Source organism: Streptomyces sp. NPDC088745 (genome assembly GCF_044751045.1).
Taxonomy (GTDB): Bacteria; Actinomycetota; Actinomycetes; order Streptomycetales; family Streptomycetaceae; genus Streptomyces; species Streptomyces cremeus.
Genome location: NZ_JBIVLB010000004.1, coordinates 150,735 through 208,405 on the forward strand (window position 1 = coordinate 150,735; position 57,671 = coordinate 208,405).

Annotated in this window: 48 protein-coding genes and 3 pseudogenes (1 of these 51 only partly in view); 36 read left to right on the top strand and 15 right to left on the bottom strand. The window is 69.7% G+C overall.

The annotated features are described in order from the left end of the window. Positions 1-261 precede the first annotated feature (261 nt). Positions 262-1,080: an inositol monophosphatase family protein gene (locus ACIP93_RS13545; protein WP_401758145.1), complete on the top strand. Its 819-nt coding sequence runs from the start codon at positions 262-264 to the stop codon at positions 1,078-1,080. A gap of 76 nt (positions 1,081-1,156) precedes the next feature. Here ACIP93_RS13545 and ACIP93_RS13550 read toward each other — a convergent pair whose 3' ends face one another. Continuing rightward, positions 1,157-1,327, bottom strand: a complete 171-nt coding sequence (locus ACIP93_RS13550) for a hypothetical protein (RefSeq protein WP_345217470.1) — start codon at positions 1,325-1,327, stop codon at positions 1,157-1,159. 363 nt (positions 1,328-1,690) lie between these two features. On the opposite strand from ACIP93_RS13550, the gene ACIP93_RS13555 reads away from it, so the two are divergent. From ACIP93_RS13555 to ACIP93_RS13570, 4 genes are all read left to right on the top strand, one after another. Next, complete coding sequence (locus ACIP93_RS13555) at positions 1,691-2,344, top strand: response regulator transcription factor (RefSeq protein ID WP_185026810.1); 654 nt, start codon at positions 1,691-1,693, stop codon at positions 2,342-2,344. A gap of 7 nt (positions 2,345-2,351) precedes the next feature. Continuing rightward, a complete protein-coding gene (locus ACIP93_RS13560; protein ID WP_345217473.1) occupies positions 2,352-3,593 on the top strand; it encodes a HAMP domain-containing sensor histidine kinase in 1,242 nt (413 codons plus the stop codon). Positions 3,594-4,007: 414 nt separating this feature from the next. Next, the gene (locus tag ACIP93_RS13565) at positions 4,008-4,304 is read left to right on the top strand and encodes a DUF4193 domain-containing protein (protein WP_185026814.1); all 297 of its coding nucleotides are present in this window, start codon (positions 4,008-4,010) and stop codon (positions 4,302-4,304) included. 13 nt (positions 4,305-4,317) lie between these two features. Then, complete coding sequence (locus tag ACIP93_RS13570) at positions 4,318-5,313, top strand: hypothetical protein (RefSeq protein ID WP_345217475.1); 996 nt, start codon at positions 4,318-4,320, stop codon at positions 5,311-5,313. On the opposite strand, the gene ACIP93_RS13575 is transcribed toward ACIP93_RS13570, so the two are convergent. After that, on the bottom strand, positions 5,310-5,759 hold the full coding sequence (locus tag ACIP93_RS13575; protein WP_401758150.1) for a DUF3093 domain-containing protein: 450 nt from the start codon (positions 5,757-5,759) through the stop codon (positions 5,310-5,312). The genes ACIP93_RS13570 and ACIP93_RS13575 overlap by 4 nt on opposite strands. A gap of 58 nt (positions 5,760-5,817) precedes the next feature. Here ACIP93_RS13575 and ACIP93_RS13580 point away from each other — a divergent pair, with 58 nt between their 5' ends. From ACIP93_RS13580 to ACIP93_RS13590, 3 genes are read left to right on the top strand one after another with little or no spacing between them, the layout of a single operon-like run. Further along, positions 5,818-6,444, top strand: coding sequence for a PaaI family thioesterase (locus tag ACIP93_RS13580; RefSeq protein ID WP_345217480.1), 627 nt, complete (start codon positions 5,818-5,820; stop codon positions 6,442-6,444). Then, positions 6,441-6,998 (top strand): dUTP diphosphatase, encoded by a 558-nt coding sequence (gene dut, locus ACIP93_RS13585; protein WP_401758153.1) that lies wholly within the window; start codon positions 6,441-6,443, stop codon positions 6,996-6,998. The genes ACIP93_RS13580 and dut overlap by 4 nt, the downstream gene beginning before the upstream one ends. A 1-nt stretch (position 6,999) precedes the next feature. Then, positions 7,000-7,764, top strand: a complete 765-nt coding sequence (locus ACIP93_RS13590) for a DUF3710 domain-containing protein (RefSeq protein ID WP_345217484.1) — start codon at positions 7,000-7,002, stop codon at positions 7,762-7,764. A 64-nt stretch (positions 7,765-7,828) separates the two neighbouring features. Here ACIP93_RS13590 and ACIP93_RS13595 read toward each other — a convergent pair whose 3' ends face one another. Then, complete coding sequence (locus ACIP93_RS13595) at positions 7,829-8,023, bottom strand: hypothetical protein (RefSeq protein WP_401758156.1); 195 nt, start codon at positions 8,021-8,023, stop codon at positions 7,829-7,831. 45 nt (positions 8,024-8,068) lie between these two features. On the opposite strand from ACIP93_RS13595, the gene ACIP93_RS13600 reads away from it, so the two are divergent. The 6 genes from ACIP93_RS13600 (at position 8,069) to ACIP93_RS13625 (ending at position 14,467) form a co-directional block, all read left to right on the top strand. Beyond that, on the top strand, positions 8,069-8,245 hold the full coding sequence (locus ACIP93_RS13600; protein ID WP_401758159.1) for a hypothetical protein: 177 nt from the start codon (positions 8,069-8,071) through the stop codon (positions 8,243-8,245). Between the two features lie 95 nt (positions 8,246-8,340). Then, entirely contained in the window at positions 8,341-9,075 is a 735-nt protein-coding gene (locus ACIP93_RS13605; protein ID WP_401758162.1) for an ABC transporter ATP-binding protein, read from the top strand. Between the two features lie 823 nt (positions 9,076-9,898). Continuing rightward, positions 9,899-12,442: an ATP-binding protein gene (locus ACIP93_RS13610; RefSeq protein ID WP_401758165.1), complete on the top strand. Its 2,544-nt coding sequence runs from the start codon at positions 9,899-9,901 to the stop codon at positions 12,440-12,442. Positions 12,443-12,494: 52 nt separating this feature from the next. Next, entirely contained in the window at positions 12,495-13,181 is a 687-nt protein-coding gene (locus ACIP93_RS13615; protein ID WP_345217493.1) for a response regulator, read from the top strand. Positions 13,182-13,282: 101 nt separating this feature from the next. Next, positions 13,283-13,681: an OB-fold nucleic acid binding domain-containing protein gene (locus ACIP93_RS13620; RefSeq protein ID WP_345217495.1), complete on the top strand. Its 399-nt coding sequence runs from the start codon at positions 13,283-13,285 to the stop codon at positions 13,679-13,681. A 63-nt stretch (positions 13,682-13,744) separates the two neighbouring features. Next, complete coding sequence (locus ACIP93_RS13625) at positions 13,745-14,467, top strand: DUF3159 domain-containing protein (protein WP_345219020.1); 723 nt, start codon at positions 13,745-13,747, stop codon at positions 14,465-14,467. A gap of 146 nt (positions 14,468-14,613) precedes the next feature. Here the strand turns inward: ACIP93_RS13625 and ACIP93_RS13630 are convergent, their stop codons facing one another. Further along, the gene (locus tag ACIP93_RS13630) at positions 14,614-15,294 is read right to left on the bottom strand and encodes a TrkA family potassium uptake protein (RefSeq protein ID WP_345217497.1); all 681 of its coding nucleotides are present in this window, start codon (positions 15,292-15,294) and stop codon (positions 14,614-14,616) included. Continuing rightward, positions 15,294-15,959: a potassium channel family protein gene (locus ACIP93_RS13635; protein WP_401758170.1), complete on the bottom strand. Its 666-nt coding sequence runs from the start codon at positions 15,957-15,959 to the stop codon at positions 15,294-15,296. Before ACIP93_RS13635 ends, ACIP93_RS13630 begins: the two co-directional genes overlap by 1 nt. Positions 15,960-16,189: 230 nt before the next feature. On the opposite strand from ACIP93_RS13635, the gene ACIP93_RS13640 reads away from it, so the two are divergent. Both ACIP93_RS13640 and ACIP93_RS13645 read left to right on the top strand, forming a co-directional pair. Continuing rightward, positions 16,190-18,232 carry an APC family permease gene (locus tag ACIP93_RS13640; RefSeq protein ID WP_401758173.1) on the top strand — a complete coding sequence of 681 codons (2,043 nt, stop codon included), beginning with the start codon at positions 16,190-16,192 and terminating at the stop codon, positions 18,230-18,232. A 134-nt stretch (positions 18,233-18,366) separates the two neighbouring features. After that, positions 18,367-19,734, top strand: coding sequence for a class I SAM-dependent RNA methyltransferase (locus tag ACIP93_RS13645; protein WP_401758176.1), 1,368 nt, complete (start codon positions 18,367-18,369; stop codon positions 19,732-19,734). Positions 19,735-20,159: 425 nt separating this feature from the next. Here ACIP93_RS13645 and ACIP93_RS13650 read toward each other — a convergent pair whose 3' ends face one another. Both ACIP93_RS13650 and brxD read right to left on the bottom strand, forming a co-directional pair. Then, positions 20,160-22,301 carry a DEAD/DEAH box helicase gene (locus ACIP93_RS13650; RefSeq protein WP_401758179.1) on the bottom strand — a complete coding sequence of 714 codons (2,142 nt, stop codon included), beginning with the start codon at positions 22,299-22,301 and terminating at the stop codon, positions 20,160-20,162. Further along, a pseudogene (brxD, locus tag ACIP93_RS13655) lies at positions 22,301-23,314 on the bottom strand (BREX system ATP-binding protein BrxD); the annotation flags it as partial. The gene ACIP93_RS13650 and the pseudogene brxD, both read right to left, overlap by 1 nt. A gap of 43 nt (positions 23,315-23,357) precedes the next feature. On the opposite strand from brxD, the gene ACIP93_RS13660 reads away from it, so the two are divergent. The 4 genes from ACIP93_RS13660 (at position 23,358) to ACIP93_RS13675 (ending at position 26,905) form a co-directional block, all read left to right on the top strand. After that, on the top strand, positions 23,358-23,867 hold the full coding sequence (locus tag ACIP93_RS13660) for a hypothetical protein (protein ID WP_401758182.1): 510 nt from the start codon (positions 23,358-23,360) through the stop codon (positions 23,865-23,867). A 17-nt stretch (positions 23,868-23,884) separates the two neighbouring features. After that, the gene (locus tag ACIP93_RS13665) at positions 23,885-24,712 is read left to right on the top strand and encodes a hypothetical protein (protein ID WP_401758185.1); all 828 of its coding nucleotides are present in this window, start codon (positions 23,885-23,887) and stop codon (positions 24,710-24,712) included. A 176-nt stretch (positions 24,713-24,888) separates the two neighbouring features. Further along, positions 24,889-26,025 (top strand): hypothetical protein, encoded by a 1,137-nt coding sequence (locus ACIP93_RS13670; RefSeq protein ID WP_401758189.1) that lies wholly within the window; start codon positions 24,889-24,891, stop codon positions 26,023-26,025. Further along, entirely contained in the window at positions 26,015-26,905 is an 891-nt protein-coding gene (locus ACIP93_RS13675; RefSeq protein ID WP_401758192.1) for a hypothetical protein, read from the top strand. Before ACIP93_RS13670 ends, ACIP93_RS13675 begins: the two co-directional genes overlap by 11 nt. A gap of 569 nt (positions 26,906-27,474) precedes the next feature. On the opposite strand, the gene ACIP93_RS13680 is transcribed toward ACIP93_RS13675, so the two are convergent. Together ACIP93_RS13680 and ACIP93_RS13685 are read right to left on the bottom strand one after the other, a co-directional pair. Continuing rightward, positions 27,475-28,794, bottom strand: coding sequence for a 7-cyano-7-deazaguanine synthase (locus ACIP93_RS13680; protein WP_401758195.1), 1,320 nt, complete (start codon positions 28,792-28,794; stop codon positions 27,475-27,477). After that, a complete protein-coding gene (locus tag ACIP93_RS13685) occupies positions 28,791-29,570 on the bottom strand; it encodes a hypothetical protein (RefSeq protein WP_401758198.1) in 780 nt (259 codons plus the stop codon). Before ACIP93_RS13685 ends, ACIP93_RS13680 begins: the two co-directional genes overlap by 4 nt. 614 nt (positions 29,571-30,184) lie before the next feature. On the opposite strand from ACIP93_RS13685, the gene ACIP93_RS13690 reads away from it, so the two are divergent. The 3 genes and pseudogenes from ACIP93_RS13690 (at position 30,185) to ACIP93_RS13700 (ending at position 32,604) form a co-directional block, all read left to right on the top strand. Further along, positions 30,185-31,294: a tyrosine-type recombinase/integrase gene (locus ACIP93_RS13690; protein ID WP_401758201.1), complete on the top strand. Its 1,110-nt coding sequence runs from the start codon at positions 30,185-30,187 to the stop codon at positions 31,292-31,294. 710 nt (positions 31,295-32,004) lie between these two features. Further along, complete coding sequence (locus ACIP93_RS13695) at positions 32,005-32,199, top strand: ribbon-helix-helix protein, CopG family (protein ID WP_401758204.1); 195 nt, start codon at positions 32,005-32,007, stop codon at positions 32,197-32,199. Continuing rightward, positions 32,196-32,604, top strand: a pseudogene (locus ACIP93_RS13700) (type II toxin-antitoxin system death-on-curing family toxin). Before ACIP93_RS13695 ends, ACIP93_RS13700 begins: the two are co-directional and overlap by 4 nt. Positions 32,605-33,959: 1,355 nt before the next feature. Here the strand turns inward: ACIP93_RS13700 and ACIP93_RS13705 are convergent. The 3 genes from ACIP93_RS13705 to ACIP93_RS13715 form a co-directional block, all read right to left on the bottom strand. Next, positions 33,960-34,196: a helix-turn-helix domain-containing protein gene (locus tag ACIP93_RS13705; protein WP_401758828.1), complete on the bottom strand. Its 237-nt coding sequence runs from the start codon at positions 34,194-34,196 to the stop codon at positions 33,960-33,962. Positions 34,197-34,231: 35 nt separating this feature from the next. Beyond that, on the bottom strand, positions 34,232-34,999 hold the full coding sequence (locus tag ACIP93_RS13710) for a hypothetical protein (protein WP_401758207.1): 768 nt from the start codon (positions 34,997-34,999) through the stop codon (positions 34,232-34,234). 301 nt (positions 35,000-35,300) lie between these two features. Beyond that, positions 35,301-35,459 (bottom strand): hypothetical protein, encoded by a 159-nt coding sequence (locus ACIP93_RS13715; protein WP_401758209.1) that lies wholly within the window; start codon positions 35,457-35,459, stop codon positions 35,301-35,303. 245 nt (positions 35,460-35,704) lie between these two features. Here ACIP93_RS13715 and ACIP93_RS13720 point away from each other — a divergent pair, with 245 nt between their 5' ends. Both ACIP93_RS13720 and ACIP93_RS13725 read left to right on the top strand, forming a co-directional pair. Then, positions 35,705-37,237: an NB-ARC domain-containing protein gene (locus ACIP93_RS13720; protein WP_401758212.1), complete on the top strand. Its 1,533-nt coding sequence runs from the start codon at positions 35,705-35,707 to the stop codon at positions 37,235-37,237. Next, the gene (locus ACIP93_RS13725; protein ID WP_401758214.1) at positions 37,134-38,465 is read left to right on the top strand and encodes a tetratricopeptide repeat protein; all 1,332 of its coding nucleotides are present in this window, start codon (positions 37,134-37,136) and stop codon (positions 38,463-38,465) included. The genes ACIP93_RS13720 and ACIP93_RS13725 overlap by 104 nt, the downstream gene beginning before the upstream one ends. A gap of 30 nt (positions 38,466-38,495) precedes the next feature. Here the strand turns inward: ACIP93_RS13725 and ACIP93_RS13730 are convergent, their stop codons facing one another. Continuing rightward, a complete protein-coding gene (locus ACIP93_RS13730) occupies positions 38,496-39,398 on the bottom strand; it encodes a serine/threonine protein kinase (protein ID WP_401758216.1) in 903 nt (300 codons plus the stop codon). A gap of 330 nt (positions 39,399-39,728) precedes the next feature. On the opposite strand from ACIP93_RS13730, the gene ACIP93_RS13735 reads away from it, so the two are divergent. The 6 genes and pseudogenes from ACIP93_RS13735 to ACIP93_RS13760 all read left to right on the top strand — a co-directional run. Next, the gene (locus tag ACIP93_RS13735; protein WP_401758219.1) at positions 39,729-41,000 is read left to right on the top strand and encodes a PD-(D/E)XK nuclease family protein; all 1,272 of its coding nucleotides are present in this window, start codon (positions 39,729-39,731) and stop codon (positions 40,998-41,000) included. Next, positions 40,997-42,142, top strand: a complete 1,146-nt coding sequence (locus tag ACIP93_RS13740; RefSeq protein ID WP_401758222.1) for a hypothetical protein — start codon at positions 40,997-40,999, stop codon at positions 42,140-42,142. The genes ACIP93_RS13735 and ACIP93_RS13740 overlap by 4 nt, the downstream gene beginning before the upstream one ends. Then, on the top strand, positions 42,135-45,644 hold the full coding sequence (locus tag ACIP93_RS13745) for a hypothetical protein (protein WP_401758225.1): 3,510 nt from the start codon (positions 42,135-42,137) through the stop codon (positions 45,642-45,644). Before ACIP93_RS13740 ends, ACIP93_RS13745 begins: the two co-directional genes overlap by 8 nt. A gap of 31 nt (positions 45,645-45,675) precedes the next feature. After that, complete coding sequence (locus tag ACIP93_RS13750) at positions 45,676-48,444, top strand: pPIWI_RE module domain-containing protein (protein ID WP_401758228.1); 2,769 nt, start codon at positions 45,676-45,678, stop codon at positions 48,442-48,444. A 324-nt stretch (positions 48,445-48,768) separates the two neighbouring features. Then, positions 48,769-49,577, top strand: a protein-coding gene (locus tag ACIP93_RS13755; protein WP_401758230.1) for an IS5 family transposase whose coding sequence is annotated in 2 segments (ribosomal slippage) — positions 48,769-49,117 and positions 49,117-49,577 — 810 coding nt in all. Because the reading frame shifts where the segments join, the coding sequence is not laid out codon by codon here. 169 nt (positions 49,578-49,746) lie between these two features. After that, a pseudogene (locus ACIP93_RS13760) lies at positions 49,747-49,908 on the top strand (Appr-1-p processing protein); the annotation flags it as partial. A 527-nt stretch (positions 49,909-50,435) separates the two neighbouring features. Here the strand turns inward: ACIP93_RS13760 and ACIP93_RS13765 are convergent. Together ACIP93_RS13765 and ACIP93_RS13770 are read right to left on the bottom strand one after the other, a co-directional pair. Further along, positions 50,436-51,098 carry a response regulator gene (locus ACIP93_RS13765; RefSeq protein WP_401758233.1) on the bottom strand — a complete coding sequence of 221 codons (663 nt, stop codon included), beginning with the start codon at positions 51,096-51,098 and terminating at the stop codon, positions 50,436-50,438. Further along, positions 51,086-52,342, bottom strand: coding sequence for a sensor histidine kinase (locus ACIP93_RS13770; RefSeq protein WP_401758236.1), 1,257 nt, complete (start codon positions 52,340-52,342; stop codon positions 51,086-51,088). The genes ACIP93_RS13765 and ACIP93_RS13770 overlap by 13 nt, the downstream gene beginning before the upstream one ends. Positions 52,343-53,187: 845 nt before the next feature. Here ACIP93_RS13770 and ACIP93_RS13775 point away from each other — a divergent pair. The 5 genes from ACIP93_RS13775 to ACIP93_RS13795 form a co-directional block, all read left to right on the top strand. Continuing rightward, entirely contained in the window at positions 53,188-54,507 is a 1,320-nt protein-coding gene (locus ACIP93_RS13775) for a hypothetical protein (RefSeq protein WP_401758239.1), read from the top strand. Beyond that, complete coding sequence (locus ACIP93_RS13780; protein WP_401758241.1) at positions 54,504-55,115, top strand: FkbM family methyltransferase; 612 nt, start codon at positions 54,504-54,506, stop codon at positions 55,113-55,115. Before ACIP93_RS13775 ends, ACIP93_RS13780 begins: the two co-directional genes overlap by 4 nt. A gap of 93 nt (positions 55,116-55,208) precedes the next feature. Continuing rightward, on the top strand, positions 55,209-56,420 hold the full coding sequence (locus ACIP93_RS13785; protein WP_401758244.1) for a glycosyltransferase family 4 protein: 1,212 nt from the start codon (positions 55,209-55,211) through the stop codon (positions 56,418-56,420). A 516-nt stretch (positions 56,421-56,936) separates the two neighbouring features. Then, positions 56,937-57,140, top strand: coding sequence for a cold-shock protein (locus tag ACIP93_RS13790; protein WP_020133169.1), 204 nt, complete (start codon positions 56,937-56,939; stop codon positions 57,138-57,140). A 262-nt stretch (positions 57,141-57,402) separates the two neighbouring features. After that, positions 57,403-57,671, top strand: the 5' portion of a protein-coding gene (locus ACIP93_RS13795) for a DEAD/DEAH box helicase (RefSeq protein WP_401758248.1). Its footprint extends 1,222 nt past the window's final position; only the first 269 of its 1,491 coding nucleotides appear in the window; the start codon lies at positions 57,403-57,405; the stop codon falls past the right edge of the window.

Consider the following 57,671-nt stretch of genomic DNA (forward strand, 5'->3'; position numbering starts at 1 on the left):
CCCGCCCCCCCCGGGGGGCCGGGCGGGTGGCGGCCCGCCGGGGCGCCCCGCCCGGGGGGGGGGGGGGGCGCCCCCCCGGGGGGGGGGGGGGGGGGGGGGGGGGGGGGTCCCCTCCCCGCCCCGGCCCCTCCCGCAGGCGCTCGCCGCGCGGCCGCCGGTTCCGTGCGGGTTCGCGGCGGCCGGCCGCGCCCACGCGGCGGAGCCGCACATCGACACAGCCCCGCGCCCCTGACGGGGCGCGGACCGTCCCCTGGGAGAGACGTGAACGACGAGACCTTGAAGACCGAACTTCTCGGGGTCGCCCTGGAGGTGGCCCGGCGGGCCGGGGAGCTGCTGCGCGACGGGCGGCCGGACGACCTCGGGGTGGCGGCGACCAAGTCCAGCTCCGTGGACGTCGTCACCGAGATGGACCTCGCCGCCGAGAAACTGATCACCGGGCTGCTCGCCGAGTGGCGGCCCGAGGACGGCGTGCTGGGGGAGGAGGGCGCCGCGACCGAGGGCAGCAGCGGGGTGCGGTGGGTCGTCGACCCGCTCGACGGCACCGTCAACTACCTGTACGGGCTGCCCACCTGGGCCGTCTCCGTCGCCGCCGAGTACCGGGGCGAGACCCTGGTCGGCGTCGTCGAGGCGCCGATGCGCCGGGAGACGTACCGGGCGGTGCTCGGCGGCGGCGCGTACTGCGACGGGCCCGCCGGGGTGGAGCGGAAGCTCTCCGTCCGCCCTTCCCCTGCCCTGGATCAGGCGCTGATCGGCACCGGCTTCGGCTACCTCGCCGAGCGCCGCAAGCGACAGGCGGAGATCGCCGGGCGGCTGATCCCGGGCTTCCGGGACATCCGGCGCGGCGGGTCCGCGGCCGTCGACCTGTGCGACGTCGCCGCCGGACGCCTCGACGGCTACTACGAGCGCGGGCTCAACCCCTGGGACTACGCGGCCGGTGACCTGATCGCCCGGGAGGCGGGCGCCCTGACCGGCGGCCGCCCCGGCGTCCCGGCCTCCCCGGAACTGACGGTCGCCGCGTCCCCGGGCGTCTTCGCCCCGCTCCGGGCCCTGCTGGAGGATCTGGGCGCCTGGCACGACTGACGCGCCGCCCGGCATGACGGAGGGGCCCGTCCCGGTGACGTACCGGAACGGGCCCCTCCGTCCATGGGCGTACCGCCTACGCGGCCATGTCGATCTCCACGCCGTGTTCGGCGGCGAGCTGGTGCAGGTCGTTGAGCTCTTCCTGCTCGACGTCCACGAGGAAGTCGTCGCCGGCCTCCCGGGCCCGGAAGAGGTCCGACTCGGTGTCCTTTATCCGCTTCAGAAGACTGGTGGTGAAAGCGTCCATGGGTGCGCCCCCTCGTCATGGGTCGGTGGCACGGGGGTGTGCCGAGGGTGGTTCGATCACACGCACCCCCGTCGGCATCGGCGCATCCCCTCTGGACCGTCCCGGGGGACTGAGCGGGCTGTGGCGCGCCACATACGGGGCGTGATCGCGGGTGTTTAGACGTCCTCCCCAGAGCCGGCGGAGGAGAAACCTCAACTTCCCCGGGAATCATGGACGTCGCGGCCGCGCCGGGGCGTCCGCCACCGTGCCGGGAGTCCCCCGCAAGCCGTCTTACAGCCGGTTTACGGCCGAAACGGGCAGGATGGGGGTCCACACACCCCTGCCCGCGGGACGTATCCGCGGGCACCACAGGAAGGACCCGACGTGCGCGTACTCGTCGTCGAGGACGAGCAGCTGCTCGCCGATGCGGTGGCCACCGGACTGCGCCGGGAGGCCATGGCCGTCGACGTCGTGTACGACGGCGCCGCCGCCCTGGAGCGGATCGGCGTCAACGACTACGACGTCGTGGTCCTGGACCGCGACCTCCCGCTCGTGCACGGCGACGACGTCTGCCGCAAGATCGTCGAGCTGGGCATGCCCACCCGCGTCCTGATGCTCACCGCCTCCGGCGACGTCAGCGACCGCGTGGAAGGCCTGGAGATCGGCGCCGACGACTACCTGCCCAAGCCCTTCGCGTTCACCGAGCTGACCGCCCGCGTGCGCGCCCTGGGGCGTCGTACCACCGTCGCGCTGCCGCCCGTGCTGGAGCGCTCCGGCATCAAGCTCGACCCCAACCGGCGCGAGGTCTTCCGCGACGGCCGGGAGATCCAGCTCGCGCCCAAGGAGTTCGCGGTCCTCGAGGTGCTGATGCGCAGCGAGGGCGCGGTGGTCTCCGCGGAGCAGCTCCTGGAGAAGGCGTGGGACGAGAACACCGACCCCTTCACCAACGTCGTACGGGTCACCGTCATGACCCTGCGCCGCAAGCTCGGCGAGCCCCCCGTCATCGTCACGGTGCCCGGCTCGGGCTACCGGATCTGAGGCGGCGGTGAAGACCACACCCGCCCCACCAGCAGCACCGCCCAAACCCTCCTGGGACCCCCGCCAGCCCGAACCCGCCTTCCCGTGGATCCGCTCCACGATCCGCATACGGCTCACGCTGCTCTACGGCGGCATGTTCCTGATCGCGGGCATCCTGCTGCTGTCGATCATCTACCTGCTGACCGCGCAGGCGCTGCGGGACGGCACGGCCTACCCGGACTTCCAGATCTCGGGTCCGGCCGACCTCACCAGCCACCAGTGCCCGTCCATCGAGCGGGCGCAGAACAACGACCAACTGAACACGCTGCTGCGGGACTGCATGAGCAACCAGCGGCAGAACGCGCTCAACGACCTCCTCAACCGCTCCCTGCTCGCCCTGGTCGGCCTCAGCGTCATCGCCTTCGCCTTCGGGTACGCGATGGCCGGCCGCGTGCTGTCGCCGCTGGGCCGCATCACCCGCACCGCCCGCCGTGTGGCCGGTACGGACCTGACCCGGCGGATCGAGATGGACGGCCCGGACGACGAGCTGAAGGAGCTGGCGGACACCTTCGACGAGATGCTGGACCGGCTGGAGCGCGCCTTCACCGCCCAGCAGCGCTTCGTCGCCAACGCCTCCCACGAGCTGCGCACGCCCCTCGCGATCAACCGGACCCTCCTGGAGGTCCACCTCTCGGACCCCGGGGCCCCGGTGGAGCTCCAGCAGCTCGGCAAGACCCTGCTGGCCACCAACGAGCGCAGCGAGCAGTTGGTGGAGGGCCTGCTGCTGCTGGCCCGCAGCGACAACCAGATCGTCGAGCGCAAGCCCGTCGACATCGCCGAGGTCGCCGCCCGGGCCCTCGACCAGGCCCGCGGCGAGGCCCAGGACAAGGGCGTGGAACTGCGCGGGGAGCGCATGCCCGCGGTGGTCCAGGGCAACGGTGTGCTGCTGGAGCGGATCGCGCTGAACCTCGTCCAGAACGCGGTGCGCTACAACGTGGCCGACAATGGCTGGGTCGAGGTGACGACGGATGTCCAGCACGGACAGGCGGTGCTGGTGGTGTCGAACACGGGTCCAGTGGTTCCCGCGTACGAGATCGACAACCTCTTCGAGCCGTTCAGGAGGCTGCGCACGGAGCGCACGGGCAGCGACAAGGGCGTAGGCCTGGGGCTGTCCATCGCGCGCAGCGTCGCGAGGGCCCACGGAGGCCGTATCATCGCGGAGCCTCGCGAGGGCGGCGGCCTCGTCATGCGCGTGACACTTCCGGTCTGAGTTCCTTCGGGCACGGGGGACGCGACGTCTGGTGAAGCCGTCAATGTGTTCGCTTTAAGCGGAATTTTCGGGATGGAAACCCGGGGGTTCCGTGTGTGATCGATCACAGGTCGCACTTTCCCGCCACTCACTCTCCGTGATCAACAGCCCCTTCGTAAACCGGGAAAAGTCCGGGTTTCCGGGGGGTGGGATCACGGGAAGTACACGAGATGGCGCACGGGCGGTGCGACATGCGGACCGTGTACGGTCCCGATCGCCATCCCGGACGATCACTCCACGGAGTGCGTCAGAGGTGTCGATTGAGTAACAGACCTTGATGTGAGGCAAAATCTCCGCCTCAGGTCGGGCACAAGTCCGGCCTCTCACGCGTTACCGCGCTGGAGACACCGCAACCACCCAGAGGGGGAGAGCGACATGGCAACGGATTACGACACCCCACGTAAGACCGATGACGACCTCAACGAGGACAGCATCGAAGAACTCAAGGCGCGGCGGAACGACAAGTCGAACACGACCGTCGACGTCGACGAGTTCGAGCAGGCTGAAGGCCTGGAGCTGCCCGGCGCGGACCTTTCCAACGAGGAACTGTCCGTCCGCGTGCTGCCCCGTCAGGCCGACGAGTTCACCTGCATGAGCTGCTTCCTGGTCCACCACCGCAGTCAGCTGGCCCGCGAGAAGAACGGCCAGCCGATCTGCCGCGACTGCGACTAGGACGGGGCCGGCCGTGACTGGCGCGACACCGTTCAGGAAGCGGCCTTTCCGGCGCAAGAAGGCGTCGGAGGCACAACCGGGCGGCACCGGCCCGACGGACGCCACGCAGGCGTCCGCCGAGTCCTCCGCCCTCGTGCCGTCCTCCGCCGGGGAATCCCCCGACGCGGACGGCGCACCCGGAGAAGCCGCCGGCGTACAGAGCGGCGGGCAGGACCTCGCGGTCCCGCCCGGCGGTTCGAAGGGGTCCGTGACCGGGACCCGGCGCCTGGCGGCTCTCAAAAAGGGCGTTCCCACGCTCAAGAAGGGCGTCCCCGCCCTCCGGCAGGGCGTCCGCAAGGGCGGCGAAGGCGCGAAGGCCGCCCTCGCCCACCTCACCGACCGCGTCATCGACAGCGCCCCGCGTGTGCCCGTGCGCGACCTCGCGACCCTGCGCAAGCAGTTCCCGGGGCTCACCCCCGAGCAGCTCGCCGACAAGCTCGTCGCGGGCGCCGCCAACGGCACCTCCACCGTGGGCGCGGGCGTCGGCGCGGCCGCCATGATGCCCGTGCCGCCCGCCATGCCGGCGGAGCTGGCCGCCGAGATCACCGGCGTCGCCGCGATCGAGCTCAAGCTCATCGCGGAACTCCACGAGGTCTACGGACAGCGCCCGCCCGGCAACCTCAAGCAGCGCACCATCGCCTACCTGGGCTCCTGGGCCGAGGAGCGCGGCGTCGACGTCACCAAGCCCACCACGCTGAACGCGGCGCTCGGCGGACAGATGAAGCGCGAGCTGCGCCAGCAGATCATGAAGCGCATGGTGCGCAACCTGCCGAACCTGATGCCGTTCATGGTCGGCGCCGCCGTCGGAGCGGTCATGAACCGCCGCGACACCAAGAAGCTCGCCGAGCACATCCGCAAGGACCTGCGCACCCGCCAGGTCCCCTGGGACGCGCTGCCCGAGCTGCCGCCCCTGGACCACGCGCGCGAGCTGCGGGAGCTGGAGGCGGACCGCAAGGAGCCGGAGGACTAGCTCGCGGTGCGGGCGGCCGCCAGCACGTCCGCCAGGGCCTGCGGGTGACGGGTGGAGAGGTAGGCGTACGGAGTCGGATCGTCCGGATCGGTGACCGGAATCCGTACCGCCGTCGGAATGTAGCTGCGCAGCAGCATGAAGGCGCGCAGGTCCGCCTTGTGCGTGCGCCAGGCACGCGCCTCCTCGGCGTCCAGGACCTCGGCGTCGCCCAGCGCGGACACCGGGATCCGGGCGTCGCCCGCCACCAGCGAGCCCGCCACCACCCTGATCCGCACCGATCCGTAACTGCTGACCAGGGCGCCCGTCAGCAGGATGCCGGCGACCACCGCGCCCAGCATCGGCAACGTGCCCAGCGGCAGCAGCATCAGCCCGCACGCGATGCCCACCAGCACGGTGATGAACCACCAGGAGCGGGGCGCGGTCAGGCGTTCTTCGTAGGACTGCATACCGCTTAGCTTGGCACGGCGCGACCTGCGTATCCGTACGCGGGTAAGGTCTGCGCCTGTGAGTACTGACAACCCCCGGGAGGCCGCTCCCGGACGCCCGGCCGCCTCCCCGGCCCTGACGCCCCCGGCCGACGCCACGGCCCCCCTCCGCCACCCCGACGCCCCGGCCCCCGGCGAGCTGCTCGGCGCGCACTACGGGCACTGCTTCGGGTGCGGCGAGGGCCAGCCGCACGGGCTGCACCTGGCGGCGCGCGCGGGCGAGGGTCCCGGCGTGCGGGTCAGCGCGGAATTCACCGTCAAGCCCGCCCACCAGGGCGCCCCCGGCCTCGCGCACGGCGGCGTACTGGCCACCGCGCTGGACGAGACGCTCGGGTCGTTGCAGTGGCTGCTGCGGGTCATCGCGGTGACGGGACGGCTGGAGACCGATTTCGTACGTCCCGTACCGGTCGGCACGGTCCTGCACCTGGACGCCGAGGTGACCGCCGTGCACGGCCGCAAGATCTACTCCACGGCGACCGGACGGATCGGCGGCCCGGACGGGCCCGTCGCGGTCCGCGCGGACGCCCTCTTCATCGAAGTCAAGGTCGACCACTTCATCGACAACGGCCGTCCGGAGGAGATCCGGGCGGCCATGGCCGACCCCGATCAGATCAGGCGCGCCCGCGCCTTCGAGGTGAACCCGTGAGCCGTAACCCCGTGGACGTGCTGATCCGGCGCGTGGACCCGGAAGTTCCCCTTCCGGAATACGGACACCCCGGCGACGCCGGGGCCGACCTGGTCACCACCGAAGCCTGTGACCTGGCCCCCGGCGAGCGGGCCGTGCTGCCCACCGGTGTCTCCGTCGCGCTGCCCGACGGGTACGCCGCGTTCGTGCACCCCCGCTCCGGGCTCGCCGCCCGCTGCGGTCTGGCGCTCGTGAATGCCCCGGGGACGGTGGACGCCGGGTACCGTGGGGAGATCAAGGTGATCGTGGTCAACCTGGACCCGCGCGAGAGCGTGCGGTTCGAGCGCTTCGACCGGATCGCCCAACTGGTCGTCCAGCAGGTCGAGAAGGTCCGCTTCCACGAGGTCGCGGAACTCCCCGGCTCGGCGCGGGCCGAAGGGGGCTTCGGGTCCACCGGCGGTCACGCCGCGGTGGGCGCCCGGGCGGGCGGCCCGGCGGGCGGCACGGGTGACACGGGTGCCTCCATGGACGGGAACTCCTACGCTTCGGTCGTTGCCGACCGGGAAGGACAGTGACGTGTTCGGACGTCGCAAGAAGAGCGAATCCGCCGAGGACGAGGCGGGCGTGACCGAGCAGGTCGCCGAAGAGGTCGAGGCCGAAGAGGACGGGGCGGGCGAGGGGCGGCGCGTCAACCTGCCGCCGGCCCCCCGTCCCGACGGCCCCTGGGACGTCTCCGAGGTCTCCTCGCCCGGCGAGGGCCGGGTCGACCTGGGCGGCATCTTCGTGCCCGGCGTCGAGGGCATGGAACTGCGCGTCGAGGTCGCGGGCGACGCGATCGTGGCCGCGACCGTCGTCCTGCGCGACAGCGCCGTGCAGTTGCAGGCCTTCGCCGCGCCCAAGAAGGAGGGTATCTGGGGCGAGGTCCGCGAGGAGATCGCCACCGGCATCACCTCCCAGGGCGGCCACATCGACGAGGTCGAGGGCCCGCTCGGCTGGGAGCTGCGCGCGCAGGTCCCCGTCCAGCTCCCGGACGGCAACAGCGGTGTGCAGTTGGTGCGTTTCGTCGGCGTCGACGGGCCCCGCTGGTTCCTGCGCGGAGTGATCTCCGGGCAGGGCGCGGTGCAGCCCGAGGCCGCGGGCGTGCTGGAGCAGATCTTCCTGGACACCGTGGTCGTCCGGGGCGAGGGGCCGATGGCTCCCCGCGACCCGATCGTCCTGAAGCTGCCCGACGACGCGCAGATGGTCGCCGAGGGCGTCCAGCAGGAGGAGCAGGCGGAGTCCCGCTTCTCCGGCGGCATGGGGCAGTTGCAGCGGGGGCCGGAGATCACCGAGGTGCGCTGAGCCTTCCTTTCGTCCGTACGGCCGGTGGCCCGCATTCCCGCAAGGGGTGCGGGCCACCGGCCGTTCAGCCGCCATGATCGGCGGCGGCGCGCCCGGGCTCCTGCTGCCCAGGCTGCTCGGCGACGCCCCTGGACCTGCGGGGCTTCACCGGCGGCCCGCTCGACCCCGTACCGCGCATCGACCACGCGGCCACCGCCGTCCTGGGCGGCGGGTTCCTGCTGCTGGTCGCGGCGGCCGTGGCCGTGGAGACCGCGCTCACCGGACGCCGCAAGCTGGGCGCCGTACTGCGACTGGGAGAACAGACGTGACCGGTACGCCCGGTGAGCTGTTCGCCGTGCTCGACCGGGTGGGGCGCCTGCAACTGCCGCGCGAGCACATCGAGCGGTACGGGCTGCGCGGCCGGGTGCGCCTGAGCTCCGAGACCGACCACGTCGGGGTGTGGGCGGACCGCACGAAACCACCTTCCGATCAAGGAGATTGAGCGGCGGCGGGGCCGCTGTCGGACCCATGGGCGACAATGGGCGCACGGACAGCAGTACGAGTGTCAGCGGTAGGTACGAGCGGGGGACGCGGACGATGACCGACAGCACACAGACCACGACCGGTACGGGGGCGGGCACGGCACTGGCGGAGGACCCCATGGTCCGCGTGCGGGACGTGCACCGGTCCTTCGGCTCCGGAGCCGCCGCCGTGCACGCCCTGCGCGGCGTCTCCTTCGACGTCCCGCGCGGTGAACTGGTCGCGCTCAAGGGCCGGTCGGGCTCCGGCAAGACCACTCTGCTCAACCTCGTCGGCGGCCTCGACAAGGCGGACGGCGGCAGCATCGTCGTCGACGGCACCGACATCGGCTCCCTCGGCGAGAACGGCCTCCTGGAGATGCGCCGCGACCGCGTCGGCTTCGTCTTCCAGTCCTTCGGCCTGATCCCCATCCTCAGCGCCGCCGAGAACGTCGGGGTGCCGCTGCGGCTGCGCAAGACCGACCCCAAGGAGCGCGAGGAGCGGGTGGCGCTGCTGCTCTCCCTGGTCGGGCTCGCCGACCACGCCGCGCAGCGCCCCACCGAGCTCTCCGGCGGCCAGCAGCAGCGCGTCGCCATCGCCCGCGCGCTCGCCAACCGGCCCGCCCTGCTGATCGCCGACGAGCCCACCGGCCAGCTCGACGCGGAGACCGGCCTCGCGGTCATGGAGCTCCTGCGGGCGGTGGTCCGCAGCGAGAGGGTGACGGCGCTGGTGGCCACCCACGACGCCCAGCTGCTCGGCTTCGCGGACCGGGTGCTGGAGCTGCGTGACGGCCGCATGATCGAGACCGACTGAACGGAACGGGCTGTGCCGCGTCGCGGGCCCTCTTCACGGCGGGCCCCGAGGCACTTCCGCCACGTCACGGGCGCTCTCAGGGGCGGCCCCCGCAGCTGCTTCGCCGTGTCCCGGGCCCTCCCGCAGTCGGCCCCGCAACTCCTGTGCCGTGAGCGCGGGCCCGCGCTCACGGTGGGCCCCGAGCGCACCACCGGCCCCCGTGTCCGGGCAACCACCGGCCCGGGCTTTGACGTCCCCGGTGCCGCCCCCCCCGGTGGCGGCCGGTCATGCTCCTTCCGGTGGCCGCCGGTCCCGGGTCCTGGCAGCCGCCGGTCCTGCCTCTTCGGCGGTCGCCGGTCCCGGGCTTCGGCGTTCCGGGCCCCGCCCCCTCGGCGGCAGCCGGTCCTGGGTCTTGACGGCCATCGGTTCCTCGATGGCAGCCGGCCCCGGGGCTTGACGGCCACCGGTCCCGCTTCCCCCCCGGATGGCCGCCGGTCCCGGACTTACGCGTCCGCCGGTCCCGCCCCTCGGTGTGCACCGGGTTTTCCCCTGCTGGCCGCCGGGCCCCTGATCCGGCCTTCGGCGGGCCCGCTCCCGTAGCCGTCGTCGCGCCTCCCGGCTCGGCCGGGTCGGCTCCCAGCCCCCGCCCGCACCCCCCCACCTCGCTCCCCGCCCCCCAGCGGCCCCGCATCAGAATCCCGTCAAAGCACCCCTCCCGCCTGCACCCTGTCCGAAACGCCCCCTTCGCTGGCCTTAAGGTCGACAGCAGCGCACGCAGCCGCGACGGGGTTCACCGAGCCGCTCGCCCCAGCGCGCACCGCTGCTTTCGGAAGACAATGAGGCCATGGGACGCGGGACACTCCGGATCTACCTCGGTGCGGCACCGGGCGTCGGCAAGACCTACGCCATGCTCTCCGAGGCCCACCGACGCGTGGAGCGCGGCACCGACTGCGTCGTCGCCTTCGTCGAGCACCACGGCCGCCCCCGCACCGAGGTCATGCTGCACGGCCTCGAAGAGGTGCCCCGCCGCACGATCGAGTACCGCGGCGCCCGCTTCACCGAGATGGACGTCGACGCCGTCCTGGCACGCGACCCCGCCGTCGCCCTCGTCGACGAACTGCCGCACACCAACGTCCCCGGCTCCCGCCACGCCAAGCGCTGGCAGGACGTCGAAGTCCTCCTGCAGGCCGGCATCGACGTCATATCGACCGTCAACATCCAGCATCTGGAGTCGCTGGGCGACGTCGTGGAGTCGATAACCGGCGTGCGCCAGCGCGAGACCGTCCCCGACGAGGTGGTCCGCCGGGCCGACCAGATCGAACTGGTCGACATGTCGCCGCAGGCACTGCGCCGCCGCATGGCGCACGGCAACATCTACCAGTCCGACAAGATCGACGCCTCCCTCTCCAACTACTTCCGCCCCGGCAACCTCACCGCCCTGCGCGAGCTGGCCCTCCTGTGGGTCGCCGACCGGGTCGACGAGTACCTCCAGCAGTACCGGGGCGAGCACAACATCCGCTCCACCTGGCAGGCCCGCGAACGCATCGTCGTCGGCCTCACCGGCGGCCCCGAGGGCCGCACCCTCATACGCCGGGCGTCCCGGATGGCCGCCAAGGGCTCCGGCAGCGAGATCCTCGCCGTCTACGTCGCCCGCAGCGACGGCCTCACCGCCGCCTCCCCCAAGGAGCTGGCCGTCCAGCGCACCCTCGTCGAGGACCTGGGCGGCAGCTTCCACCACGTCATAGGCGACGACATACCCAGCTCCCTGCTGGAGTTCGCCCGGGGCGTCAACGCCACCCAGATCGTGCTCGGCTCCTCCCGCCGCAAGACCTGGCAGTACATCCTGGGCCCCGGCGTCGGCCAGACCGTCGCCCGCGAGTCCGGCCCCGACCTCGACGTCCACATCGTCACCCACGAGGAGGCCGCCAAGGGCCGCGGCCTGCCCGTCGCCCGCGGCGCCCGGCTCGGCGGCACCCGCATCCTCGCGGGCTGGCTGGTCGGCGTGATCGGCCCGGTCCTGATGACCTTCCTGCTCAACAGCATCAGCAACGCCCCCGGCCTCGCCAACGACGTCCTGCTCTACCTCTTCCTCACCGTCGTCGCCGCCCTCCTCGGCGGCCTGCTGCCCGCCCTCGCCGCGGCCGCCGCCGGCTCCCTGCTCCTGAACTACTTCTTCACCCCGCCCACCCGCACCCTCACCATCGACGACCCCAAGAACATCGTCGCCATCATCATCTTCTTCGCGGTCGGCGTCTCCGTGGCCTCCGTCGTCGACCTGGCGGCGCGCCGCACCCACCAGGCCGCCCGGCTGCGCGCCGAGTCGGAGATCCTGTCCTTCCTCGCGGGCAGCGTCCTGCGCGGCGAGACCACCCTCGACGCCCTCCTGGAGCGGGTCCGGGAGACCTTCGCGATGGAGTCCGTGGCCCTGCTGGAGCGGGCCGGCGACGTCGAGCCGTGGACCTGCGCGGGCAGCCTGGGCCCGAATCCGGCCGAACGCCCCGAGGACGCCGACGTGGACATGCCGGTCGGCGACCACATGGCGCTCGCCCTGTCGGGGCGCCCGCTGCCCGCCGAGGACCGCCGCGTCCTCGCCGCGTTCGCCGCCCAGGCCGCCGTCGTACTGGACCGCCAGCGCCTGGTCGGCGAGGCCGAGGAGGCCCGCCGGCTGGCCGAGGGCAACCGGATACGCACCGCCCTCCTCGCCGCCGTCAGCCACGACCTGCGCACCCCCCTCGCCTCCATCAAGGCCGCCGTCACCTCCCTGCGCAGCGACGACGTGTCCTGGTCCGACGACGACGAGGCGGAACTCCTCGCCGGCATCGAGGAGGGCGCCGACCGGCTCGACCACCTCGTCGGCAACCTCCTGGACATGTCCCGCCTGCAGACCGGCACCGTCACCCCGCTCATCCGCGTCACCGACCTGGACGAGGTCATCCCCATGGCGCTGGTCGGCGTCCCCGACGACAGCGTCCAGCTCGACATCCCCGAAACCCTCCCGATGGTCGCCGTCGACCGGGGCCTCCTGGAGCGGGCCGCCGCGAACATCGTCGAGAACGCCGTCAAGTACAGCCCGCCGGGCGTCCCCGTCGCCGTCGCCGCCAGCGCGCTCGGCGACCGCGTCGAGGTCCGCGTCACCGACCGCGGCCCCGGCGTCCCCGACGACAGCAAGGGCCGCATCTTCGAACCCTTCCAGCGGTACGGGGACGCCCCCCGCGGCGCGGGAGTCGGCCTCGGCCTCGCGGTCGCCCGGGGCTTCGTCGAGGCCATGGGCGGCACCCTCACCGCCGAGGACACCCCCGGCGGCGGCATGACCATGGTGCTCACCCTCAAGGTCGCGCCCGGCCAAGCCCCGGTCCGCCCGGACTTCCCGGCGCAGGTCCTGTCATGACCGCAACCCCGCACCACTCCCCGAATGACCCGACAGCAGTGAGGAAGAACCCATGACCCGGGTGCTCGTGGTCGACGACGAGCCGCAGATCGTCCGCGCGCTCGTGATCAACCTGAAGGCGCGCAAGTACGAGGTCGACGCGGCCGCCGACGGGGCCGCCGCCCTCCAGCTCGCCGCCGCCCGCCACCCCGACGTGGTGGTGCTCGACCTCGGCCTGCCCGACATGGACGGCGTCGACGTCATCAAGGGGCTGCGCGGCTGGACCCGGGTGCCGATCCTGGTGCTCTCCGCCCGGCACACCTCCGACGAGAAGGTCGAGGCCCTCGACGCGGGCGCCGACGACTACGTCACCAAGCCCTTCGGCATGGACGAGCTGCTGGCCCGCCTGCGCGCCGCCGTCCGCAGGGCGGAACCCGTCGGCGCCGCCGAGGAGGGCGACGTCATCATCGAGACGGAGGGCTTCACCGTCGACCTCGCCGCGAAGAAGGTGCACCGGGAGGGCCGCGACGTACGCCTCACGCCCACCGAGTGGCACCTCCTGGAAGTGCTGGTGCGCAACACCGGCCGGCTGGTCAGCCAGAAGCAGCTCCTCCAGGAGGTCTGGGGCCCCTCGTACGGCACCGAGACCAACTACCTGCGGGTCTACATGGCCCAGCTCCGCCGCAAGCTGGAGGCGGACCCGGCGCATCCGCGGCACTTCATCACCGAACCGGGCATGGGGTACCGCTTCGAGCGGTAGCCACGGGACCTCGTGCCCGGCGCGGCCGGGCCCGGCGGCCCGGGGAAGATCGTGACTACGGCGGGTGACCCCGCGGGCCCCGACCCCGGTACGCTTCCGGTATGAGTGCCGTACCTCGTCCCGAGAAGCAGACCGGGCGGTTCCGCAGGATGCTCGACCGGCTGTCCAGCTCCCAGGAGGACCTGCACTGCACGGAGCTCCAGGAGGACACCCACGCCGTCGGCTGCACCCCCATATCGGCCTGCGACGACCGGCAGGTCGTCAAGGTGACCGGTACGCTGCGCACGGTCACCCTGCGTCCGCGCGCCGGTGTGCCCGCCCTGGAGGCGGAGCTGTTCGACGGCACCGCGCCCCTGGACGTGGTCTGGCTGGGCCGCCGCTCCATCGCGGGCATAGAGCCCGGCCGCAAGCTCATCGCCTCCGGCCGGATCTCCATGAGCCACGGCCGCCGCGTGCTCTTCAACCCCAAATACGAACTCCGACCGCTCGGACAGGAGTAGCCGGTGACGTCCTTCGACAAGCCGACCGCACCCCGCCATCCCGACCCCGCCGCACAGCCGTACGTGGTCCCCGAGGACGCGCCCCGGCAGGAGCCCGCGGACCGGGCCGTCACCGAGGCGGCCCTCTTCGACGCCTTCGGCGGCGTGCGCGGCATGGTGGAGACGGTCCTGCCCGGCCTGTTGTTCGTGACCATCTTCACGATCAACAAGAACCTCCAGGTCTCGGCGATCGCGGCCGCCGCGGTCTCGCTGCTGCTGGTCGTCGTCCGGCTGGTCCGCAAGGACACCGTGAAGCACGCCTTCAGCGGCGTCTTCGGGGTCGCCTTCGGCATCGCCTTCGCGCTGATCACGGGCAACGCCAAGGACTTCATGCTGCCCGGCATGCTCTACACGCTGGGCCTCTCGCTGGCGTACCTGATCTCGGCCGCGGCGGGCTTCCCCCTGATCGGCCTGATGCTGGGCCCGGTCTTCAAGGAGAACCTCTCCTGGCGCACCCGCAACCCCGGCCGCAAGAAGGCGTACACCAAGGCCAGTTACGCCTGGGGCGTCATCCTGCTCACCAAGTGCGCGATCCTCTTCCCGCTGTACTGGTGGGCCGACACCACCAAGTTCGGCTGGGTGGCCATCGCGCTGAAGATCCCGCCGTTCCTGCTGGCGGTCTGGCTGACCTGGATCTTCCTGGCGAAGGCCCCGGCGCCCATCGACGTGTTCGCGGAGATGGAGGCCGAGGAGAAGGCCGAGGAGGCCCGGAAGGCGGCCGCCACGACCCAGCGCCGCGAGGCCTGAGGCCCCGGGACACCCCGAAGGGGGCGCCCCGCACCGGTGGGTGCGGGGCGCCCCCTTCGGCGTACGCCGAGAACGCGACGTACGGGACCGGCCCCCGGCCCCTCGGTCGCGCCCTGGACGCGAAGAGCGCCGGGTACGACCGGCCCTCAGCCCTTCGGCGCGCCCTCCCGGCGCACCGAGAGCAGGTCCTCCAACTGCTCCTCGCGTGCCTGGGCCGCCACGAAGAGCAGCTCGTCACCCGGCTCCAGGGTCTCCTCCGGCGTCGGCGTGAGCACCCGCGTGCCGCGGATGATCGTCACCAGCGAGGTGTCCACCGGCCACTCCACCTCGGAGATCTGGGTGCCCGCCAGCGCCGACTCCGGCGGCAGCGTCAGCTCGACCAGGTTGGCGTCGCCGTGGCTGAAGCGCATCAGCCGTACGAGATCGCCGACGCTCACCGCCTCCTCGACCAGGGCCGACATCAGACGGGGCGTGGACACGGCCACGTCCACGCCCCAGGACTCGTTGAACAGCCACTCGTTCTTCGGGTTGTTCACCCGGGCCACCACCCGCGGCACCCCGTACTCGGTCTTGGCGAGCAGGGAGACGACCAGGTTGACCTTGTCGTCGCCGGTCGCCGCGATGACGACGTTGCAGCGCTGGAGCGCCGCCTCGTCCAGTGAGGTGATCTCACAGGCGTCGGCCAGCAGCCACTCCGCCATCGGCACCCGCTCCACCGAGATGGCGGTGGGCGCCTTGTCGACGAGCAGCACCTCGTGCCCGTTCTCCAGCAGCTCGCCCGCGATGGAACGCCCCACCGCGCCGGCCCCGGCAATCGCGACCCTCATCAGTGACCTTCCTCGGGGCCGAGCGAGCAGGCCGCCTCGACCTTCTCGATCTCGTCCGTGCGCATCATCACGTGCACGAGGTCGCCCTCCTGCAACACCGTCTGGGAAGTCGGCAGCACCGCTTCGCCCAGCCGGGTGAGGAACGCGACGCGCACGCCGGTCTCCTCCTGCAACTTGCTGATCTTGTGCCCGATCCAGGCGGGGGAGGTGTGCACCTCGGCGAGCTGCACACCGCCGCTCGGGTCCCGCCACAGCGGCTCCGCGCCCGAGGGCAGCAGCCTGCGCAGCATCTGGTCGGCGGTCCACCGGACCGTGGCGACCGTCGGGATGCCCAGCCGCTGGTAGACCTCGGCCCGGCGCGGGTCGTAGATGCGGGCCGCGACGTTCTCGATGGCGAACATCTCGCGGGCGACCCGCGCCGCGATGATGTTCGAGTTGTCGCCGCTGCTGACGGCCGCGAACGCGCCGGCGTCCTCGATGCCCGCCTCGCGGAGGGTGTCCTGGTCGAAACCGACCCCGGTGACCCGGCGGCCGCCGAACCCGGAACCCAGACGGCGGAAGGCCGTGGGGTCCTGGTCGATCACGGCGACCGTGTGCCCCTGCTGCTCCAGAGTCTGCGCGAGAGCGGCTCCCACTCGCCCGCAGCCCATGATGACGACGTGCACGTCCGTCCTTCCGCCCGTTAAGAGTCCATCAATTGTTTCGTGTGTTTTTCGTCCGGCTCACAAGAGTCGCAGACAGCCGCCAAAGCTACACACGCGCGGTGTGCCGCGGGGACCCCCGGTCAGAGCCGGGTCGCCGATGTTCAAGGTCCGGTAAAGGAGCTTTGGGAGATTCCGGGGGGCCCGGCGATGGCGGGTGGGCCACGTCCGTTCGACCCCTTACGATCCTCGACGTGTCCAAACTGACCGACGTGCCCAAACGGATCCTGATCGGCCGGGCCCTGCGCAGCGACAAGCTGGGAGAAACGCTCCTCCCCAAGCGCATCGCACTTCCCGTCTTCGCCTCAGACCCCCTCTCCTCCGTGGCCTACGCGCCCGGGGAAGTCCTGCTCGTGCTCTCCATCGCGGGTGTCTCGGCGTACCACTTCAGCCCGTGGATCGCACTCGCGGTCGTCGTCCTGATGTTCACGGTCGTCGCCTCCTACCGGCAGAACGTCCACGCGTACCCGAGCGGCGGCGGCGACTACGAGGTCGCCAACACCAACCTCGGCCCCAAGGCCGGCCTGACCGTCGCCAGCGCGCTGCTGGTCGACTACGTGCTGACCGTCGCGGTGTCGATCTCCTCGGGCATCGAGAACCTCGGCTCGGCCGTCCCGTTCGTCGTCGAGCACAAGGTGCTCTGCGCGGTCGCGGTCATCGTCCTGCTGACCGTGCTCAACCTGCGCGGGATGAAGGAGTCCGGGAAGCTCTTCGCGATCCCGACGTACGTCTTCGTGGTCGGCGTCTTCATCATGCTGGCCTGGGGCGCCTACCGCGCCGTCACCGGCGACGACCTGAACGCCCCCACCGCCGACCTCCAGATCAAGCCCGAACACCCGGGCCTGGCCGGCTTCGCCCTGGTCTTCCTCCTCCTGCGCGCCTTCTCCTCCGGCTGCGCCGCCCTCACCGGCGTCGAGGCGATCTCCAACGGCGTCCCCGCCTTTCGCAAGCCCAAGTCGAAGAACGCCGCTACCACGCTCGCCCTGATGGGCGGCCTGGCTGTCGTCATGTTCTGCGGCATCATCGCGCTCGCCATGGAATCCGGCGTCCGCATGGCCGAGAACCCGGCCGTGGACCTGGTGCGCGACGGCGTTCCGGTCGGCGACTCCTACGTCCAGAACCCGGTGATCTCCCAGGTCGCCGCCGCGGTCTTCGGGCAGGGCACCTTCTTCTTCGTCCTGCTGGCCGCCGCCACCGCGCTGGTCCTCTTCCTGGCCGCCAACACGGCGTACAACGGCTTCCCGCTCCTCGGCTCGATCCTCGCCCAGGACCGCTGGCTGCCCCGCCAGCTCCACACCCGCGGCGACCGCCTCGCGTTCTCCAACGGCATCGTGCTCCTCGCGGGCGCGGCGATCCTCCTGGTCGTGATCTACGGCGCGGACTCCACGAAGCTGATCCAGCTCTACATCGTCGGCGTCTTCGTCTCCTTCACGCTGAGCCAGGTCGGCATGGTCCGGCACTGGAACCGCCACCTGAAGACGGAGCGCAAGCCCGCCGAGCGCCGCCGCATGATCCGCTCCCGCGCGATCAACGCCTTCGGCGCGTCCTTCACGGGCCTGGTCCTGGTCGTCGTCCTCGCCACCAAGTTCACCCACGGCGCCTGGGTCGCCCTGCTCGGCATGGTGATCTTCTACGGAACGATGACCGCGATCCGCAAGCACTACGACCGGGTCGCCGAGGAGATCGCCGCCGCCGACGGCCCCTCCGACGACAGCCTGCGCCCCTCCCGCGTCCACTCCATCGTCCTGGTCTCCAAGGTCCACAAGCCGACTCTGCGCGCCCTCGCCTACGCCAAGCTCATGCGCAGCGACCGCCTGGAAGCCCTGTCCATCAGCGTGGATCCGGCGGAGACGAAGGCCCTGCGCGAGGAGTGGGAACGCCGCAACATCAACGTCCCGCTCAAGATCCTCGACTCCCCGTACCGCGAGATCACGCGCCCGATCATCGAGTACGTGAAGGGCCTGCGCCGGGAGAGCCCGCGCGACGTGGTCTCCGTCTACATCCCGGAGTACGTCGTCGGCCACTGGTACGAGCACCTGCTCCACAACCAGTCCGCCCTGCGCCTGAAGGGCCGCCTGCTCTTCACCCCCGGCGTCATGGTGACCTCCGTCCCCTACCAGCTCGAATCCTCCGAGGCGGCCAAGCGGCGCGCCAAGAAGCGGGCGAACTGGAACGCGCCGGGCGCGGTGCGCCGCGGGCCGGTGGACCGGCGCCCCAGGGAATCCAGCAAGAGCTGAACCCGCTCCCCGTACTGAGGTCCGCCTTGGTCGTGCGGCCGGACGGCACCCACGTAGACTGGTGGGCTGTTGTCCGGCCGCTTTCCGTAACCGGCCCGCGTCCCACCCCTTTGATCCTCTGGAGCCACCCCGCCATGCAGTCCGAATCCAAGGCATCAAAGGGCGCCGACGCCCCGACGCAGACTCCCCGCGCCTCCCTCGTCGGTACGGAGTACGAGGTCGAGATCGGCCCCGTCGCGCACGGCGGCCACTGCATCGCCCGCACCGCGGAGGGCCAGGTCCTCTTCGTACGCCACACCCTCCCCGGCGAGAAGGTGATCGCCCGCGTCACCGACGGCGAGGAGGGCGCCCGCTTCCTGCGCGCCGACGCCGTGACGGTCCTCGACCCGTCCAAGGACCGCATCGAGGCCCCCTGCCCCTTCTCCGGCCCCGGCAAGTGCGGCGGCTGCGACTGGCAGCACGCCAAGCCGGGCGCCCAGCGCCGCCTGAAGGGCGACGTCGTCGCCGAGCAGCTCCTGCGCCTCGCGGGCCTCACCCCCGAGGACGCGGGCTGGGACGGCACGGTCATGCCCGCCGAGGGCGACAAGCTGCCGGCCGGCGAGGTCCCGCAGTGGCGCACCCGCGTCCAGTACGCGATCGACGCCGAGGGAACGGCCGGCCTGCGCAAGCACCGCTCCCACGACATCCAGCCGGTGGACCACTGCATGATCGCTTCCGCCGGGGTCTCCGAACTCGGCATCGAGAAGCGGCAGTGGCCCGGCATGGCCTCCGTCGAGGCCGTCGCCGCCACCGGCTCGAACGACCGCCAGGTGATCCTCACCCCCGCCCCCGGCGGCCGCCTCCCCCTCGTCGAACTCGACAAGCCGGTCTCGGTGCTCCGCGTCCACGAGAAGGACGGCAGCGTCCACAAGGTCCACGGCCGCGCCTTCGTCCGCGAGCGCGCCGACGGCCGCACCTACCGCGTCGGCATGGGCGGCTTCTGGCAGATCCACCCGCAGGCCGCCGACACCCTGATGCGCGCGGTCATGCAGGGCCTGATGCCCCGCAAGGGCGAGACCGCCCTCGACCTCTACTGCGGCGTGGGCCTCTTCGCGGGCTCGGTCGCCGAACGCGTCGGCGACCAGGGCGCGGTCCTGGGCATCGAATCGGGCAAGCGCGCGGTGGAGGACGCCCGCCACAACCTCGCCTCGATGCCGAACGTCCGCATCGAACAGGGCAAGGTCGAATCGGTCCTCCCGCGCACGGGCATCACCGAAACCGACCTGATCGTCCTGGACCCGCCCCGCGCGGGCGCCGGCAAGCAGACGGTGAAGCACCTCTCGACGCTGGGGGCGAGGAGGATCGCCTACGTCGCCTGCGACCCGGCCGCCCTGGCCCGCGACCTGGCGTACTTCGCCGAGGGCGGTTACAAGGTGCGGACGCTGCGGGTGTTCGATCTGTTTCCGATGACCTCGCACGTAGAGTGTGTGGCAATTCTTGAACCGGCCACAAAGGGCGTCTGAGCTGCGGTTTCTTCGAGATCTCGGAGATCTCGGCCGGGTCGACCGACCTTATTTTTGAAGTGAAACAGTTCGAGACGTGATGGCTTCGCCCTATGGCTCTGGCCTGGGCTTTTCCGGTGGGGAGGCAGATTGTTGCCTGGTCTGCGGAAGGGGTGCCCTGGAAGTTCTGACGCTGGAGCGACGCTCGTTCTGATGGCCTGTCTGGGTGGGGCAAGGCACACAGCGAGCGCACCCCAGTCGCCGCACGTTGAGGGTCGGATCCGGAACGGGGCGACCTGCCCTGTTTCCGGGCCTCGCTTCGGATGTCTCGGGATCGTGGGGCAGACCCGATGGCAGGGGAGCTCGACCGTTCTTCGACCGCAGGGTTCGGCGCACCGCGCTCTGCGTCGGCTACCGGTCGCAGCCGCTCAGAGCAGCCGGCTGGATTAGGGGCGTACGTCTTGCGACAGGACGGCCTGTGCGCCGTCGAAGTCAGAGAGCCTCACTGCGAGCGTGGCTACCGCCAGGCGCGGGGGGAGAGCTGCCGAGAATTTCAGCCCACGCACTGCACGCTGGTCGACATCCGGCAGGACAAGTGCCGGCCCGGACCTGGCGGCATCGATGGCACTGTTCCAGGCGTCCGGGGTCAGATCTTCTCGTAGACGGAGGTAGCAGTCAGACGGACGTTGAACCGGATCGGCGACAGAGGCCAATGTCGCGCCCAGCGTCGCATTGGCGCGATATCCCGCCCATGTCCACCAGCGGACGTCCTTGCCTTGTCGGGCCACCAGCGTTCCGTCGGGGTGGACGAGTTGGGGTGCATCCTCCTCGCGCCACTCCTGGAGGCAGACATCTGCCCGCCGGGTGAGGGAGACAGGAGGTTCGGCGCCCAGGAGGACATCCCGCATGGCTCGAGTCAGGGGATACGACAGGCCAACGAGCGCACCCCCCGACCACTTGGCGACTCCGCCGCTTTCGACCGGTTCGACGAACGCTCGTTTACGGCTCCAGTCGATGAACGTCACCTGCCAACTTCGTCCGGCCAGCAACAGCCTTCGTGGCCCTGGGCGTTCCTCGGTGAGCACGGAGGGGTCCATACTGCCGATCTCGGTCCGTCCCGACAGGACGGTGAACTGGGGCGGTGCGGTGAAGGAAGCCGTCAACTCGATGAAGTGCCGCCGCCCGAAACGGTGCTCGGCCTCGGGACCCATGAAGAGCATGCCGTCGTCGGTGTCCAGGAAGCCTTGCTCCGTCAGGTGCCGCAGGATGGGAGTGGCCGAACGGTCGAAGGGGGCGAGGCCGTTCCACTGCTCGGGCCAGAGCTGGTCGCCCAGCTTGTGTTCCTGCAGGGTGACGGCCAGCAGTTGTTGGGCTACGAGGTGACGCGGTTCGGGCGGCGGGACGACCGGCTCCACCCAGTTGCGGCTCCATAGGAGCAACAGCCCGGCGGCCTGCAGCAGGGCGTCTTTGTGCGTGGTCAGGAACAGGCAGTTGCGCGAGCTGCCCGTTCGTCGCCCGGTGCGTCCGACCCGTTGGAGGAACGATGCGACGGTGCCCGGCGCATCGATCTGGATGACGCGGTCCAGGTCGCCGACGTCGATGCCGAGTTCCAAGGTCGAGGTGGCGACGATGACGCAGTCCCGTGCCTCGGCGAATGCCTGCTCGGAGCGCGCCCGTTCGTCGGCGGAGAGCGAAGCGTGCGACAGGAAGACCGTGACGTCACGAGCCCGCAGCGCGGCGCCGAGCTCCTCGACCTGGCGGCGGGAATCGCAGAAGACCAACCGCTTCTCGCCCTTGTGCAGAGCCGCGATGACTTTGGCCGCATTGGAGAGCGAGCCCACGTAGTCGAGTTCGATGTCACCGGGCGGGCGTGCGGTGTTTTCCGTGGGCGGCACGGTGCCTGTCGCGACACTCGTGGGTCCGGGAGAGACGACTCGTCCGGGGCGTCGGCCGGCTCCTGCTCCCTGGAGCCAGGTCAGCAGTTCCTGCGGATTCCCGACGGTCGCGGACAGCCCGATGCGCTGAATCGGCCGCCCTGTGATCCGCTGCAGGCGTTCGAGTACTGCGAGGAGGTGCCAGCCCCGGTCGTCGCCCGCGAAAGCATGGACCTCATCGACGACGACCGCGCGTACCTCGCCCAACAGATGTGCGTGATCCGTTTTCACGCCGATCAGCATGGCTTCGAGCGACTCGGGTGTCGTCAGCAGGATGTCGGGTCTGTCGGTACGGATGCGCTGGCGCTGGGATTCCTTGGTGTCTCCGTGCCACAGGGCTGCACTTCGGCCAAGCCACTGGGCGTACCCGTCGACACGGGTCACCAGGTTGTTGAGGAGAGCCTTGAGAGGGCATAGATAGAGGACCGAAGTCCCGCTCCAGCCTTGGCCGGCCATGGCTGACAGGACGGGCAGACAGGCTGCTTCCGTTTTACCGCCTGCGGTGGGCGCCAGCAGGACGGTGTCCTCACCGTCCATCACCGGGGCGATCGCCGCCCGTTGCAAGGGCCGCAGATCGGGCCAGCCGAGCGTGTTCACCACGTGATGCAGGATGACGGGATCGAGCCGGTCGACGGGATCCGCGGCCGCTGCCATCACAACTCCAGGTCAACGGCGTCGGCCGTCGACGATCCGGCGAGATTTCGCTCGATGTCGGTGAGTTCGCCACTGCCCACTGTCAGGCGGTAATGCAGGCGCGGGTCGAAGTCAGCGAACTGGTCGATGCGGTCCAGTACATCGCCGACCAGCTTCTTCAGGAAGAGACGCGGTGCAACGCCGACCTTGCCGCCGAGAGCTCCGCCCACCGCGCGGGCGAGGTCGGCGATGTACGTGTCATCGGCCAGCGAGGTGATCCGGGCGGGTGCGTCGGCCCCCGATGCGTACAGATCCCGGATGGTCACTCCGAGCCCGGTCAGCGACTCCAGGGTGAACCCGGACAGCCGGAGCTGCACCGCCCGGGGGTTGTCGAAGCGGAGATCGGTAGTGAAGTCCGTCGCGAGGCGCTGCGCGAGCGGGGGCAGGCGCTGGACGCCCTGCTGACCGTCGAAGAAGGCGGGCGTTCCCGTGATCACCAGGTAGAGACCGGGGAACCGTCCGGAGTGAACCTCGTCGATCAGCTGTCGCAGCGCGTTGAGCGCCTTGTCACGGGCATCCGATCGAACTCGCTGCAGAGTCTCCACTTCGTCCAGTACGACGAACAGGCCTCGGTGCCCCGAGTCCCGTAGCACGGTGAGCAGCCCCTGCAGGAAGCCGAGGGCTCCGAAGTGGTCTAGATCGCCGCGAACCCCGGCGGACCGGCGTGCAGAAGCTGCCACATGGGGCTGGCCGCTGAGCCAGGAGAGAACGGCGGCTGCCGTCGGCTCGTCGCCCTCGGCGAGCGCCGACCGGTATCCCCGCAGCGCCGCGGCGAATGACGGTGCGTGCCGGGACACTTCGGTCAGCCGGGCGGCCAGCAGCTGCTCGACCGCACCGCTCAGATTGTCCTCGTCCGCTCCAGAGGCGAGGGCATCCTCCTCGAGGGCGTAGAACCAGGCGTCCACCACGGGACGGAGCGCGCTGGGCGGGAAACTGGGCGTGGACAGCCGCTCGGTGAGGCGTCGGTAAAGCGAGGTCGCGGACAATCCGGCCCGGGTCGACGAGCGGAGCAAGAAGGTGTCCGACGGCGCCGGCGGCCTGGTGGAGACCGCTGTGAGTTTTCCGCTGTGGGTGGATCCGTTGGCCCATGGTGGAACCCCGATGAACCGCGCCCTTCAGTACGCCGAGAGCCTCGTCGCGGGATGGACCGAGCGATACCCGGCCAGCTTCCCGCCCATCGTCATCAACCTGACGGACGGCGAGTCCACCGACGGTGACCCCACTTCAGCAGCCGAGGCCATCACCTCGCACGCCACCGCCGACGGAGCGGCCCTGCTGTTCAACCTGCACGTGTCGGCCGCGGGCGGGACCCCCACAGCCTTCCCCGACACGGCCGATGGCCTCCCCGACAGCTACGCCCAGACACTGTTCGCGATGTCGAGCCCACTTCCCAGTCACATGCGCTCGTACGCTGCGTCGCAAGGCCAGCGAGTCAGCGAGACCACTCGAGGCTTCGTCTATAACGCGGACATCACCTCGGTCGTGCAGTTCCTGGACATCGGCACCCGGGCCACTGAACTGCGGTGACGACTCCCACCTCATGCGTGTACGTCACGCACCTTGTGGCTCCCAAGCACGGCAGCACGGAGGCGGAATGCGAAGACGCCGTCACCGTGCTGCCGGCACGCCCGCACGACCACATGCTTCGGGAGCCACTCACCGCGGGCGTCTGCGACGAGGCGACGGAGAGCGCACTGGTTAAGGACTGGGCCCGGCTGCTCTCCCGTTCCGTGGCCGCACACGCATTGGCGTCGCCGGACCTGCTGGCAGGTGGTACCGCCTTCGAGGAGTTCGCCTCGGAGACAGTGTCACAGTGGGAGCCCTGGCTCGGAGAGTACACACAGGCGCGTCATGAGGAAGGCCGCCCGTTGAAGTGGTACGAGCACACCAAGATCGCAGAGGGTGCCTACGCGACCCTCCTCGCCGTACGCGTCAACCCGGACGCCGATTCCCACTCCAGATCGGCAGAACCGAGCTGGCGATGGCGTGCTGCCGCGCTGGGGGACAGCTGTCTGTTCCATCTGCGCGACGACCGGCTGGCGCAGGCGTTTCCGGTGGAGTCCGTCGAGGAGTTCGGTACGACCCCCGACCTCTTCGGCAGCCGTAACCACGATGTGGCGTTGCTGGCCCGCCGCTCGCGCTTCACCGAAGGCCGGTGCGGGCCCGGTGACAGGTTGCTGCTGATGACGGACGCACTCGCCGCGTGGCTTATGGCCGCTCAAGACCAGGAAGACGCTGTGAAGCAGCTGCTGGAGTTCGCGGGTCCCGAGGATCTGGACGGGTTCAACCAGTGGCTGAACGGACTGCGGGACCGTGGACAATTGCGCAACGACGACGTGGCGCTCGTACGGATCGATTTCGAGGGGCGATGAACGCAGGTCCGGTCACTGGTCCGCAGCGGCAGTTTCCGAGCGGTGCCGAGTACGCAGAGGCGCTGCAGCACACACAGCTGTGCTTCCAGCATCCCGAACTCGTAGGTGCACGGCCGGAGCTCACCAAACTCGGACTACCTCGTGCCATCTCGGGCGCCTTCGCGAGCGTCTTCTCGGTGACCTCGGTCGAATCCGGCAAACGGTATGCAATCAAGTGCTTCACTCGGAATGTCCCGGACCAGGAACGCCGCTATCAGGCCATCAGCGCGCGGCTCGCCCGCCTGGACCCGAGGGAGCTGTCGCAGCCGTGGAATCTCGGATTCGAGTACCTTGCCGACGCCATCAGCGTGGGGCCGGATCGTTATCCGGTACTGAAGATGGAATGGGCTGAAGCCGTCACGTTGTCCTCGTGGCTCGACGACAACCATGCCCGCCCATCGGCTGTCGATCGTCTGGCTGACCGATTCGAAGCACTGACCCGTGATCTCGATCTTCTCGAGATAGCTCACGGAGACCTGCAGCACGGCAATCTGCTCGTCGCGAGCGATGACACGCTGCGTCTGGTCGACTACGACGGCATGTACGTCCCGGAACTGGCCGGCATGAGTGGCACCGAACGGGGACACCGCAATTACCAGTCACCCATGCGGGGGAACGATGACTTCGGGGCGGAGCTCGACCGGTTCTCCGCATGGGTAATCTTTCTGTCGCTCAAAGCGATCGCTTCCGACCCCGCCCTGTGGGGTCGCCTTCACGAGCCGAGCGGAGAGTTCCTGCTGCTCACCGAGGACGACTTCAAGAGTCCTGGTGGCTCGATGAGACTGCAGACGCTGCTGACCCATCCTGATCGGACGGTGAGTGGACTCGCCGACCAGCTGCGGTCCTTGGCTGCCCAACCGTTGGATGTCCTGCCTCCACTCACTCTGGCCGTGCCGAAGCAACGCGCCACCACGACGACCTCGGCGCCAACCGCTACGGGCAGTCCTTCTGCGTCCCCTGCTGGAGGCGGACTGCCGGGTTGGATGATGACTGGACACGTCTCTCCGGAAGTCGTGCCGACGCCTCCCCAACCCTCAGAGGCTGCTCCGGACGGATTCCACACCCGGACGCTGCTGGATGTTGCCGCGGCCGTCCTCTGTCCTCTGTCCTCTCATGATGATCGCGACCGTCGTCATGTGCGTCGCGGGATTTTCGGTGTCGCCGGTCGAAGCGGGGGTACCTGGGTTCGTTGCCGTGGCGTTCGCCTTGTTTGCCCGGAGCCGCCGTGTCGAGAGGACACAGCTACGGGCCACGCTGAGCAAGTTGGCAGATGAACTTGCGCGGCTAGATGACCCGGTCAAAGCAGCGGAGAAACTGCACAAGGAGCGGGCGAAGTTCGACGCGGCGGAAGCCAAGCGGGCCTCTGCTCTGCCCAAGGCCCAGGACAAACTCACCGCGAACTACCACGCCGACCTCAAGGAAGCCGAAAAGCGCAAGGTCCGCAAGGAGCGCGACATCGACAGGCAGATTGACGGCCTTGCGGAAGCGCTTCGAGAGGGCCTGGCCCAGGCGCTCGCCAACAAACAGGCAACGTATGTGCGGGACCAGCTCGGCCGACAGCTGATCGCTCAGTCTCCGCCTCCGGGCATCGGGCCGAAGCTCGCCGCGCGTCTGGCGGCGGTGGGTATCCGGACCGCGGCGGACTTCAAGGGCTACCGACCCGTGCAGAACACGCACTACAACAGCACGGGTGCGGTCCTCGTGCTGAGTAGCGGTCGTGTCGTCGACGTCAACGGCATCGGCGAAGCCAAGGCAATTGCTCTTGATATCTGGCGAAAGCGTGTGGTTGCTTCCGTGGAAGCACGGCAACCGACCTCCCTCGGTAAATCGGAGCGTCAGCCGATCGAGGAGGACATCGCCCGCCGCAGGGCTCAGCTCGTTGATTGGCGCAAGGGCGTGGAGACGGAGACAGAGGCGCTGCGTGTGAAGGCGCGGAAGCAGAGGGAGGAGGGGCTGGGCCGGCTCAACCGCGAGAACTCCCTTGCAGGTGATCGAGCCCGGCAGCAGCGTCAGGAGTTCGGTCGGCGCGCGACGGCGCTCCAGCAGAACAGTGTGCTCCACGCGGCGTTGAGCGACGCAGATGACGCGGCCAGGCTTCAACAGCGCGGGTTGTCGCTCGGATCCTATTTGCGATTCCTCTACATCGATCGTTGACAATACGAGCCTGGGCCGATGTCAGCAACGTAATCGTGCACTCAACTCCTTCGCACTGGTACTGGCCTGCTGAGTACCGGAATCTTTCTCGCGCATCCGCGCTACGCAGACCTACCTTCCGTTAGCTGGTTGGTATCGCGCCGGACCGGACGGTGGCCAAACTTCTCATCAGCGCTACTTCTCATCAGCGTTTCCGGCAGTACCTCTCGTGCCCGGTGAACATGATCTCCAGAGCATCTCGGACGGGGGACGCAGTTATGACGGGTCCGGAGGCGTACTGCCGTCTTGCATCGCCACGGAATATCAAACGGCGGTTCCTTGCCCTACCAGGCAGCCAGATACGCTCATCTGCGACTTCTGGATCGGACTTCGAGTCCGCCTATACGCCATTTGTGTGCAGGTCACTGGCCCGTGCGGAGAACACCTGCCGCCGGTGCCCGGAATGGCACTGCCTCCACCGGAGCCTGCGACAACGGGGCATGGGTTCGTTCTCGTACGAGAGCTCGCGAAGAGTCGGTGTCAGCAAACCGGACGCGGGGACGATCGGTGACCGTTTGGGTGTAAGCCGCTCATAGAGCCCCAGACGACTCGTACTCCACCCACCGGACCATCGCACGCAGCTCTTCCCGGCCGCTTTCGATGACCTGGAGCCAGTGGCCTGCCGATATGCCCGGCGGTAGCGGCACGTCGCTGATCAGGTCGAAGACGGTGTAGTCGCGGCCCAACCAGTTACGGAGGGCGTGCCAGTGCTCGGAGCGTTCGGAGCTGAGCCCAGGGTGCCGGGGGGTTGTTTCGTACGGGGTGGGGTCGGTGCCGGTGCCGGCCAGCAGCCCTGAGCGGCGGACCAGACAGGGGAAGCAAACGCCGCAGTTGACGTACGGCACCGGTCGGCGCTGACGGGGTGGAGCTCCGCAGCTCATGCTCTGTGCCATGACGGTCAGGGGGAGCCCCGCGCGGACAGCCGCGCGGCACACTTCGCCCTTGGTGAGGTGCGCGAGGGGGTTCTCAACTGTGACGGAGCCGCCGACCGTACGGATGACTTCATTGAGCAGGTACAGGGTACGCGGGTGCACCGACCTGGTGGAGAGAGCGGCGGAACGGGCGGCGCTCAGGGGTGGGTTGAGGGCAAGCTGGCCGTTCTCCGGAACCTGGACCGCGTCAACTCGGTTTGCGGCTGCTGCCCGGACGGCGGTGGCCGCGTAGAGCAGGCCCCGGGGGCGGGAGGAACGCTCGGCCACTTTCCCGTGCACGCTGCTATTGGTCTGGGCGAGGGTTAGCCGGCGCAGTTCACGCCCTGACTGTCGGGCGAGAGCCTCGACGCCTGCGGACACGTTTCTCAGTACGTGCTCAACCTTCTTCTCCGAGAACGACACAAGCAGGAGAACGCCGTCGTCGGCACCGGTTTGAGCCGCGCGCCGAGCGGCCCAGCTGAGGGAGTCCAGACCGCCGGAGAAGAGGGCGACCTCTCGGGCGCACCACTCTTCGTCCACTGGGAAGGGCTCCTGTCGAGGCGCGGAGCGCAGCGGGCGCAGAGAGATCTCCCACAGGTCACCGGTCAGGGTGCGCAGCAGGGGCGACAACGGCCCGTCTGTTGCCGCAGCCCAGCGATCTGGGTCTGAGACGGGCACCGAGAGGCGTAACCGGCGGGTCCAGCGGTCCTCCGTCGCCTCGCGGGATGCCAGTTTGTCCGCCAGGAAGACGGCTCGGGACAGTCGCAGCAGGTCGTCAGCCCAGGCAGGGGCTGGTCCGCGTAGGGAGTGATGGCCGGTGATCCTTCCTTCGGTTTCCTGGAAACCGGCTGTGCCGATCGGGTGCCAAGCGGGGTCGGGTGGCTGCTCGTAGCTCGGGTCGAGCCACCAGAAGGAGCGCTGAGGTCGTGCCAGCGTCATACCGGAGGCTCCTCGTCGATCGCGGTGGCGGCGGCAGTCTCGTCGGTACTGGATGTGGCGGAGGCCAGACCGAGAACCTTGCCTACGGTGTCGGGAACGAGGAGCCGGGCCACTGCGAGCAGGGGTGGAGCGATGACAGGAGGATCGCCGGTGGCCCCGGTGGTCCCTCCGGGCGACAGTTCGCCGCTCGGCACCAGGCCAGCTGGCCCTTCCTCTACACCGGTTTCAGTGGCTTCCTCACAGGGATTGGGGACGAGAGAGAGGACCAGGTCGGTGACCTTGTCCGGTATCCCTCCCTCAGGCGCAACAGACGACAGGCCCGGAACCATCAGGTCGATCTGTTCGGCGATCACCGCGCGCAGGAATTCCGAGACCAGGTCGGCGAAGAACCACCGGTAGAGGAGGCAAAGTAGGTCGCCCGTCAGTCCGCTGCCACCCGGCACAGTCGAGTAGGGACCGGAGGGGGCGCCCAGCGCCTCGCGCATTCCGGGCTGTTCGAGGATCCGCCGGGCCGAGGCCACGGCCGCGCGGCGCAGGGCCGCATCCACCACGGTAGTGCCGTCGCCCGCGACCCGTTCGGTGAACTCCCCTACGAAGGCATCGGCAGGATCGGGCCACTGAGGCCCCTCCGTACCCTCCCAGCGATCTGCCGGGGCCTCATTCCGGCTCGAGATTCCATCTTCGTACGAGACCTGACCTCTGTCTTGGGGCTGCTTGCCGACCCGCGCTTCCGGCGGACGCCGGTGCAGGCCGACGGGTCCGTCCTCCGCAAGCACTCGCAGAGTGTCGGTGAGACGCAGCCCGGCGGCGGTGGCTGCCTCCCGCAGCCCAAACGCGTCCCTATCCGCACGGCAGGCGTTCTGCAGAGCACCGATCGCGGACGCAGCCATGACCACCGGGTCAGATTGGTCGGGATCCCAGCGGGAGAGCTTTGTGGTTACCCCGGGCCAGCGTGGACCTTTCCAACGCGTAGACGTACCCATCCTGCCGCCTCCCCCGAATCGGCCTACTGCTGACTCGTGTCTTCCAGTGCAGCAGCCGTTGGTGCTCGCAGCCAGGGCATGGATCAGCCATCGTCCGGAAGGCGCTCACGTCGGTCGAAGCCTCACGCCGAGGCTGTGCGAGATGTCGACAAGAGCTGTGGTGCGCCGTCTGCCTCGACAACATGGCCACCTGTAGGCACTCAGTGCGTCAGTGACATCCGGCGCTGGCATACGGCGGAACGCGTGATGTGCCCGCGATCAATGCGGAACACCTGAATACCACATGGTCGGGTGATATCTGAACTGGCTTGCCCTGTGGGGCGGGTGGGAATGATGCCGCTGTGCCGAAGCCTTGTCCGGATGGGTTCCCGGAGGATGCGCCTGCTTCGTAGCGCTCGAAGGTGGGAGTGGATCTGTATCTGCGCAAGCTGGCGTCTGGCAAGTGGCAGGCGACCGTCCGGAACCGGAAGGGGGAGCGATTCAGTGAATCGTTCCCCCTCAAGGCGCAGGCGCGAGCCTGGGGCCTGGAGGTGGAGACCGGTTTCACTCGCGGAGGTGTGCGGGATCCGCGGTCCGGCGCGATGCCCTTCTCTGCGTGGCATGAGCGGTGGTGGGGCGCACGTGTTGCCGAGCCGGACACCCTGCGGGGCAATGCGGGCAGCATTAGAAACCATGTCTTGCCCTACTGGGCGGACTGGGAGATGCGGGCCATCACCCGCATGGGCATTCAGAGCTGGGTCCGGGCCTTGATTGAGAAGGATGCAGGAGCCGCAACCATCAGGCGGGCCTACAGTCTGACGTTGTCGATCATGTGCTCGGCCGTCAACGAAGAGGTGATTGCGGTGAGCCCGTGCCGCAACATCAGCCTGCCGGAGATCGCGGCCAAGCCGCCGCAGTGGTTCACGCTCGATCAGGCGCAGAGCATCCTTGACGAGCTCCCCCTCGCCTGGCGGGCCATGTGTCTGATCGGCTTCTATACGGGTCTTCGGTGGGGCGAGCTTTCAGGGCTGCACCGACATCGGATCGACCTGCGCCGCTCCCGCCTGTTCGTGGTGGAGGTCAACACCAAGAGCGGCATCAAGGCGTACCCGAAGAGTTGCAAGAGCCGTCGGGAGGTTCCGCTCCCGCCGAACGGTCTGGAGGCGCTGGAGCGCCACATTCACCTGCTCGACCCGGGTGAGCTGGTCTTCACCACTCTGACCAAAGGACGTGCTGGGCGTCGTCTCGACGGCGGCAACTGGCGAACCCACACCTGGTGGCCGGCCGTCGGCAGTGCCACCTTCGAAGACATGGACGGACGGCAACTACTCGTTCCGCACTACCCGCCGCACTCCATGCGTCACACGTGTGCTTCGTGGCTTGTGCAGAAAGGGGTGTTGCTCTACGAGGTTCAGCACCTCCTGGGCCACGAGAGCTTCCAGACCACACAGCGCTACGCACACCTTCAGCCGGACGCGCACAAAGCCGTCCTCGACGCCTGGCAGCGACTGGAGACCCCCTTGGTCGTTGCTGTGTAACGGAGACGCCGGCCGCCTCGCCATGGCTGGGGGTGTGACGTACTGGCCGCGGTCACAGCGCTCCGCGGCCGTGATACTGGCGTTCGGCACCCACCAACGGCCTTGGCCGTCGAGCAACCGCCGAAGAGGCTATGCGTGACGCTCATTTGACGCTCACGCCCCGAAAATCCACCGCTCAAAGGCCAGAGGAACCTCCTGACCTGCGGTTTCTTCACCGACATGAAATCGCACATGCTTCCGATGACGCATCACGTGGAGTGCGTGGCGATTCTGGAGCCTGCCGAGAAGGGGCGCTGAGCTGACATTTTGCATTTCAGGTAGTCAGCTCGACCTGTTTTCGCTCGCGGACTGCGTCGACTGAGGTCCGCTTGTGCAGAACGCCCTGAGCTGCAGGTCCAAGGGCCGACGTGGGCCTCGCGGCGATATGGCGATGCGCAATGCAGAATTTTTGACGCTCGGATATCGGAAACCTCAACCTCAGACTTCTCCGGCCGTGGGCCGCAGACCGGGGCTGTCGGCGCGGAGCAAGGGTTCCGGTTCGGGGTGCCGACTGCACCTCACCAGCGGCAGCGCGTGCTGCTACCTCGTCGCACGCACCTCGGACCCGAGACCGCGACCCGACCGGGCCACGAAAGACGGCGTCGTGGTCCGAGGTCTCGAGTGGCTGGTATCACCTTGCCGCTCAGATGCCAGTCCGGTTTCATTCCTGCATGGCGATGACGCTTCGGCTCCCCGACGACCTTGACGCGAAGCTCACCGAGCGGGCTCGTCGGGAGGGCCGCAGCAAGCAGGAACTTGCCATTGAGGCCATCCGTGACGCTCAGGACCGGGCCGAGCTGAAGGTCGATGATGTGCTCGCCGAGCTGATGAACAGCGAGGCGGAGATCTTGGACTACCTGAAGTGACGGACCTGCGCTATTCGCAGGTCGACGAGATTCTGGTTGTCGCCCGCACGGTCAACGGTACCGAGCACAGTGTGCGTGACATGGGCCTTGTGGTGTCGGCGATCGAGCGGCCCCGGACGAACGTGTTCGGGGCCGAGCTGTATCCCACGCTGTACGAGAAGACGGCGGCACTGCTGCACTGCTGCACTGCTGCACTCGGTCGCCCGCAACCATGCGCTGATCGACGCCAACAAGCGCACCGCCTGGCTCGCGATGCGTGTCTTCCTGCGGTTCAACGGCGTCAGCGCCAGTACCGTCCCGCCACCTGTGTCCGTGGCCGGCTCGTTCGTCGAGGAAGTCGCGCAGGACAACGTCGATGTACCGGCTATTGCCAAGCGTCTGTCGGCCTGGTTCCCCGTTTCCTGACGTTAGACGTCGTGGGCACGGGGCGGAATGAGGTTCTGGGAGCGGTGCTGGCTTCTGGCAGTCCGCCGGGGGACTGACCCGTTCGTTCAGCGGGTGGATTCGTCTGCTTCCGCGAGATGGGGCAGCGGGTCCGCTCGGCGCGAAAACGGCGTCCCACGCGCCCTCCCGTTTGGGTGGCAGGCAAAGTCCGCGTTGGCTACGGCGGTCTCTTCCCAACTAATACCCGCTCCTGCTTTTCCAGCGGTCACGGAACGCGTTGTCCGTGCCCCTCGCGCGCCCTCCGTGCGCACTGAGCCAGGCCTTTCGCCTCCAACAAGCTGTGTCTGCGGTATCCACTGTCCACGTCCACAGCTTGGAGGGGAGACAAGGCGCCGAAGGAATGGATACGGGCTTTCGTGGCGGACTTTGGATCCGAGTGCAGGGAGCGTCTGCGGGTCAGCGACACGGAGGCGTCCATCAGCCTGCCGGTGGCGAAGCTGGTGGAAACATTCGGGGCGCACTGGAAGCTGAGTCCTGGCCTTCATCCTGAGTGCCCCTTGCCCGAGGCCCGGGTGTGACCTGACTACGCGGTGGAGACAATCGGGGCGCACCACCGCTTCCTTGAACTGAAGGCGCCGGGGCATGACGTCACGTCCGATGGCTTCACGAAACGGGACCGGGAGCAGTGGGAGCTGATGCGCGGACCGCGGTGGCCCGGTAGCAGTTCGATTCCTGCGGGCACAACTCGGGCGCGCAGGTGCGCCCGGGCGAGGGCTCGTGTGACGGTGACGCGGTCGGGGTTCTCGTCGGTGGCCGCGGCAGCGTCGAAGGCCGGGATGCCGCCCACTCCGTGCTCCGCGTCGTCGAAGTTGTCCAACCCTGGTCTTCGGTGTGGGAGACGCCGTGTAGACGTCACTTCCCTCCAGTCCTGCCGGTCGGAGAAGATTGGGTAGGTGCCAGTCCTTCGTGCCCACGACGACGAGGACCTTCGGGGTCATCCCCTCAAGGGCGGTCGTGGCGAGCGGTGCGTAGGGCTGGGTCGCCGGGCCGTTCAGATCCGCCCCCCCGGCTGGGCGCGGCCATTATGACGCAGGCGCCGAAGCGTGCGTCGACGGCTTGCCGGCAGGTTCGGGACTGACGGACGTGCTTGCCGTAGCTCGGGTCGGTGATCGCCGGCGGGTTCACGAACTGGCCGACGCGCGCGGGCTGTCGGCCGCCGAACCGCTTGGCGGAGAAGGAGGGTATCCCTTCGTTTCCCCGATTGCCGAGCAGCCGTGGAGAACCGTGCGGCGCACGTCGGCGGCGAACGGCCCGTCGTAGGAGGCAGGGCCGTGCGGCTCCGTGGTCGGTGCCACGGAGCCGCACGGTGATTACTGTCAGAAGCCGACGTTCGGATCGTCCGTGTCCTCTTCCGGGTCCACGCTGTACAGCGGGCGGTCCTCGATCCCCAGGGCGCGCATCAGCTCGTTGGTCGGAATCCTGTACCTACGTCCGATGCGGAGGACGGGGCAGGGGAACTCGTGCTCGCGAATCAGCCGGTACGCGGTCGTTGAGCCGATTCCGAGCGCTCGGGCCGCCGTGCGCAGGTCCACTGCGACGGGCAGGTCGAACATCTCCGTGAAACTGAGGCGGCCCTCTGCCGGGTCCTTCACCCTCGCCTCCCCGCAGGGCGGACCGGCCGGGTGTCCGGGCGGCGCCCGGGCCGTCGCCTCTTCCTGGGACTGTGACCCGCCGAACGGTCCTGCGACCCGTCGTCGGTGTCAATGAAGATTCCCTGTCGGCGCAGATGCTCCGGGCGCACCCGAAAACGCAGCGGTGCACACAGCCCGTCCGGGCCGTCCGGACGGTCGACTCGTACGTCCAGGCTCTCCGTCGCCGGAGCGTCCGCCTCCTCGCCGGACGCAGTGAGAGCGTGCTCCTCAGTGATGCGTTCGATCTGGGTGGAGGGAAGCTCCCGCAGCCCTTCCCGGGCGAGATGCCACGCCCTGGCGCGCGCCGCGTGCAGCAGGGAGGAGTCGGTGAGGCAGCTCGCGCCGTCCCGATCCGCCAACTTCTCCAGGAGAGCCAGGACCATCTCGGCCTCCACGTCCGACCGGTCGGCCCGCAGGCGCGTGCAGACCCGGTGGACCGTCCCGGCCAACCGGGGCAGGGCCAGCCAGATCGCCAGGAGTTTCCCCGTGCTGTCTGGAGTCAGGTCGCTCTGCGCCGTGCGGATGACCTCCTTCCAGACCGCGGTGGCGAACTGCGGGTCGGAGCTGGGGCCGTACAAGGCTTCGTGCGTCTCGGCGGCGGTCAACCGGACCGGATCAGCCTCATCGGTGTCCGTGGGGACGAGCACGAAGACCGCATCACTGGTCCGGGGATCGTTGAAGTGCCGCCTCACCGAGGCGAACACGCTGCTGGGCGGTGTATACATCAGGAAATGTCATCTCTTCGGACTGCAGAAACCTGAGTCCGGAGGTGCTGGAGATACCGAGATGCTGGACGAGGTGGGTCCTGTGGTGGAGACGTACCGCCTCATATCTGCGTCAAGCGGAGATGAGTCCCACCAGCCTCACTTTGATGCGTGAGCATGCGGTAGTGGTCTTCTCGACCAGGTAACGCCGCCTTTGACCACGAGCATGTAAGCGCGGCAGCCAGGCCGCGACCTCGCCGGTGACGAAGTTCGTGAGGCTGGTGGGTGCCCGTACAGAACGGGCACCCACGAACTGTTGCGCTCAGGCGGTCTCGGAGGACGAGGTGTCCGGCGCCTCGGTGGGCGGGGTCGCCGGGGTGGTGTCCTCGGTCCGGACGGCCGCCCGCCGGCGGCGGCTCGGCGGCCAGTCGGGGGACTGGCGCAGACGGGCTGCCCGGCGGTTGCGCTGACGGTTGTTCATCGGGTTCGCGGTTCCTCTCGGATGAGTCGATGGATGACTAAGCCGCCGTTTCGTGCTTCTGCGAGCGGCTGGTGCCATCGTGCCCGGGGGTGAAGCGGGGCCGCAGAGCGAAAACTGAGGGATAACTGAGTCCCCGGGGGGCGTGAAGAAGCAAGCGCGTGTGAAGCGGCAGAGTGCGGCGCACAGATGAAGGAGCGCCGACGAGGGGCCGGATCACTGACTGCGGCGTGGTGAGGGGGAGGGCGATGGAGGGGTACGTGCTGGGCCCGGTGCGAGCCGAAGGGGACGGCGGCAGGAGGGTGGTCGAAGGGTCGAAGGTGGCAGCCCTGTTCGCGCTCCTGGTGACCTCGCCAGACTGCCGATGTAAGAGGAAGGACATAGCCGAAGTCCTCTGGGAGGGCGTCGAGGACGTCGATGGTCTGGTTAACCGCGTCGTCGCCGACCTGCGGAAGCGGCTGGGCCAGGAGTCCGTGCCCCATAGCGGCAAGTCGGGTTACTGCACGCTCCGCGTGCCGGTGGGAGATGTCGACCTGCTCCGTTTTCGCGAAAAGGTGAAGCAGGCTGAGGGACAGACCTGCAAAGCGCAGTTCGAACTGCTCGGCGTGGCCTTGGAGGAGTGGGACGGCGAGGACGAACCGTTGCACGGACTGTCCGAGGCCGGCTTCCACTTGCGTCGGGAAGAGCTACGGGCCGAGTTGATGGCCGCCGTGTACGCGCGGCTGGACGCAGCCTACAGGTCCAGGGAGGTCAAGTGGCTGCGCGAGGAGACGGAGAAATGGTTCGAGCGCGCGCCGAAATTGCCCCAGATCTTCCGGTTCTACTTGCTCGCCCACGCAGACCTGCCGGAGTCCCAACGTGAGCGGCTCATCGAGAAGTGGGAGAAGCGCAACGGAAAAGCGGATGTCGATGTACAGAGCGCCATCGATCAGGTCCGGGGAGAGGGCCGCCGGCCGGGCGGGGCGCTCCTGCCTCCCGTTCCCGACCAGTTGCCCGGCGGCAGGCGCAAGCCGATCGGGCAGGACGAGCTGATCGGTGACCTCTGCGAGGCCGTGTGCGAGGAACAGGACGCCGGCGATCTGGCGCTGGTCCTGATCAGCGGCATGGCGGGTGTCGGGAAGACCACGGTGGCCGAGAACCTCGCCGGTCGGCTGCGGGAGCGGTTTCCCGACGGTGTGCTGTACGGCGAACTGAACGGATTCGCCGACGGAGACGTGCGGCCCACCGAACCGGACGAGATCCTGGACGGCTTTCTGGCCGCGCTGCCGCCCTACACCACGGTGACCGGAACGGAGAGCAAGAGCAACGCGCTGCGGTCGGCGCTGGCCCACCGATCGGTGCTCATCGTCCTCGACGACGCGCTCAGCGCCCAGCAGGTGCTGCCGCTGCTTCCCGGAGACGGTACCTGCGCCGTGATCGTCACCAGTCGTAACGACCTCTTGCGGCTGCAGTCCGAGAGGAAAGTGCTGTTCCGCAAGATGGAGCCGCTGCACGAGGCGGACGCCTTGGAGGTACTACAGGAGAAAGTGTCGGCCGAGGACCGGGCCAAGCACGCCGTGCCCTTCAGCAAGCTGGTTCACCTCTGTGGTCGGCTGCCCGTTGGCCCTCGTGGTGGTGGCCCGGCTCTTGGAGCTCGGTGCGCGTCCGCTGCACACCCTCCCTGCCCTGGTGCGGGAGATGGAGAAGGAGTTGGAGCGGGCGAAGCTGGACACCCTGGACCTGCCCGAGCACGAGCTGTCGGTCCGCGCCGCGCTCAACTGCTCTGTGCGCGTGCTGAATGAGGAAGCCCGGCTGCTGCTGTGGCAGCTCGCCGTCCACCCCGGGCCCAGCGCTTCCTGGGAGGCGGTGATGGATCTGGGACGGGCAGTGGACGAAGGGACGCGTACCGACCGGGCCCTGGTGGACCTCGTGGCGGCGAACCTGGTGGAACATCACGGCGACCGCTACGGGCTGCACGACCTCGTGCGGGCCTTCGCCCTTCGGCATGTGCGACCGGTGCCGGACGGAGACAGCGCGGAGACCGAGCGGGCGACCGTACGACAGGTGCTGGAACACCAGATGCACAACGTCCGCGCCTGCGACCGGGTGCTCGACCGCGAACGCACCCTGCCCACCGGCGAGCCCGGAGCGGTCAGGATCACCGACCCCGCGGACCTCGCGGAGGCGATGACATTCCTGGACGAGGAGTACGCCACCGTCCAGCGAGGCATTCACTTGGCGATCAAATGGCATATCGACCGGTACGTATGGCTGCTTCCGATGGCCCTGGTCATCTACCAGTGGCGCCGCCGCCTGCTCGATGATGCGCGGCAGAACCTCCGGTACGCCGCCGAGGCGGCGGAAACCGTCGCCGGTCCGGTCGATCGTGCCATGGTCCACCGGTCGCTGGCAGGAACCCACTGGCGGCTCGGTGAGTACGACTTGGCGGTGGGCGCCCTGCGCCGAGCCGTCCGGCTCAGCGAGGAGGACCGCAGCGCGGAAGGCCGACTGAGTCTGGCCCATACGCTGCACCGGCTCGGGCTCACCCTGCGCAAGCAGGACGACCTGACGGGAGCGGACGAAGTGCTCGGCCGTGCACTGGAATTGTGCCGGGAGGTGTCCGACCGGGTCGGGGAAGCGGCTGTTCTGAACGTCCTTGGCGCGATCCACCTCGACCGGGGTGAGCACGAGCGGGCGCTCCGTCGGTGCGCCGACGCCTTGGGCGTGGTGGAGCGCACGACGGAGCGCAGCGGCCTGGCCGATGTGTTGTTCACCCTGGCCAAGGTGCACCTGGCCCGTACCGAACGGGATGAGGCCATCACCCTGTACCGGCAGGCCTCCGACATCTACCGCGAACAGGAGAACCGGCCCAACGAGGAGAAGGTACGGATGCTGTTCGCTGATGTCCTGGTGTCCGCCGGCGACACCGACGCGGCGGTGCGGGAGTTGGAGAGAGTCATCGTGCTGCGTGAGCTGATGGACGGTAAGGGGGTGCGGGAGGTCCGGGAGCGGCTGGAAGGGCTGAGGTGACCCGCTCGGCCGGCGGCCGTCGGCTCACCGTCAAAGCTGGGGCGAATGAGTGCGGTAGTACTCGGTCGGGTCCGGGCGCAGGGGCTTCGGTGGCCGTTGCGAGCCGAGCTGAGGTAGGTAGCAGCGGAGCCGATCGAACACTTCACGGACATCTGCGGGGCGCTCCGCCGCTTTCCACCGGACCATCCACAGCGCCAGGGAGGCGTACTCCGGGGGTAGTTTGGCGAGCCGGTCGCCCGACAGCACCGGGGTGCCCTCTTCCGCCCGCTCGTCCTGTCCGCCGTAGGGCAGGCGCATCACGGTCATCTCCAGCAGGATGCAGCCGAGTGCGAAAATGTCCGCTTGCCGTGTCAGACCTGACGGGCACGCGTCAGACTGCTCGGGGGAGGCCCAGCCGCGCGTGCCGCGTGCGTATTCCGTCCTCTGATCCGCCACGACCGCGTGGCCCATGTCAATGAGCCGGAGACGGCCGTCCGGCTGCACGATGACGTTCTCGGGCTTGAGATCGCAGTGCACCAGATTCCGGTCGTGGACTTCTGCCAGAATTTCGCACAGTTGGCCGATGACGGCCGCAATGGTTCCAGGGTCCTTAACGGGCAGGGCCGCCGACAGGACCTTCTGCAATTGGTGCCCTTCGACAAATTCCATGACCAGGCACCGGCGTCGCCGATGTGTGCCCGTGGCGATGACTTCGGGAATCGCCTGGATTCCCGTCAGCATCATCATGCGTGATCCCTCTTCGAGGAGTTCATCACCGGCCCAGTGGAAATCGCTCTCTGGCCCGAGGTCCCGGGCCTTCTGAAGCTTCAATGCCACCTTCTGCCCGCTTTTGCGGTCACGCCCGAGGAAAAGGTCGCCTTGGCCGCCGTCGCCGACCATGGCCAGCACTTCGTAGCGGCTCTCCACATCGCCGACCTCTTCGATCTCCCTCATGGCCGTCCACCTTTCCTCCGTACGGAAATGGAGCATGAAATGTCACAGCCGTGGCTGCCCCCCGACGGGGTGACCCGCACGTCCGACGTCATCACGGTATCCGCCGGAATGTTCAAGGGAGGAGAGTTCCGATGCCCCGCCGCTGACGCTCTCAAGACCCGCGGTTACCACACCAGCGATCCCGTACCGCGGCGCCGTGAGCGGTTGGAGCACTTCGCTCTGGGTCCCTTCATGGCTGCCTGCGACATCCGTTCGGGGCCTGCCGGCCGCCCGCCCCGGACACGTACCGGGCCCTTGCACGACGGTCTGCGGACCTGGTCGGAGCACGGCGTGACGTTGTACGAGGCGGCCTTCCCCCTCGACCCGGAACGCCCCCTGCACGAGGTGCCCGAGCCGTGGACGTACCGCTACCGGCCGCCCGGTCCCGACCCGCGCGACGCCCAGGAGTACCGCCTCACCGTGTGGGGCCGCTGCCTGGCCTCTCCCGACGGTGCCTACCGCGAGCTTCGTCTGCCCGTGCACCGCCTACGGGACCTGCCGCCCGACGGGTTCATCGCGGCCGTCGCCCTGGTACTGGCCGAGGGTGCCCCCGGACCACCGCCGGAGCACGTACGGATCGTGGAGTTCGCGCTCTTCGACGGCCGCACGCGGGAACTCTTCGCGGGAAGCCGGGAAGAGGCGCGCGCCCGGTACCGCGAACACGGCCCCGCTGCCCTGGCCGGCGTACTGGACGGACGGGAATACCGTCCGGGATCCGCCTGTGGCGGATGCCCCTACCTGTCGGTGTGCCCGGCCCTACGCACCGCGCCCGGACTGCTGGGCATCAAGGCGCACGACCGGCCCCGCCGCACCTGGTCGGTCACCAACGGGCGGGCCTACCGAGCCTGCCCTGCGCGTGACCACATGCGCCGGCTGCACCTGCCCACGGCGGATTCCGTCGAACGCGAGGTGACGGCCGAGCGCGGCCGGGCGCTGCACGCCTACCTCGCCGAACGGCACGCCCACGGATCGCCTCGGCCCTGCACGGTCGAAGTCCCCGAGGAATGGGTACCGGAGGGATTCGGCCTGCCCGCACACGAACGCGCACTCGGCGCCCTGCTGTTGCGGCGGCACGCCGCGGTCTGTCCGCTGCGACATGTCGGGGACGGTACGGATGTGCGGCCCGAGCCCCGGGTGGTGCGGCACGACACAGCCGCCGACGTGGTGGTCCTGGCCGCGCCCGACCTGCTCTACCGGGATGCCGGGTCATGGGTGTGGCGCGAGACCAAGACCTCCTTCACCGATCGGCGGTCCGACCGCCCCCTGCTGGAGCGTTATCCGCAATTGGCCCTGGCCGTCGTGCTGATCGCCCGCGGTGACCTGGGCGGTGATCCGTTCCGCGCGAGGGTCGAGCTGGAGGTGCTGCGCCCCGGCGGCGCCGACCTGGAGATCATCGACCCCTTCGCCCCGGCCAATCGAGTCACCGCCGAGAAGGTACTGCGGGCGATGGTGGCCGACTGGCACGGGGATGACCAGTACGCGGCCCGGCCCGGACGCTCCTGCGAGCGGTGCGAAGTGGCCCGCTGGTGCGCGGCGTCGTCCGTCAGCGAGACCGCGGCATGAGGGCGGGGTCGGCCGGCCGGGCCGAGCGGTCGGACGCCGGCGAGGCGCCCGAGGGCGTGGGCAGCGACCTCTTCGGCGAGCTCGCCCGCATGGTGGCGGCTCTCTCCGAGGTGCAGGGGCTCCGCTCCTTCACCCTGCCCTATCCCGGCCTTGCCCAGCGGGCGCTGGATCACACGGTGATGCGCTGCCTCGATGCGGGGGAGGTGCCGCCGAGGAGTCTTCCGGAGCTGTGGGAGTGGTGCCGAACCAGACCGTCCGACGACCCGCTCTTCGCGGTTCCCTCCTCCCTGGTCTCACCGGGGACCACGCTGGTGCACCGGGTTGGCCGGATGCCGACCCGGTCGTGTCTCGAGGTGGCCTCGCAGGGACCGGGCGGGGGTCTGGCGGGACACGCCCGCGCGCTCCTCGGGGACCTGCACGCGCGGAGCGGAACGGAGGAGTGCTACCAGCAGTGCAGGGCGTTCCTGGCGCGTCACCCGGTCGTCCACCAGCAGGACCGCTTCGCGCCGGGTTGGAACAGGGCGGTCTGGAGCCGGGTCAAGAACCTCTACGGTCCGTTGCCCGAGTTCCTGCTCGTCGACGGAAACTTCCTGTACTGCCCCTCGTGCAGACTCCCCGCGCTGCCCCGGGACAGGGCTGTGCCCGTACCCGGACCGTCCGGCACCGGTGCGGAAGTCTGGTGCGAGGCGGAGGACTGCCCGCGCGACGCCCCTCTGCGGCTCATCCGTGAGCCGGACCAGGCGTGGATCCTGCAGCGCTCGCTGCGGTGGTACCTCGTACTGCCGCATCGCACCCACGAAGCCGCCCGGGAGGCACTGGAGCACGCCGAAGTCGCGTACGAGACCCTGGCCGGTCCTCTGCCCGCCTACCGGCTCAGGGACACCGGCCCCCGCATCGTGGACATCCAGGTGTACGACCGCCTGCAGCCGGCGCTCCTCGCAGCCCATCTCACCGACAACACACCCCTCGCGGACCGCACCCTCGTCGTGGTCCCCGACGCGCTCGCCGGACGGGACGGCTACCGGCAGGCCTGCACCGACGCCCTCCCCGCGCTCCTGCGGGACCGGCTGGTGTTCACCACCCCCATGGATCTCGTGCCCGACCTGGGACGGGTCCGGCGAGAGGAAAAGGACGATGCGTAGCCTCACCCCGCCGTTGACCGACGTGTTCAACGCGCTCAAATCATTTCTGGGGTCCTCCGTGCCACAGCCCGCGCTGGAAGCCCTCTGCCAGGTCGAACTCGGCCTGTACCTCCAGCAGAAGATGATGCCGGGCAGCCCCGCGGGCAGCGCCTGGGTGCTGTTCAGCGGGTACGGGTTCGCCGAGGCGCATCGGGCTCCGCTGCCATCCGATGCGGCGAAGACCCTGCGTATCGCCAGGTACTCGCTGTGGACACTGCGCCGGAGCCGTACCTGGCTCGAGGCGCTGGACACCTACCAGAGGTTCGACCCCAGGGTGCGCGCCTACGACGTACCGGACGTCGAGACACCCGCTGCCCGCCGCGACCTCTCCGTCGCCGGCGACCGCTTCTCCGTCTACGAGCAACTGCTGCGTGCGGCACCGCCGCTGGCGGGCAGGCGCCTGCCGGTCGCGGGTCAGGGTCCGCACGCCTTCCCCGTCAGTCGCACCATGGCCGTCGTCGATCTGCCGCCGGTCCTTCGCACCCCCCTCGTCGCCCACGACATGGGCCTGGAACCGGCCGGGGGCGGCGAGCCCTTGATCTTCACCAGGGAGGACCTGGAGCGCACGGCGACGGAGATGGACGCCCAGCACGCTCGTTCCGGCAAGGGCCGGGCACCACGGTGGCTGGAGCGGCTACGGTCGTTCGACCTGTCCACCAAGGAGAACGGAACCTTCCACAAGGCGGGGAAGGACGAGGACTTCGCCTTCACGGTCGATGGCATCCAGCACCTGCTCGGCATCGTCGGTGCCGGCAAGAGCACACTGCGCGACATCATCGCCGTCCATCTCGCCAAGCTGGGCAAGCGCACCACCATCGTCGTCACCGATGTCGCGGAGGTGCTGAAGCTCGTCCGGCTCTACGACCTCTACACCGACGGCGCCGCCGCACCCGTGCTCGGCTCCTCGGGGCGTGAGCGGCATGCCCAGCGGTTGCACCGCCGGCTGGCGGGCCGGGGCGAGCACCGACTGCTCGCCCACGACGACCCCGCCTTCACCTACCTCGGCACGTCCTGCCTGCTCAACGTCAGACGGCAGGGCGCCACGTCGACGACCGAACCACTTGCCTACGGTGAGGCACCCTGCTCCCGGCTCCGACCCCCCTCGGCCCTGCGGCGTGTCCCGAGCGACGGACGGCACTCCGCGTGGCAGAAGAGGGTGACGAGCTGCCCGTACTGGTCCGCCTGCCCCCGCCACCACGGAGCTCGGACCCTGGTCGGCGCCCTGATCTGGGTGGCCACGCCGGCCGGGCTGATCGACGCCTCGCCGCCCCGCCCTCAGAACGGCGAGCGCATCCGCTTCCTCGAACTCGCCTGCCGCCGTAGTGACCTCGTGATCGTCGACGAGGCCGACCGTGTCCAGATGCAGCTCGACCAGACTTTCGCACCCGCCGTTGTCCTCGCCAGTGACGAGGACAAGGGCCTCATCGACCAGCTGAGCCGACACAAGATCCGGGAACTCGCGGCAGGCGGACGCACCCAGCTCTCCGAACGGGATGTCGAGACCTTCGCCGCTGCCCTCAACACCGCAGGCGCGGCCACCGACCGGCTGTACGCGATGCTCGTCGCCGGGTACGAGCTGCGCAAGTGGGTGCGGACGGGCTACTTCAGCGCCTGGAGGCTCCAGTTGGGGCTCCTCGACGAACGCTACGAACTTCCCGAAGACAGCGGTCAGGACCACCCTCATCACGCCCCCCGCGAGGCTCTCGGAAAACTGTTCGACGCGTTCCGGGACAACCCCTTCGGTGACCGTCACCGCAGGACGGAGGAGGACTTCAGCCGGCTGACCGCCCTCCTCAACGAACTGCTCCACACCGGAAACCCGGAGAACACCCGGCGCCGCCTCACCGAGGTCATGGACGAGGTCTTCGCCATCGACCCGAAGTACATGGCTGCCCGGCAGCGGAAGTACCAAGAGGCGTACGACGAGTGGTGGCGCGAGGAGAAGGAACAGGAGAAGAAGCGCGGGCGCCGCAGGAAGCCCAAGCCTCCGCCCCAGACTCCCGAGGAATGGCGGAAGCAACTCGCGGAGCGCTTCGAGTTCACCCTGTTGCTCAGCGCCCTGGAACCACGGCTCGCCATGATCAACGCCATGTGGCCCCGTGTCGAGGCCGCCCTCAGTCTGGGCTTCAACACGATGTACCGTCGGCCGCTCGACTACGGCCCGATGGTGCCCGAGGCCCCGATGGGCAATGTGCTCGGCTTCCAGTTCCGGGTCCCGGGCGAGGACAAGGGCGGAGTCCGCAGCGGCGAACTGACCTTCTTCCGGTGCAGCGGCGTCGGACGTGAGTTGCTGCGCGCCATCCCTGATCTCACCTCCGTCGACAACAGGCCCGGTGCCCACTTGCTGCTCATGTCGGGCAGCAGCTGGGCGGGCGCGTCCAGCCGCTACCACGTCTGTGTCCCGGTCGGTGTGGTCATCGAACCGTCGGCCGAGGTGACCGAACGCATCACCAACGAGAGCTCCATGCGCTTCGAGTTCATCGACGACGGCGACGAGAAACTGCGCATGTCGGGAACCCACCCGGACGACCGCCCGGAGAAGCTGCGCCGCATCGCGTGCCATCTGGGTGAGGGCGGAGACGAGTACGAGGTCACTGAAGGTGGTCCGCTCCAACAGGAGTTGCTCTCTCTTCCTCCAGGGCGCGACCAGATCCTTCTGCTGGTCGGCAGCTATGCCGAGGCACGTGTGGTGGCCGACACACTGCACAACCTCAACGTCCGCTGGCGCAACAAGGTGCTGTGCCTGGTGTCGGACGACGAGGAGATCACCGCGGAGGACGAGGCGCCGTCCGCCTACCACGCCCGATCACTGCGCCGGGGCGACGTCGAGCACCTGAAGGACCTCGAGGCGGACATCCTGGTGGCGCCCCTGCTCGCGCTGGAACGCGGCCACAACATCCTCAACGAGGGCGACGAGGCGGCCATCGGCACGGTCTACTTCCTGGCACGACCCCATCCGCACCCAGAGGACCTCCACCTGGCCGTCAATGCCGTCAACGACTGGGTCGTCCGCGCCGTCACCGGTGGTGACTTCGCCACCCTGGTACAGGGGAAACCCACCGTCGAGGAAGGAGCGGAGGAGTTCCGCCGCCTCGCCCGTTCGTACTGGTACCAGGTACTCGCCCGTTCGATGGCGTGGAGCCGTCTCGACGACGATGTACGGGAACAGGTCACCTGGGACATGCTGGTCCTGTTGTGGCAGGTGATCGGGCGACTGGTGCGCGGTGGCGTACCAGCCCGGGTGGTCTTCGTCGACGCCGCCTTCGCCCCCAACCGCGGAGCCGTACCGGCGCGGCCCGACACCCCCGAAACCAGTCTGCTGCACAGCATCCTCGCCGTCCTGGACCCGTATTTCGACTGCAGCACGACGAACGCGGAGGAGCAGTTCATCGTCCGTGCCCTGTACGCGCCACTGCGCAGCATGCTCACCCGCCTGCTCGCCGCCGTACCCGCCCATCCGTAAGCGCCGAACCCCTGACCCAGGAGGTAATTCCGTGTACCACCACATTCGCGTCGCAGCCTACGAACCCGACCTCCTCCACGGACCCTGGCGGGAGGAGATGAAGGTGCTGCGGCTCGGTGAGGACCTGCATGCCGAGCTCACCGGAATGCATGCCGAGGCGGACAAGAACTCCGTCCACCCCCACCGGCTCCCTGTGCGCAGGCTCAACTCCCTGCTCCAGGCGATGGCTCCAGGCGTCATTGCGACCGGTCGCAACGCCGGGACGGACGGCCGTCTGCCGTGGCTCTACGCGCGGGAAGCCGTCCCGCCGGACGTGCTGGCCCCGGTGGTAGGAGCTTGGGCGGCGGGCATGCATCGGGAGGACGACGACTCGGAGGGCGCCGATCTCGAGGAGAGGCTCCGCTCCGGTGACCCGGCCGAGACGGTACGCCTGCCCCACTGGGAGACGGAACCGGTCGACCTCGCCGAGAGCGTGCTCTCGGCAGGCGGAACCGCCGAACCCGCCGCGCGGCTCTACAGTCTGCTGCCCGAGTGGATCGCCTTCCGGCTGGCCGCCCGGACGTTCCGCACGGGCGGCACCACACTCCACTTCCGCGTCGAGAGCTCGGATGACGGTGCGCGACTTGTCTCCTGGCCGCCTCAGCGATACGAGCGACGACGGCAGACCTGGTACTACTCGGCCTGCCTCACCATCACCGTCCACACCGTGCCGTTCGCCCCGCGGTTCCGCGTCCATGTGGCCACCGGGGTCCGCCGGTGGGCCACCCGACTGGACGTACGCCCCCACCAGCTCGGCGGTACGACCGTTCTGCTCGACGCTCCACTGCCGTGGCCGGAAGGACCGGACCGGGGCCACCGGCTGATGGTGAACACACTGGGCTACGACCGGCGGTCGAAGGAACTGGCCTGGCGCCGGCACAGCCCTGCACCGCTCATGCCCGAGCTGGACATCGTGCGCAACTATCCCCGGCCCGAAGAGCTCTTCTCCGACCCCGAACGCTGGATCAACGGGTCCGGGGATGTGGCTGCCGGCATCGTCTACCACCCGTCGATCGGCTCGCACGAGGTCGGACCCGGGCTGATGCCACGGGAGAGGGCGGATCTGGACGCCTGGGTCGAGGAAGGGCTGCGCCCCCTGTTGACCCGGGTCCCCGACCTCATGCGCGTCTCCCGGAGCAACACGCCTTCCCTGCTGCCCCGTTCCGGTGCCGGACGCGTCCCGGGCGTCCGCGACGCCCAGCTGGCTCTGCAACGGCGGGCGGCGCTGACACGCGCACTGAACGGCCGCCCCCTGGAGATCGACGTCTTCTGGCAGTCCCCGGAAACCCGTGCGGCGCTGCTCGCCGAGCTGCCGAAGCTCATTGGTCTTCCCACCGGGCAGCAAGTGCCGTCGGCCGACGGGGAGACCTGGCAGTGGCAGTGCGAGGGGGTCGACATCCGCGTCCGGGTCCGGCCCGCAGGGCCCTTGGCCGACGCCCTGCCGACCGCCCGAGCCTACGGGCGCCTCAGGGCCGTCCGGCTGGCCGAGGCCATCGAAGGGCGCTGCGGGCTCGTGGCGGACCGGGCAGACCCGCTCCTCGGCGGGGCCGGAGTCGTGATCACGGAGATCGCCGGCAAGGAGCGCTTCGCCGCCGTCCCGGACTCAGACCCCAAGCACGCGCTGCGCATCGCCTGGGCACGGCAGGGACGGCTGACCCAGTTCGTGAACTCGCCCGACGACACCGACAGCGCTCTGGAACACCGGGCCAGGTGGGCCTGGCTGGACGCCTTCCGGCAGCTGGGCGCGATCAGCCCGCCCGCCCATCGGGTGGGAGCCGGCATTCCGGGCGACCTTCAGTACGCGGCGCTCTGGCTCGTACGCCACACCAGGAAGGGGCCCACACGATGCCCCGTCCACCGGCTGGTGGCGGTGCGGGTGCGCCCCGGGGACGGATCTGGCGTCATCGAGGGGTGGGACGCAGAACGAGCCGAATGGGTGCCGTATCCGAAGTTGTTGCTGCTGCTCTCCCAGGCACGGGAACCGGTGGCGGGCGGCGGGGGGGAGACCGGCACGGGGAAGCCCGTCGTTGACTCGGCAGCTCCGGGAGGATCCACGCCCGCTGCTCGCCCGGGCGTGGAGAAGGACAGGCAGCGGGAGACCGAGCGGCAGATCCGGGCACTGCTCTTCCAGCTCCGTGACCGCCCGACGCTGTTGCTGGCGGACGCCGGGAATCTGCGCCAGTGCTGGCCTGGCCTGCGCAACGGTGCACTGGACCGCGACACACTCGGCTTCGGGGCCGAACCCGCCCAGCGGCACACGCTCTACGGCCACGACCTGCGGGTGCTGCTCGTAAGGGACGCCAACGCCCGGGGTGAAGTGGCGGAGTGGTACGCCCACGACACCGAGGACGGGGTTGGCTTCGCCGAGGGTGTGTGGGGGACGGCGGAAACGGAGGGCCGTGTCTTCGCGAGTACGACCTCGAAGCCGCACACGGTGGCGAAACTGCCGAAGGGGCTCATGAAGCTGGTGCCCACGGCACAGGGCCGGACAGCGCCCGGGAAGACCGCGTGGAATCCCGGGCAGCTGGAGATCACTGTGCTCGGCTGTCTGTCGGAGAAGGCGTTGACGGACTCGGGGCGTGCGGGTGACCCGCCCGACCGGCCGGCGGAGTGGGCGACGCTCGCGCACCAGCTGCGTTACCACGACGACTACCCGCCGCTTGCCCGGCCTCTCCCGCTGCATTGGGCGCGTCTCGCCGGTGAGTACGTGCTTCCGGTCGCCGGAACGAAGTCAGCGGGGAGTACGTCATCCGCTTCCTGAGCGAGGTGCCGCCTGCATGGGGCGTCCCAAACGATCGACACTGATAAGGATCAATGCTTCGCTCGTGTGAGCGCCGAAGCCTGAACCTGACCACGAGGACAGTGTCTGGTGCATTTCTTACTGGGATCATTGGGCGTCCGCCGTGACGCTCGTTTAACGCTCTTCGCACCTGGTGGCCCCAAGGCGGAGACGAGGGACGAGCCTGACCTGCTGTTTTGTTGTCTGGGTGGCTTGCTCGACCTGTTTCCCTCCATGCGGCGGTCGAAGTGTTCAGTTCGATCTTTAAAGATCATCTCATTTGGCTTGGCCGGTATTCTGTGGGTCATGGTGGGGATCGTTGAGCGGTTGGTGCCGGACGAGTTGTGGGACTTGTTCCAGAGGGTGGTGCCGGAGGCGCCGTCGCGGCCGCAGGGTGGTGGTCGGCGGCGGCACGGCGACCGGGAAGTGCTGGCCGCGATCGTCTTCGTGGCGACGTCGGGTTGTACCTGGCAGCAGCTGCCTTCCGCGTCGTTCGGCCCATCAGGAGCAACTGCCCACCGGCGGTTCTCGGAGTGGTCGAAGGCCCGGGTGTGGGCCAAGCTCCACCGCCTGGTCCTCGACGAACTCGGTGCCCGTGGCGGGCTGGACTGGTCGCGGTGCGCGATCGACTCGGTGAACATGCGGGCCCTGAAAAGGGGGGCCTGACGGGTCCGAATCCTGTCGACCGGGGCAAGTACGGCTCGAAGATCCACCTGATCACGGAACGCTCCGGTCTGCCCGTCTCCGTCGGCATTTCCGGGGCCAATCTGCACGACAGCCAAGCCCTGGTCCCCCTCGTGAAGGGCATCCCACCGATCCGATCACGCCGCGGCCCACGGCGCCGCAAGCCCGCAAAGCTCCACGCCGACAAGGGCTATGACTACGCCCACCTGCGGCGATGGTTACGCGAACGCGGCATCACCCACCGCATCGCCCGCAAGGGAGTCGAGTCCTCACCACGCCTGGGCCGCCACCGCTGGACCATCGAACGCACCATGGCCTGGCTCGCCGGCTGCCGCCGCCTCCACCGCCGCTACGAACGCAAAGCCGCCTACTTCCTCGCCTTCACCAGCATCGCCTGCACCCTCATCTGCTACCGCAGACTCACCAAATGAGATGTCTTCTAAGGACTCGGCACCTCATGATCTCCCGGAAGCCGTGCCTGTTCGAGTTCACTCCGTCCGGCGAACACGCGAGCCGCACCAGTTGTCTGGACCAGCGTCCACCCGGACAGGTCCTCGGATCGACTTCGCTCTGCTTGGCGGACACCCGTCGTGCCGCCGACTTGCTGCGGTCGCCGACCGTGCGCTGCACTTTTGGGCCTTGGTGCACATGCCGCGAATCGGTTGCGGTCTTGCCGGTGACCGGTGGGAACGGGCCGAGCCGTTCATCATGGAGCAGTTGACCCGACGCGGGGTGCCCGACACCGTCTACGACTTGACCTGACGTCGGCCGACAATTCCTGACGCTCCACACGCGGTGCTGGCGCCGGGTACGTGACAGTCCGAGGCCCTGCGGCGACCGCTGCTCACGTCACCACCGCAGGCACGGCCGCCGAAGCGCGACGCGCGGTGACGGCCTGTCAGGTCAGACCCCTTCGGTTGCCGGAACTGCGCAGCCTCGCCAATTGGCACACTCCAGCACGCGGGCCACGACAATATCGCCGCCGGGCTCCGCCAACGAGACGTCTGCGTTCGGCGGTTGCGCCGCGAAGGGTGATCTCCTTTGCGGCTGGCTGCTGTTGAGGACGAAGCAGAGGCATACGGGCGGCGTGCAGTCGAAGCGGGGGACCCTGATCCAGGAGTGCTTCGTTTAGCCCTGTGCGGGGATGGCGAAATGGGGCGGCGGGGAACTGCACGCAGCTTCTGTTCCGTCCCGCAGATCATGAACCTGTCGGGGCGACCGTGCGAGGGGGCCGATCCACCGCTGCGAAACCGACCCCCGAAGCGCTCCCCACCGACACCGGGCGCGGATCAGGCGGACTCGCCCCGCAGGTGCGCGAGCACGGCGAGTACCCGGCGGTTGCCCTCCGTCGGGTCGAGGTCCAGTTTCATGAAGATGTTGCTGGAGTGTTTGACCACCGAGGCCTCGGTGACGGAGAGGCGGCCGGCGATGGACTGGTTGTTGAGGCCCTCCGCCATCAGTCCCAGCACCTCCCGCTCCCGGGGGGTGAGCCGGCGCAGCGGCTTGTCCGCGGTCTGCTGGACCAGCAGCACCCGCACCACCTCGGGGTCGATCACGGTCTGCCCTCCGGCCACGCGGCTCAGGGTGTTCAGGAACTCCGAGACCTCCCCGACCCGGTCCTTGAGCAGATAGCCGAGCCCCGCCGTGCCCGGACCGCCACCGCTCAGCAGTTGGGTGGCGTAGGCGGTGGCGACGTACTGGGAGAGGACCAGGACGGGCAACTGCGGGTCGGCGGCCCGGAGTTCGAGAGCCGCCTTGAGGCCCTCGTCCCGGAAGCCGGGCGGCATCCGGACATCGGTGATCACGATGTCCGGGCGCTTCTCGGCCACCGCACGGGCCAGTTCCTGCGCGTCACCGACCGCGGCGGCCACTTCGTGGCCGCCGCGGGAGAGCAGTTCGACGAGTCCTGCACGGAGCAGTACGGCGTCCTCGGCAAGGACTACGCGGAGCACGGGACCTCCACTCTGAGTCGGGTCGGGCCGCCGGCGGGGCTGGACACCACCAGTCGGCCCTTGAGGACGGCCATGCGGTCCGCGAGCCCGGACAGACCGGTTCCGCCGGAAGGATCGGCTCCGCCACGGCCGTTGTCGGTGATCAACAGAATAAGGCGGTCGCTCCGGAACCTTCCCACGATGGAGACCTCGGTGGCGCCACTGTGCTTGTTCACGTTGGTGAGGGCCTCGGTGACGGTGAAGTACGCCATCGTCTCCACCGGCCCCGGCAGCCGGCCGGGCAGGTCGATGTCGACGGTGACCGGGACCGGATTGCGCAGGGCGACCTCCGCGACCGCGGCGGCCAGCCCGTGGTCGGTCAGGACCTGGGGGTGGATGCCGCGCACCAGGTCGCGCAGTTGGTCGAGCGCGCGGCGGGCCTCTCCCCGCCCCCGGGTCACCAGTTCGGCCGCGCCGGGGGTGCCGTTGTTGAGTTCCATCTCGGCGAGGCCCAAGGTCATGGTGAGCGCGACCAGTTGCTGCTGGGCGCCGTCGTGCAGATCGCGTTCGATACGGCGCCGCTCGGCCTCGAAGGCGTCGGCGAGCCGCACCCGGGAGCGGGTGAGCTCGATGACCCGGTCGGTGGCCTGGTCGTCGCGCGGTGCCAGCAGGAACCACGCGGTCTTCACCTGGGCGCCGGCCAGCAGCCCCGCCAGGTACGCGGAGAGAGCGAGCCCGAGGACGCCCAGCAGGCTGAACGGCAGCGCCGACAGCGGATCGGCGATCGCCCGCCCCGGGATGATCATGACCGTTTCGTTCCCGTTGGCCCACACGATGAAGGGGGTCGCCGTCACGATGCCGGAGAACATCAGCAGGACGATCGCGCCCAGGCCGGCACCGGTGAAGACCAGCGAGAGCAGCGCGGTGTACCCCAGTTCGCGCCAGGTGGCCCGCTCCCGCAGCCGGCCTCGCAGCCAGCTCTTGAGTCCGGCCCCGGTCGGCGGGCCGTGCGGGTCGGGCAGCGGCGCGGGCTCGATCACGCGCAGCCGTCGCCGCTCCACGGCGGCCACCGGAAGCCCGATCAGTACCACCGCGGTCAGCAGCACGAGCCCCACTCCGACCACCGAGAGCACCACCCCCAGCGCGACCAGTACGGCCAGACTCACCGTGACGGCCAGCCCGAACAGGGCACCGCTCAGCAGATAGGCCCAACTGCGCAGCGGCCAAACGGATATGAGGAATCCCAGCGGACGCTGCCGCATCATCTCCCACACCGCGACGGCGGGCCCGCTCCGGTCATCGGCAGGTGCCGGCGTCCGGGCCGTTCCCGCTGCCTGGCCGTGTTCCCCCGGGAGCGGAACCGGAGTCGGGGCAGCGGGCGTAAGGGAAGCCGCGGATGGCTCCGGGGGAGCGGGCCGCTCCGAGGCCGTGGACGGCATGTCCGCGATGGTGCCCGGCGGTCCGTGCCGTCCGGGCGCCCTGTCTTCCCCGTCCGGCTGCGCTGACATGTTTCGTTCCTCCTCGGGGCCGGGAACGGCCTGCTTCCCGGTGCCTCAACGGTGCGATCCGCGCCCAACCCTAGTTGCGCGATTCACGCCTGTCGGTAGGGAAAACCCACCCATGAGGCTCCCCTCAGGCCTACTGCCCGCCCGGCACGCCGAGTCCGGGTTGTTCGGCGAGTACGGACCCGAAGGGGTGCCCCGCAACGCCTTCCACGGGGACCGGCGCGTCCTCGTCGCCATGTCCGACCTGCACGTCAACACGGACCTCGGGCGACCGGCCGGTCCGGGCGCCGGCGAACGGCAGCGGGCCGTCGGGCCGCCGCGCGGGGAGACGTTGGTGGGGGAAACCCGACCGGCAAGTCTCGACCTGCCTGTCATGACCGCGCCCCTCTGCGGAGGGTGGAATCGACCGTGTGCTGATGCGACGAGCAGCGACCCAGCCCTTTTCCCCGACAGCCTCTCGACCCTCCCGGCCCGAAGCGACCCGGACCACGCGACCGGCCTCGACCTCCCTCTCCCGACCGGCCCCGGCCTCCCGTCCTGCGGCCGGATCACCGCATGACCTGCCCCGGGCGCAGCGGCTGCTGCGCCGGGCGGGTCGGCGGTGGGTGCGCTCCGCACTGTGGCTGGCGGCGGCGCTCTGGGCGGTGTCGTTCCCGCTGTTCTCGACCCTGCACACCCACCAGGTCTGGGGGACGAGCGCGGCGGCCGGGTACCTGGTCGCCGCACTCGTCGCGGCCGTCGCGGACGGTCGCCGCGGTCGCCTGTTCCCGGTGATGTCAGCCCTGGCCGGGGCGGTTCTCGTGCCCCTGCTGCTGCTGGTCCTGGCGGGCTGGGCACAGAGCGAGGTCGAGGTCATCGAGCGGTCGGGAGCCCTCCTCGTCCAGCAGGCCGGCCCGTACCTGACAGACCCCCGGGCGGTCACTGACTACACCCCCTATCTGCCCGCCATGGCGCTGCTGGGGCTGCCCCGGGCGCTGCTGGGCGACGGGGGCTGGGCCCTGCGCCTGCTCGGCGACGCCCGGATCTGGTGTGCGGCGGTCGCGCTGCTCTGCCTATGGGCCGGCAGCCGGGTGCTGCGCCGTCCCACCGGTGCCGCCCACGTGTCTGCCGCCCATACGTCTGCTGCCCACGTATCTGCCGTCGCCCGGCGCCAGGCACCCGGCACCGGTCCGGCGGTGCTCCTCGCCTCGCCGCTCGTCGCGCTGCCGCTCTGCGTGAGCGGGGTGGACCTGCCGCTGATCGGACTGTGCGGTCTCGGTCTCGCGCTGGCCACCCGCGACAGGCCCGTGGCGGCGGGTCTGGTGCTGGCCGCGGCGTGCGCCATGAAGTGGACCGCGTGGCCCGCCGCCGTGGTCGCGGCGGCACTGGTGGCGGGCGTCCACGGCGCCCGCCCGGCCTTGCGCTGCGCGGGGGCCGCCCTGGTCGCCACACTCGCCCTGGTACTGCCGAGCGCGCTCCTGGCACCGGGCCCGATGGCCGAACAGGTGCTGGCCTTCCCGGCCGGAAGGGGCGCGGTGGCCACCCCGGCCGCCAGCCCGTTGCCGGGGCACCTCCTGGCCGAGCTGGGTCCGTGGGGCTGGTACACGGCGGTCGGCCTGTTGCTCTGCGGGGGACTCGCGGTCGCGGTCTCGCTGGTGGTGCGCCCGCCCATCACCCTGGTGGCCGCCGTTGACCGGCTCGCCCTCGGCCTCTCGCTGGCCTTCCTGCTCGCTCCCGCGGGCAGGTTCGGCTACTTCGCCCTGCCGTTCGTCCTGGTGCTCTGGGCGCGGCTCGCCGACGGGAACCGGAGCGGCCCCGCAGCGGCCCCGGCACCCGCCGGACCCCGGCCCGAACCCCGTACGACGGGCGTCCGACGCCGCGTTCCCCACCCGACCACCGTCCCGCGACGCCCCTCCGCGGTGCCGGGCCCCGAGGGGGTCCGATGAAGGGGAGCAACCCGCGGACGACCCGGCGCGCCCGCGGCAGGGCCGCCGCACCGCAAGGGGCCGCACCACGCCTGGACTTCGTGGAGGACGAGGTGGCCGGGCTCGCGGGGTTCGTCGGACCCGGCGACGTATGTCCGGACACCGGTGCCGAACACGGCCTGCACACCTGGGCGTTGTCCGCCCTGGCCGGGCCGTACGAGCAGGGATGCGGTGTCGAGCCGCTGCCCGGGCCCGCACGCCGGCTCCGGCACACCGCCCGCACCCTGGGCCGCGCCGACGTGGCGGTGCACCGCACCGCGCTCGGCCCCCGGACAGGACACGGCACGCCGAGCCCGCCCCGGCGCCACGGCATCCCCGTGCACGGGCGCGCCCACCTCACCGAAGGCGCGGCGGGCCCCGGACCCAACGCCGAGTTCCGTACGTCGAGGCCGGTCCGCACCACCGTGCGCACCCCGGACCAACTGGTCGCCCGAGCGGGCCTGGAGAAGTACGGCAGCAGACCCTCGAATGTCGCACGCCAACTCGGCTACCACGCATACCACTTGCACGGCTGGAGCAGGGTGCCGGACGTCGTCGACGACTGCCGCAACCACCTCTTCACCGCCTGAGAAACCCCAGAGACGCCCCCTGAGACACCCCACGGGAGACATCGTCCCGCCCGACCTCCCGGACCGCCTCCCGACGAAAGCAGCGACGTCACCATGAGCACCACACTGATCATCACCAATGACTTCCCGCCCCGGCAGGGCGGGATCGAGACCTTCGTGCACGCCATGGCGACCCGGGTGCCGGGCAACGACGTCGTCGTCTACACCTCGTCCGAACAGGGCGACGCCGCGTACGACGCGACCCTCCCCTTCCCGGTGATCCGCGACCCGCGCCACACCCTGCTCCCCACCGCCCGGGTCACCCGCCGGGCCGTCCGCATCGCGCGCGAACACGGCTGCGACCGGGTCTGGTTCGGTGCCGCCGCGCCGCTCGCCGCCATGGCGCCCGCGTTGCGGCGCGGCGGAATACGGCGCATCGTCGCCACCACCCACGGCCATGAGATCTGGTGGGCCCGGCTGCCCGGAGCCCGTCAGGTCCTGCGCAGAATCGGCGAAAGCGTCGACGTGGTGACGTACCTCGGCGACTACACCCGCGCACGGATCGCCCCGGCCCTGGGCCCCCGGGCCGAGCTGAGCCGGCTGGTGCCGGGCGTGGACACCGAGGTCTTCCGCCCCGACGCCGTCGACAGCGGCGACGGCGACGTCCTCGACCGGCACGGACTGGGCGGGAAGAAGGTCATCGTGTGCGTCTCCCGGCTGGTGACCCGCAAGGGACAGGACACCCTGATCCGGGCCCTGCCGCTGATCCGACGGGCGGTCCCCGACGCGGCCCTGCTGATCGTGGGCAGGGGGCCTGCCGAGAGGCGGCTGCGCGCACTGGCCCGCAAGCACGCCCCGGACGCCGTGGCCTTCGCAGGCGGACTCACCCATGCCGAGACCGCGCGGTACTACGCCGCGGCCGACGTCTTCGCGATGCCGTGCCGCACCCGCAGGGCCGGCCTGGAGGCGGAAGGGCTGGGCATCGTCTTCCTGGAAGCGGCGGCCAGCCGACTGCCGGTGGTCGCCGGGAACTCCGGCGGCGCACCCGACGCCGTGCTCGACGGCGAGTGCGGCACGGTGGTCGACGGCCGCGACGTGCGCGAGGTCGCCGAGGCCGTCGCCCTGATCCTGCGCTCACCCGACCGGGCGGCGATGGGCGCCGCCGGACGGCGGTGGGTGGAGAAGGCCTGGTCCTGGGACGCGTCGGCCCGGAAACTGACGGAGCTGCTCACCCCCGCCCGGACGGCCGCACCGCTCCCGGAGGGCCTGCCCGCTCCTCGACGCACCGCCGGGGGAACCGCGCGGTTACGGTCACCCCGTCGCTGAGCAGGACCTTCCTCCGGACTCGGCCACGCCGTTCTTCGCCGGAGCCCTCGACCCGGCCGCTTTGCGGATGTCCTTCGGCGGGCACCGGAAGGCGGAGACCGAGGAGGGCGTACGCCGACTCGCCGAGGTGCTGGCGCAACTCGGGAGGGGTCGGGTCCGGGCACCCGACCGCGCCCGGGGCGCCCGGGTTCCGGGCGTGCGGCGGGGTGCGCCGCCACACCTGACGTGCCCGGTAATTATTTTCTGTTCCCGCCGCGAGAGAGTTTGGCGAACCGTCCGGGGAGAATTTCCACCGGAAAACGCGCGTCGAATTGCGCGGCCCGACACCGGGTGCCATGCCGTGCTACTGTCATTCTCAGTTGCAGTTGTGGTTCCCAAAACGTCAAGTTCCCTCCGGCCGGTTCCGGCCGGATGCGGACTTGCTGTACTTCCGGTCATTTCCGGGCGGGGCATCATCGCGGCGACACGGAATGCGCACGGTGCGCATTCCGTCGTACTGCCCCAAAGGAGATTGACATGGCTGCTGGTACCGTGAAGTGGTTCAACGCGGAAAAGGGCTTCGGCTTCATCGAGCAGGACGGCGGCGGCCCCGACGTCTTCGCCCACTACTCGAACATCGCCGCCCAGGGCTTCCGCGAGCTCCAGGAGGGCCAGAAGGTCACCTTCGACATCGCGCAGGGCCAGAAGGGCCCGACGGCCGAGAACATCGTTCCCGCCTGACGCTGACGCGTTTTTCCCAGCTGGGGCCCGCATCCTTCGGGGTGCGGGCCCCAGCTGTATGCGTATCCGGAGCATCTCCGCCGTGCCGCGTCCGGGTTTCAGGACTGCGCACCGCCGGCGTCCCCTATTTTTCCGTGTCCGTGGCCGGGTGGAACGACACCGGCCGGATTCACGTTTTTCCCACGGTCCATACTTGTAATTCCCCGAGCGGCACTCTGCTGCGGGAATTCCTTGATATGCGCCGCATCAAGGAAGGTTCCGCATGAACCGCACACGTACGAGCCGTGCCCGCACCAACGACCGATTCGCCCCGGCCGGGCGCAGCGGTGGCAACCGCTTCGGCGCGCAGGCCCCGCGCCGCTCCGCAGGACCGGCCCGTTCCGGCGGGTACGGGCGTCGGCCCGCCGCGGTGCAGGGGGAGTTCGCGCTCCCGGAGACGATCACCCCCGCGCTGCCCGCCGTCGAGAGCTTCGCCGCGCTCGACATGCCCGAGCAACTGCTGGCCGAGCTCGGCAGGCAGGGGGTGGCGGT

What these genes read in the sequence shown, in the direction of transcription:
- ACIP93_RS13550 (WP_345217470.1), bottom strand. Translation starts at nt 1,327, where the DNA reads ATGGACGCTTTCACCACCAGTCTTCTGAAGCGGATAAAGGACACCGAG.
- ACIP93_RS13615 (WP_345217493.1), top strand. Translation starts at nt 12,495, where the DNA reads ATGACCCGGGTGCTCGTGGTCGACGACGAGCCGCAGATCGTCCGCGCG.
- ACIP93_RS13605 (WP_401758162.1), top strand. Translation starts at nt 8,341, where the DNA reads ATGACCGACAGCACACAGACCACGACCGGTACGGGGGCGGGCACGGCA.
- ACIP93_RS13745 (WP_401758225.1), top strand. Translation starts at nt 42,135, where the DNA reads ATGCGTAGCCTCACCCCGCCGTTGACCGACGTGTTCAACGCGCTCAAA.
- ACIP93_RS13720 (WP_401758212.1), top strand. Translation starts at nt 35,705, where the DNA reads ATGGAGGGGTACGTGCTGGGCCCGGTGCGAGCCGAAGGGGACGGCGGC.
- ACIP93_RS13785 (WP_401758244.1), top strand. Translation starts at nt 55,209, where the DNA reads ATGAGCACCACACTGATCATCACCAATGACTTCCCGCCCCGGCAGGGC.
- ACIP93_RS13730 (WP_401758216.1), bottom strand. Translation starts at nt 39,398, where the DNA reads ATGAGGGAGATCGAAGAGGTCGGCGATGTGGAGAGCCGCTACGAAGTG.
- ACIP93_RS13630 (WP_345217497.1), bottom strand. Translation starts at nt 15,294, where the DNA reads ATGAGGGTCGCGATTGCCGGGGCCGGCGCGGTGGGGCGTTCCATCGCG.
- ACIP93_RS13780 (WP_401758241.1), top strand. Translation starts at nt 54,504, where the DNA reads ATGAAGGGGAGCAACCCGCGGACGACCCGGCGCGCCCGCGGCAGGGCC.
- ACIP93_RS13695 (WP_401758204.1), top strand. Translation starts at nt 32,005, where the DNA reads ATGGCGATGACGCTTCGGCTCCCCGACGACCTTGACGCGAAGCTCACC.
- ACIP93_RS13610 (WP_401758165.1), top strand. Translation starts at nt 9,899, where the DNA reads ATGGGACGCGGGACACTCCGGATCTACCTCGGTGCGGCACCGGGCGTC.
- ACIP93_RS13710 (WP_401758207.1), bottom strand. Translation starts at nt 34,999, where the DNA reads ATGTATACACCGCCCAGCAGCGTGTTCGCCTCGGTGAGGCGGCACTTC.
- ACIP93_RS13645 (WP_401758176.1), top strand. Translation starts at nt 18,367, where the DNA reads ATGCAGTCCGAATCCAAGGCATCAAAGGGCGCCGACGCCCCGACGCAG.
- ACIP93_RS13650 (WP_401758179.1), bottom strand. Translation starts at nt 22,301, where the DNA reads ATGGCAGCGGCCGCGGATCCCGTCGACCGGCTCGATCCCGTCATCCTG.
- ACIP93_RS13770 (WP_401758236.1), bottom strand. Translation starts at nt 52,342, where the DNA reads ATGATGCGGCAGCGTCCGCTGGGATTCCTCATATCCGTTTGGCCGCTG.
- ACIP93_RS13715 (WP_401758209.1), bottom strand. Translation starts at nt 35,459, where the DNA reads ATGAACAACCGTCAGCGCAACCGCCGGGCAGCCCGTCTGCGCCAGTCC.
- ACIP93_RS13740 (WP_401758222.1), top strand. Translation starts at nt 40,997, where the DNA reads ATGAGGGCGGGGTCGGCCGGCCGGGCCGAGCGGTCGGACGCCGGCGAG.
- ACIP93_RS13575 (WP_401758150.1), bottom strand. Translation starts at nt 5,759, where the DNA reads ATGCAGTCCTACGAAGAACGCCTGACCGCGCCCCGCTCCTGGTGGTTC.
- ACIP93_RS13620 (WP_345217495.1), top strand. Translation starts at nt 13,283, where the DNA reads ATGAGTGCCGTACCTCGTCCCGAGAAGCAGACCGGGCGGTTCCGCAGG.
- ACIP93_RS13565 (WP_185026814.1), top strand. Translation starts at nt 4,008, where the DNA reads ATGGCAACGGATTACGACACCCCACGTAAGACCGATGACGACCTCAAC.
- ACIP93_RS13705 (WP_401758828.1), bottom strand. Translation starts at nt 34,196, where the DNA reads ATGTTCGACCTGCCCGTCGCAGTGGACCTGCGCACGGCGGCCCGAGCG.
- ACIP93_RS13680 (WP_401758195.1), bottom strand. Translation starts at nt 28,794, where the DNA reads ATGACGCTGGCACGACCTCAGCGCTCCTTCTGGTGGCTCGACCCGAGC.
- ACIP93_RS13725 (WP_401758214.1), top strand. Translation starts at nt 37,134, where the DNA reads ATGGAGAAGGAGTTGGAGCGGGCGAAGCTGGACACCCTGGACCTGCCC.
- ACIP93_RS13790 (WP_020133169.1), top strand. Translation starts at nt 56,937, where the DNA reads ATGGCTGCTGGTACCGTGAAGTGGTTCAACGCGGAAAAGGGCTTCGGC.